Here is a 57,671-nt window from a genome sequence, read left to right as displayed (position 1 = left end):
ATCATGGTTATGAATAATTATTCGTTATAAATTCAATGAATGGGTTGTGTGCCGCAGGGGATGATACAACAGTAAACCGGGATAGCTGAAATAAACAAAACCCGCAGATCCACGATGTGTCCCGGCGGGTTTTTTGTTACTTACCACACGTTGTTTCAGCGCGACTGCTGACAATCAGTCAGTGACAGTCTCGCTGGCGATTTCACTTGCTGTTTCGTCACCGCCGTCCGGTTTGTAATTGGTGTTCGTGATTTGACTCAGTGTACCGGCAGAGTCAAAGACCAGCGTCAGGGTTTCCTGTTTAACCGGCTCATGGCCCGGCTCACGGCGGAAGACATAGTACCAGGTCTGTGTTCCGAACGGGTCACGCAACATCGGGGTACCGAGTGTGTAGGCGACTTGCTGTTGGGTCATCCCTTTCTGGATCTTCGCCACATCTGCCGGTGTCAGGTAGTTACCCTGGTTGATATCCGGGCGGTAAACAACACGCTCTAGGGTGGAACATCCGGCAGTTAACAGCAACAAAGATGTCGTTGCGGCAATCAGCAATTTACAACGCATGGTGATTTCATTCCTTTAGGATTCTTTGTGACGATGATAATCGACAATAATCAAATTGAAAACCTTTACATTTTTCTATGACCGCAGGATCGCATAAAAGTTAGATGAAATCAGCTTGTTTGTCATGCTGCCAGCAATTCTTTTGCGCTGGCGAGGGTATTTTTGGTAACTGAAGTACCGGCAAGTAACCGGGCCAGTTCCTGTACCCGCGCTTTTTTATCCAGCAGTTGCATGGCGGTTTCGGTTTCCGTGCCGTTGGTGTGTTTGCTGACAAAATAGTGCTGATGTCCGCAGCCCGCAACCTGCGGCAGGTGAGTCACACACATAACCTGAGTGGATTCACCCAGTTCACGCAGCAGTTTTCCTACGATGGCGGCAGTCGGACCGCTGATCCCCACGTCGACTTCATCGAAAATCAGCGCCGGTGTATCGGTTTTTTTCGCGGTGATCACCTGAATTGCCAGTGCAATACGGGATAATTCCCCGCCGGAGGCCACTTTTGCCAGTGCCTGATGAGGCTGTCCCGGGTTGGTGGTGACGTTAAATTCAACTTTGCTGGCACCGTCCATACTCAGCTGTTCCGGAGTAAAAATGACATCTGCGGTAAAACGGCCGTGCGGCATGGATAAATGGTGCATGCTTTGTGTGATAAGTTCACTCAGTTCTGCGGCATAGTGTTCTCTGACCATGTGCAGTTGCTGTGCGATCGTCAGTGCCTGCTGATAATATTGTTCCGCTTCGCGGCTCAGTTCTTCACTGTGCTGTTCACTTTCCTGCTGCATTTGCTGCTCTTCCTGCAACTGAGCATACAGGATATATAACTCTTCCGGCGTGGTGTGATGTTTGCGGCTGAGACTGATGTAACGGGAGATGCGTTGTTCCAGTTCATAGAGCCGGTTCGGGTCCAGATCCACCCGGTTACTGTAGTGACGCAGTTCATTGCTGGCTTCATCCACCTGAATAGCGGCGTCTTCCAGCATGGTCAGTAACGGAGACAGGCTTTCATCCAGTGAAATCAGTTCGCTGAGCTCATGGCGGGCATGATTGAGCATACTGATAATGTTGTTCTCATCATTTTCACTGAGAATGTTTAATGTGCTCTGGCTCAGACTCAGGAACTGACCTGAGTTTGCAAGGCGCTTATATTCGGCATCAATTTCCGGATATTCTCCTTCACGGGGTTCAAATTCACCGAGTTCTTTCAGATGGTAATCAACCAGTTGCTGACGGGCTTCCCGCTCCAGCGCCTGTTGCTGACAGAGCGCCAGTGCCTGGCAGGCATTGTGCCACTGCTGCCAGGCTTTTTTCATTTCACCGAGCAGTAAGCCCTGATTGGCATAAGTATCCAGCAGGATTTTCTGGTGGCTGCTGTCCAGCAGATGCTGATGGGCATGCTGACCGTGGATCTGGATCAGCCGTGTGCCGAGTTCACGCAGTTGCGACAGCGGTACGGCAGTACCGTTGATAAAACCCCGTGAGCGGCCATCGCTGTTAATGGTGCGGCGTAACAGGCACTCCTGATTATCGTCCAGCTGATGTTCTTCCAGCCAGAGGCGGGCAGCCGGAGTATCTTTCAGGGAGAAGCGGGCGCAGATATCAGCGCGGTTGGCGCCGGGGCGCACCATATTGGCATCGGCACGGTTACCGAGACATAAGCCCAGTGCATCAATCGCAATGGATTTACCGGCACCGGTTTCGCCGGTAATAGCAGACATACCGGCGCGGAAGTCGATTTCTAACTCGCGGACAATGGCAAACTGACTGATGGTGAGCTGGGTTAACATGCCGCCTCTCCTGTGGATATACACATGCCTGTTTTTACATACAGTATAATCAGGATTTGCATCCGGTAAAGAGGCGGAATGAAAAAAATCAGAACATTTTTTTAGACCAGCCGAGTTTTGTGCTTAACGTATTGAAATAGTTATAGTCAACCGGGTGTATGAGATCGAGCGTTTTACTGCTGCGTTTGATTCTGACCACATCCCCTTCCTGTATCGGCAAGGCTATCTGGCTGTCACAGCTGACCTCATAATCAATATTGGTCTGCGGGAATTTCAGGGTAATGGTACTGTGGCTGCTGATCACCAGCGGCCGAGAGGAGAGGGTGTGCGGGAACATCGGCACAAGGGCGATAGCATCCAGATTCGGTGTCAGAATCGGTCCGCCTGCTGAAAGTGAGTAGGCGGTGGAGCCGGTCGGTGTGGTGATGATCAGGCCGTCGGAACGCTGGGAGAATGCAAAGCGCTCATCAATATAGACTTCAAAATCTATCATATGGGCGACTTTTCCCGGGTGCAGTACCACTTCGTTGAGCGCGGTGCTGCGGCGCAGTTTGCCGTTGGGGCTGAGCACTCCGGCATCCAGCAGAAACCGTTTTTCGACGTGATATTCTCCAGTGAGTACGCGATCAAGCTGCTGAAGCGCATTGTCCGGTGCGAGATCGGTCAGGAAACCGAGATTACCCCGGTTCACGCCGATCACATCCGCACCATAGCGGGAGAGGACACGGGCGGCCCCCAGCATATTGCCGTCGCCGCCGATTACAATGACCAGATCGGCCTGCTGCCCGATATCCGGCAGAGTGCCGGTGACTGCATCGGTCAGCCGCATTTCGGCGGCAACATCACTTTCCACAATCACGCGCAGGCCCTTTTTCAGCAACCAGTGATAAAGTTGTTCGTGTGTTGCCAGCGCTTCAGGATGGCGCGGATGGCCGACAATTCCGATACAGCGGAACGATTTATTTTTTACGGTATTGTCCGTCAGCATGTGCGTTTTAGCCTCACTTAATCGCCAATCCCTTGAATCTCTGAGTTTGATCCCCATAATAAACAAGAATCAGGATTATTGCGAAATACGCGGAGATTTTATGAGTAGTCACGAACAAAAAACGCACGAAGAGCCTGTTGCAGATGCAGCGGAGACCCTGAACACAGCGGCGGAACAGCCGGAAGCGGAGCAGGCGGATGCCGCCGCAGCGGCACAGATCCGTATCGCGGAGCTGGAGCATGAACTGGAAGAGTCCCGTAAAACGGAACGTGAAGCCATGCTGCGCGCCAAAGCGGAGATTGAAAACAACCGCCGCCGTATGGAACAGGATGTTGAAAAAGCCCATAAGTTTGCATTAGAACGTTTTTCTAATGAATTATTACCTGTGATTGATAACCTGGAGCGCGCACTGAGTGCGGTTAATCCGGAAGATGAAGCACAGAAAAATATGCTGGAAGGGCTGGAACTGACACTGAAATCCTTCCTGGATGCGGTGAAAAAATTTGGTATTGAAGTGGTTGAAGAGACAAAAGTGCCATTCAACCCGGATGTGCACCAGGCCATCAGTATGGTGGATGCTGCTGATCATGAATCCAATCATGTGGTGACTGTGATGCAGAAAGGCTACACCTTAAACGGCCGTCTGTTACGTCCGGCAATGGTGATGGTCTCCAAATAAGGATTTTTATCCTGTTTTGTCAGTAATCACATGCCGCCGCAAGGGCGGCATTTTTGTACCTGCATTTTGTACCGTATTATGCGCCGGGCTGAAGTTCTGCCGGGATCACCGGCTGCCAGTCGACAGGAGACTGCCCGCGCTCTGTCAGTATCGCATTGGTTTTTGAAAAGTGACGGCAGCCCAGGAAGCCGCGGTGAGCAGACAGCGGGGACGGATGCGGTGCTTTCAGTATCACATGCTTTTGCTGATCAATGTACTGACCTTTCCGCTGGGCATGTGCGCCCCAGAGCAGGAAAATCACACCGTCGCAGTGGGTGTTCACGGCTGCAATCACATTATCGGTAAAAGTTTCCCAGCCAAGTTTGGCATGGGAGTGCGCCTGGCCGCGTTCAACAGTCAGCACGGTATTCAGCAGTAACACCCCCTGTTGCGCCCAGCTGACGAGACAGCCGTGGTCCGGCCGTGTAAATCCGGGTATGTCTGCTTCCAGTTCCTTATACATATTGACGAGCGACGGCGGCGGCTGAATGCCCGGCAGGACAGAGAAAGAGAGGCCGTGTGCCTGATTTGGTCCGTGGTACGGATCCTGTCCCAGAATCACCACCCGTACATCAGACAGCTCAGTATAGCGGAATGCATTGAAGACATCTTTTTGTGGTGGGTAAATGGTCTTACCAATTTCTCGTTCGTGGGCAACAGCACGAAGAGTTTCAATGAAATAGGGCTGGGTTTTTTCATGGCCGATGACATCATGCCAGGTCAGAGATGCAGACATCGTGTCGTTATCCTTCATTTATTACAAGAGTTGCCGTCAGCTTACCTGACTTATCCGCTGTTAGGAAACAGGAAGGAATTTTTTTGCGGGCCCGGTTCTGATAACAGCGGCGGCAGGGAGAAAATGACTGATTTTTTACAAAAAAACCTGAAAACAGCAAAAATGAAATTTTGATTTAAAACAGGCTTTTATCGGAGTGGCTAAAAATTGATATGATTTTTATTGATATATATCAAAGAATCGACCCTGTATTCTTGGTATATAAGATACAGAGACATTGGTTAGACCAATGTTCCAAGTTAAATGGCAATCAATAAATTGATAACGAATCACCCGGAGGTCATCATGGTTACTGGTATTCAAATTACTAAATCTGACAACGCTGCACTGGTTAACTCTTTCTGGCTGCTGGATGACAGCAAAGACGAAGTACGCTGCATCTGTGCAAAAGAACAATATGCAGACGGTGATGTTGTTTCCCGTTCCGCATTAGGTCCTTTCGAGTACCGTGAAGTGAATTTACAGGTTCAGCCTACCGTCCGTGTTGAAGGTGGTCAGCACCTGAACGTGAACGTTCTGCGTCGTGAAACTCTGGAAGATGCTGTTAACCATCCGGAAAAATATCCGCAGTTAACTATCCGTGTTTCCGGTTATGCAGTGCGTTTCAACTCACTGACTCCTGAACAGCAGCGCGACGTTATTGCCCGTACTTTTACTGCCAGCCTGTAATCGTCCCGGCAACAGTCCTTGTTCCGAAAACCACGCTCCGGCGTGGTTTTTTTATGTCTGACGGATAGGGATGCCGGTAACTTACTGATAAAAAATGATATTGTTGCTGGTCAGATAATAGCGTTAAGTGAAGCCTTCAGTGTCCACGGAGGCGTACTTATGTTGATCGAACACTATTTTTCGCAGTTACTGGCTTTCTCATCCACGCCGCATTGTCAGGCGCTTTTGCAGCGGCAGCAGGTCACCGCAGCAGATTTATTGCTGTCTGCATCCGCCGGACACCGGCAGGATGGTTTCCCCGATGATATTACACTGGCGCGGCTGTGCTCTGACAGTTACCGGCCCGGTCAGCGTGATCTCGGCGAAGTCTGCCGTTCTGATACTCAGACACTGGCCTCTCTCTCGCTGACGGAAGATCAGTTAAGCAGCCCGTCCGGTCTGCAAAGTATGATTTATCATTACCGCAATACCGGTATTCTGGCGTTTGCGGGCAGTAATGATATGTCAGATATGATGACTAACATCCGCCAGGGCCGCGGATTACCGGCAAGACAATATCAGGAGGCGGTATCGCTGGCGGCACATCTGTTGTCGCAGTCGGTGTGTCCGTGGTTATTTGTCGGGCACTCTCTCGGGGGCGGGCTGGCCTCATTTTGTGCCGTGGTGCTTCAGCAACCGGCGGTTATCTTTAATGCGGCGGGACTGGCGGAGAATACGCTGGCGGAAGAGGGGGTGTCTCTGCTGACCGCGCGGGAGCGCGGGGATGAACTTATCCGCCATTATGTGCTGGAGCATGACTGGCTCACTCATATTCAGGATGGGCTTGATCTTCCGCAGGCGCTCGGGCAGCGGATAGCGCTGGATTATTATCCGCCGCAGCATGCACATTCCGCATTGCAGAAGCTGGTTCTCGGTGTGAAAGCACACACCCTGTCGCAGGTGGTTACTGCGATGGAACAGATGGATGAGACCCGGGAGTAAGCATAAAAAAACGGACTGTGACAGTCCGTTTTCTTTTATCAGAGAGAAGGAGTTCCGTTTATTCCTGTGGTTCGCCGGCCGCAGGAGTCTGTTCCGCGTGTTCTGCGCCTGGCTTGCGTCGTTTTCCGATATTTTTACTGACGCGGTGGCGGATTTTGGTTTTTTTCTTCTTCTCAGTCTCAGCGGCTTTTTGCTCTTTGCGCTTGGCGAGTACTTTCTTCGACGGCTTGTGCGTCGCTTTCTCCGATGGCGCACGGGTTTTCGGCCGTAACTCATCGATTACCCGCATTTTGATCGGTTCTTCAATATAGCGGATAATTTTGCCGAGCAGCGGCTGGTCATGGGATTCGACAAGTGAAATGGCCACCCCTTTGCGTCCGGCACGGGCGGTACGTCCGATACGGTGCAGGTAGACATCCGCAGTGCGCGGCAGATCAAAGTTAAAGACATGGCTGATATCTTCGATGTCGATCCCGCGGGAGGCCACATCGGTTGCGATAAGCACAGTGGCACGGCCGTCGGTCATACGGCTGATGGCTTCATTGCGTTTCGCCTGTACCATTTCGCCTTCGAGATAGCAGGAAACGATATCCTGTGTGCGCAGCCAGTCAGACAGTTCGCGCACGCGCTCACGTTTACGGACAAATACCACGGTTTTGGTGACATCAGGCTGTTTCAGCAGATGCGCCAGCAGCGCTTTTTTGTGCTCCAGGTCATCGGCACGCAGATAGAATTGCTGGATTTTCTTCCGTTCACGGCGTGACGGATCGGCTTCGATCTCAACAGGCTCTTTGAGAATCCGTTTGGCGAAGTCGCGGATGGCCTGTCCTTCGAGTGTGGCGGAGAACAGCATAGTTTGCGTCCGCCAGCGGGTTTCACCGGCGATGGTTTCGATATCGTTGGCAAAGCCCATGTCCAGCATGCGGTCAGCTTCGTCGAGGATCAGGATCTCAACCGCACGGCAGTCAAAGTTTTCTTCTTTTATATATTGCAGCAGACGCCCGGTGGTGGCGACAACGATGTCCTGGTTCTCACTGAACACTTCGGCGTGGTTCATATAGGCCACACCGCCGGTGATAGTGGCAACATCGTGATGGGTGAACTGACAGAATTCTCTGGCCTGATCAGCCACCTGCATGGCCAGTTCGCGGGTCGGGGTCAGGATAAGCACGCGCGGCGGCCCGGATTTTTTACGCGGGAAGTCGGACAGGTGCTGAATGGCCGGCAGCAGATAAGCGGCAGTTTTGCCGGTGCCGGTCGGGGCTGAACCCAGAATATCACGATTATCCAGAGCGGCCGGAATAGTGGCTTCCTGGATGACGGTCGGGCGCTCATAGCCCTTGGCATCCAGTGCACGGAGCAGTTCATCGTTCAGTTCGAGTTCAGAAAAAGTAGTTGCAGTCATTATATACCTCTGTTTGGACCGCTGATTATAAACGGCTTGGACAGGATCTTCATCAAAAATAGTTGCCGGTGTGCGGGACTTTCTTCTGCGGGCAGAAGTCCGTATCCTGTCGCCGGGATTTATTTATTTTAACAGACAAACAGTTCAGTGATGATGACAAACGAAAAACAGCCCGCCCGCCGACGTGGTTTTGCCTGCAAACAATTTTTTGTGGCCCACGACCGCTGCGCCATGAAAGTCGGAACCGACGGGGTGCTGCTCGGCGGCTGGGCACCGTGCGAAAACGCCCGCCATATTCTGGATATCGGTACCGGCAGCGGGCTGGTGGCGCTGATGCTGGCACAGCGTTCGCAGCCGGATACGCGGATTGATGCGGTGGATATCGATGCTGACGCCGCGGCTCAGGCCGCGGAGAACTTCCTGGCATCACCGTGGGAAGCGCGGATGCGCGTGTTTCATCAGGATATCGGTGAGTTTATCCGTACCGGCCCGGAGGGGCGTTATGATCTTATTGTCAGCAATCCGCCGTATTTCGCCCCGGCGGTTGCCTGCCGTGACAGTGCCCGGGAAACCGCCCGCTATACCACGTCACTGGATCACCCTCAGTTGCTGCAACATGCGGCACAGCTTATCACGCCGGATGGTTTGCTTTGTGTGGTGCTGCCGTACACCACCGGGCAGGATTTTATCGTTGCCGCCGGTGAGCAGAACTGGTTTCTGCATACACAGATTGCGGTATCAGATAAACCGGATACCCCTTTTCACCGGATATTAATCGCGTTATCCCGCCGTCCGTGCAGTGCGCAGCACAGAGCAATGAGTATTAAAACGGAGGAGGGAAATTACAGTGCTGATTTTAAATCATTTATTACCGGTTTTTATCTGAAATACTGAATCGTGCCATGGTCATGGTTATGACGGTGTTTTTTCAGTCAAAAGCAGATTTTACAGGATTTTTACACTGTCCTGAGGCAATTTTCCGTGATTATCAGAGGGATTGCCGGTAAAAACGTGGTAATCTGTAACGTTAATCGCCGGAAAAATGGTCTGCGTGTAATTACGCAGGAATTATCCGCAAAATGTGTAATAAGGATCACAAAAAGGATCCTTTTTTGTAATTTTTTTAAAAGAAAAATGAACTTCGCTATTTTAGCTGACTCAAAGTATCGCTTGCTCATCATGAAGTGAAGCGAAACAGGAAAGAGAATGGTGAAGCTGAGCTTCGGGAGATAACACTGCGAATGAGCGAGCAGTTAACGGATCAAATGCTGGTTGATCGGGTACAGAAAGGGGATCAGAAAGCCTTTAATATGCTGGTGGTTCGTTATCAGCACAAAGTGGCGAGCCTGGTATCCCGCTATGTTCCGCAGAGTGATGTTCCGGATGTGGCGCAGGAATCCTTTATCAAGGCTTACCGCGCAGTCGGGTCGTTTCGCGGTGACAGTGCATTTTATACCTGGCTGTACCGTATTGCGGTCAATACAGCAAAGAATTACCTGGTTGCTCAGGGGCGCCGTCCGCCATCCAGTGATGTGGATGCCGGGGATGCTGAGAATTTTGAATCCTCAGGGGCGTTAAAAGAAATTTCGAACCCTGAGAACTTAATGTTGTCTGAAGAATTAAGAGCGGTGGTTTTCCGCACGATCGATTCCTTACCCGAGGATTTGAAAACGGCGATTACATTGCGTGAGCTCGATGGTCTGAGCTATGAAGAAATAGCTGAGATTATGGACTGCCCGGTCGGTACGGTTCGTTCCCGTATCTTCCGCGCACGTGAAGCCATCGATAATAAAGTTCAGCCACTGATACAAAATCAGTGAGCACTTAAATCACACTGAAGGGAACGTAGGCATGCAAAAAGAGACACTTTCCGCACTGATGGACGGAGAAACTCTTGACAGTGAACTGGTTACCGCACTGACACAGGATGCAGATCTGCAGGCAGAGTGGGCCGGTTATCATCTTATCCGTGATACGATGCGCGGCGACCTGCCGGACGTCATGCATTTTGATATTGCGTCACGGGTAGCTGAAGCACTGGCGCAGGAGCCGGTTTATATCGCACCTCAGGCGGTCCCTGAGTCCCAGCCTGAACCGAAAACATGGCGTGATTACGGATTTGTGGCAAAACTGCGTCCGTGGGCAAGTCAGCTGACTCAGGTCGGTATGGCAGCCTGTGTGTCACTGGCCGTGATTGTCGGTGTTCAGCACTATAATACGGACGGCACTGAGAGCGTGGTAAACGGTGATGCGTCCGCATTTAATACCGTACCGTTTATGGGTAGTGCATCTCCTGTCAGTCTGGATCTGAAAAATGGTGCCGGTCTTGCCCCGCAGACCCGCTTTGATCAGGAACGCGGTGCGCGCCTGAATGCGATTTTCCAGCAGTATGAACTGGATCGCCGTGTACACACGGATGGTCAGCCTGAAGTTAAACAGACAGCCACCCCGGAACAGGGTCGCGTGTCTTCACAACCACAGCAGTAGTAATGAAACGAATCTGGTTATCCGTTGCTTTTCTGACGGGCAGCCTGTTACTCGCAGCACCCGCCTCAGCACAACAAAGTGCTGAGGCGTTGCTGCAGAATATGGGTAACGCTTCCCGCACTCTCAGTTATGAACTCTCTTTTATTACCATTTCCCCGAAAGGTATCACACCTGTCCGTTACCGCTATGCGGTTATGGATGGTCAGCCTGTCGCGCAGATTATGCAGATGGACAGCTCCCGGCGGGAAATCGTCCAGCGTGGTCAGGAAATCAGCTATTATGAGCCGGGGCTGGATTCATTCAGCCTGAGTGGTAATCACATTGTTGATTATCTGCCGTCGATTATTTTCGCAGACTTCAATGCCCTGAAAGCCTATTACAATTTTATTGATGTCGGGCGGATTCATATCGGTGATCACCCGGGCCGGGTGGTGCGTATCACCTCGAAAGATAATTCACGTTACAATTATATTGTGGTCGCGGATGAAGAAACCGGCCTGCCATTGCAGGTGGATCTGCTGGATCAGAATAATGTCTCACTTGAGCAGTTCCGTGTGGTGTCCGCTTCCGTGGATAACGGTAGTGTGACTGAGGCGCTGAAAGCCATACAGTCTGTCACGATGCCGCCGGTACTGGCTATCCCGCAGCCGGAAAAGGTCAAATTTGACTGGGATGTGATGCGTCTCCCGAACGGGTTTAAAGAGATGACCCGTAACCGCCGTCAGGTGGGCGAACAGGAATGGGTTGAAACCGTCATGTTCAGTGACGGTCTGTTCTCTTTTTCAGTGAATGTCGCCAAAGCGGTGAAGACACCAGAAAATCAACAGACAATGCGTCAGGGTTCGCGTACGCTGTACACCATACGTAAAGGTGATAATGAGATCACCGTCTTCGGCGAACTGCCGCCGGCAACTGCCCGGCAGATAGCAGATGGTGTGACATTCAGCGGAGGTTAATATGGTCAAAGAGTGGGCAACCGTGGTGCGCTGGCAGAACGGGCGCGCGGTGCTGCGTTACGGCTCGTCTGCCGGATGCGGAAGTTGTAAAGCCCGGGCAGCATGCGGCTCTTATCTGCTGAATAAACTGGGACCGGAAGCAGAGCACCAGCTCGAAATTCCGGTCAGCGAACCGCTGGTAACCGGTCAGAAAGTGGAAGTCGGTATCCCGGAAGGCAGTCTGCTGCGTTCAGCGATGCTGGTATATCTGACGCCGCTTCTGGGATTATTTGCCGGTGCGGGTCTGGTACAGGCGCTGGCAGATAGTCAGTCTGCGGTTCTCGCCGGGGGGATTCTCGGCGGTGCAGCCGGGTTCCTGCTGGCGCGTAAAATTGCCCGCCACTGGAGCGGTACAGCGGATTATGAGCCGGTCATACTGCAAATCGGCCTGCCGCCGTCAGAGCTCAGTATTGATATGTGTGAATCCTGATTTATCCTGCTCCCCCGCTATAAAGTATGCCGGTCATGATTTGACCGGCATTTTTTTTGTACACAGAAAAATAACAGCCTGAATGACCGGCTGTTATTTATCACTGCGGGTTGTTTTTATTGGTGACAATCGGATGCCCGCAGCTTGTCGTCAGGATAAAAGTTAACAAATGGTGTAACGGATATGGATGATGATATCGGTCAGGCTGAGCAGCAGTGGTTTCTGCTTCTCACCGATTGCGTCCGGGAAGCTCAGGGTCAGGCTGTTATCATCATCCACCGGAATACCTTCAAACGGCAGCCAGTAGCCGTCATTGAAATCAAGCCGGAACTGGCCGTCATCATTAATACCGTGGGATAGAGCAATGGCTCTGCAGCCGGCCGGCAACGAGCTGCCGCCGTAACTGAATATAGCACGCATATCCTGATACGGACCAATCAGCGCCGGTAAGGTTACACTGATTTGTTTGATACGGCGTGTATTGCCCAGGCTGACAGGATAGTCTGCCTTAATACCCAGTTTTTGCAGGTTGAACGCGGCATGCAGTTGTTTATCCTCCGTCATTGAAAGCCCGGTTGACGCTGGTGTATTCCCGCTGCCACTACCTTTCAGGAGGTCAGCAATTTTCTCTGCCAGAGTCACATTGTCAGTACGGTACACTTCTGCCAGAGAAACAGTACGGGTGACCTCCAGTGAGCGACTATCCCGTTTCAGCCATGCCTGTTCCATCTCTGCCAGGTTCAGCAGCAAAGATTCCCCGGCCATCAGCCCGGCGTTATTGCTCTGCCATGCGCCCGGCTTGATATAGCGGGTTGCAGTATCGTTGGTTTGCCATGCGTAAGCTTTTTCCGCCATCATGCAGCGGGCTGCTGTCAGGTCGTAGAAGCGGTAATAGATGGATGCCAGACGGCCGTGCAGCCAGCTATAAAGTGCTTTATTGCTGAATTGACGCTGCATTAACTCCAGTTGTGTCTGAGTCTGTGCCTGCTGGAGCTCCAGATGTTTGTACTGCATTTCTGTTGCGGTACGGCGGACAGCCAGGGCTTCCAGTTGTGCATCAATCTGTTTTACTTCAGATTCGGCATTATTTTTCTGGATTTCCCATTCCTGACGACGGCGGCGCCATGCTTCAGACTGGCTGATGTTATCGGCAGTAGTTTTGGTGGCAGACGCCGCCAGGCTCATACCTGAACCAATTGCGTTCGGGACACCGCCCCAGCGGCTGCCCCCCGTGGCCGCGCCGAAGATGTTCGGTGCCATATCGGCAACGGCGGCAGCCATATTCAGTGCGTCAACGGATGTACTCAGTACAGAAGAAGATAAATACAGATCCATGGTCCGTTTTTCTTCCGCACTGACATTTTCATCATACAGGACGCGGTAGCTGTCAACGCGGGATTGTGCCCCGGCCCGGCTCTGTTCCAGTGTTTTCTTCTCGGCATCCAGTTCGGTGAGAGTCTGTTCCTGCATCCGCAGGGAAGAGAGTATCAGTTCACCGGCCTGGTTTTGCAGCAGTTCACTCATCGCTTCCGCATCCCGGCGCTCAATCAGCCCCTGGAGGGTGGAACCGAACTGCATCAGCTGCCCGGTCAGCGAGCGGGCACTTTCCAGTGCCTGCGGGAAGCGCATTGCCGGGATGTCAGCAGACGGTAAAGATTTGCTGCCTCCGGATGCTGCGGCGGCGGCACTGAGCAGTGCGGCGGGGTCTGCCGGTGCGGCAAAGATTGGCAAAGATAATGGCTGACCATCAATGGAGAGATTATTGCGCAGATTAAACAGGCGCATTTCCAGCGTTTGCCAGTAGCCGAGCAGTTTTTCGTTTTGCTGCGGCCGGAACAATCCGGTCAGGGTATTGGCAGTGCGGGCATCCGGCAGCAGGTTGCCGCTGCGGATACGACTGATTTTGTCATGTAACTGTTTTTCCTTAGTTTTATCTGCTGCATCACTTAGTGACGGATTTTCCCAACCATTGCTGAGAATGCTGACAGGTTTATCTCCGAGCAGCCCCAGAGCCTGCATATACCACATTTTCGCTTCATTGAGGGTATCGCGTTCCGGTATGCGGTAAGCTTTGTCACCACGGGCAATCAGCAAATCCAGTAATTTCATCAGGGTGCTGACTTTGTAATGCATCGGATCATTCTGGGCGACCGCATCGGGATCAACCGAATCCAGCGGGTCGGCGTTCCAGGACGTGTCTTCTTTCAGCGGACGTACCCGCCAGTCATCGGCTTCATTTGTGGCAGGACACCAGATATAGCTTAACCAGTGGTCAGCCTCGGTAAAGTTTTGCTCCTGCAACAGACGCGTTGCTACCATCATCGGGGTGTAATAGAACAATTCCCAGAAATAGAGGGCATTGGCACCGCTGAAATCCATCGGTTCACCGGATTGTAATAAACCGGAGACCCCGTCTTCAGCCAGGCCGGCGAAGGTGCCCTTGTTAACGCTTTTATCCAATGTCCAGCCTTCAGGATTATTTTTATCAGCCTCGGTGCGGTACAGACAGATCTGGTTTGTTGCTCCTGTCTGGTATTTCGCATTAAGATATAAAGTATCCGACTTCGTATCAGCAGACTGATTCGCGGCGTTTTTAATCAGCGGAATAAATAATTTTACTTCCGTATTACCGGCAATACTGAGTGAGCCACTGTAAACAGAAAATTTGCCGGAACCCGTGGCAACATTGCTGTAATAAATCGTAAATGCTCGGTCAGTGCCATGGATAGCCGTGTCATACGGGTTCAGTGTCAGTATGACATAGGTGCCCTGTCCCGGTTTCGGTTCAGGCAGATACTGGGTTTCAGGAGATAATATTGCGTCAATTCCGTTATTGGCACGCTCAATTAACTGGCGGGTGAAGAGAGTGTTTAACCGAGTACGGTAACCATCCCATTCCATATATTGAGCGCCCTCCGGCGTGGTGTACAGGGATATGGATCTTGAATCTAAAACAGCATTCTTTATAACCAACTTATAAGTGGCAGTAGCTGCAAGAACATCTGTATTTTTGAAACTAACTGTTACTGTGATCTCCAGATTATTAACATCTGTATTGTCGGGAAGATCTATTTTCTGTTCTCCAAACGGGAATTTCAGTCTTTTTTCTGAATTAAGCGGGTAATCCGGAGGGGTGATTCCGGCGTCATGACCGTTTATTTTTTTTAATTCACTTTCCTTGAGTTTAAACGTAATTTCGATATTATTTTCATGGATAGGTTTGGCCTGAGCTTTCATGGCGCCCAGGAGGAGTGTACCTGTATTTGGTGCGTCAGTATAAATAGCATAGTTTTCACTATTCGTCGCTAATTCTTTTTCAAGCGTACTATTAAATATAAAACATGACCCTGATTTTTCGTTTAGACCCAGAGTGAAACTCCGTTTTGTTGTGTTACTTGTCAGAATAATGACATCAACTTCCGGCGTAAGATTACAGATGGAAAGGGCCATCTCACTTGCCGATTCTTTTGGCTTGATACCAGCTACGGCAAGCTTGTTAATAGAGCCGGACATTTTATCACCGTTAGGCTTTATTTCCATTGATTCCGGTTTGTAAATTGTAGCACCAGTAATTCTGACTTTACTAATAAATCTTCTCCGCACAGGTTCGGGAATATAATCAAATGTTTTATTGGGATCGATGGTAATATACGCATCAGGATTCAATATTAGTGTGTTTTTATTATTTTCATTCCTGATGAAATAGTCACCAGGGGATAGGGTAAGATTCAGTGTCCGATTTCCGTCTTGTGATCCCAGGGTAAATTCGTAAGCGAATTTACTACTCAGAAGGGTATTTACTCTGACGGTAGTTTTTGTATCTAATTGATAGGAAATTTTATTTAATATATTTTTTATATCGTCTTCTTTTTCTTTTTCTTGGCTCATATCCGGAAGAATATTGAATCCGAAGACTCCGTCCGGTACTGTGTTATTTTCTGTTATTTTTTTATAGCAGGCAATAAGCAGTGAGTTATCTTCCTGGTTGGCGGCACAGTACAGACCATTTTTTTCTCCGCCGGTTATGAAGTCATCAGTCACATGATAACTGAACGGCGAAGCCCAACTGCCGTCATATTTAATATGTGTCAGCTTCAGAGTAAAAGATGCCGTATCTTTACTGGTGTTATCTTTCTGTACTTGTTTTTCAATCCATAACAGATAAAGACGTGAATGGAAAATTACCGGACGCACCATATCCCCGTACGGATTCACCGCACAGGTAATTTCTTTCCAGTCACTCCAGGCATTGGCGGCAAAACGGCCGTTCTGACATTTACTGTGATCCGCTTTACGCCAGTAATATTTTTTCGGCTCAGTCTGGCTGGTACCGATAAACCAGGTGTTACCCTGATTAATATTAACCGTATCATGATAACCGCTGACCACTTTCAGATTAGCGACCTGCTCAAAGGCGGTCAGGTACTGGCGGAAGCCGTTTTCCAGCGTATCTTTGCTGAGTTCACTTTGTGAAAGCTGCTCCAGCATGGTGTTCATCATTCCGGTCTGACCGATACGGAGGGTCGGGTCAACGAAGTTTTCAGGGTAATAGACTAACTGAGACACACCCGCCCAGGTACTGTAGCGTTTATTACAGGCATCCCAGTCTTTAAAGAACTGACGCTCAAGAGCGTCACTGTCTGCACCCGGCTCATCACCGGCAATGGTGCGGTTAATATAGAGCTGAATACCGGCGATGGCATCCGCCAGCAGGGTGGTGGTGATTTCAGCACTGACTTTTCCGTCCACCAGCAGATTACGCCAGATATCATCACGGTTTGCCACCGGATTGTTCATGACCAAAGAGCGGTACTCCCCGCTGAGGGCTTCATTGCGGCGCGGTTCAGCCTGATTTTGCAGTTGTCTGGTCTGTTGTTCGTTCAGACCGGCCTGTAACAATCCTGTCAGTGCGGAGAGATCTGCATAAGAAGCTTTCGCATTCTCAGACACTGTCAGCAGAGTGGTGATATCTTGCGGGGTGATATGCAGGGTATCTGCCAAATCCAGCCGTGGCGGCAATGTGGCCAGCTGTGGCCATGTGGTCAGTTCCGGTTTTTGTCCGGTCTGTGTCAGTGCCTGAGTAATCACATTTTCTGACAGATTCAGTGCCTGTGCCAGAATTTTAACTGTCAGTGTCTTGTTTTGCAGTGCATCCAGTACCGTACCGGCCTGTTCACCGCAGCGGTTAATCAGGTTATGGAAATCACAGATGTTATACAGGTCAGTAATGGTGTCGGCCGCTGCACCTTGTGACAATGTCTGAAGTTCGGCATTACTGAGTGCAAAGGTGCGAATTACCAATGCACGCTGTGCCAGTGCCTGACACCAGGCCGCCAGTTTTTTCTTTTCGTCATCAGACGGCGATTTGTTGATAATAAACTTCCAGGCCTCGGTGGTGGCGGGTATCTCTGCGGGATGATTTTTATCCAGCTAGCGCAGCAGTGCTCCCCCTGATTCCGTGACGTCCAGTTGCATAGCCGCAGTAATCACCGGTGCCATGGTGGTATACAGTGTTTCTGTATTGGTTTGGTCAATACCACCGTTACGCAGGAGATCCAGCAGGACCTGCATCTCTTTGGTCGGCACCGCCGGAGAATTTTTGTTCAGCAGCAGCATCAGTTGTTCAGCCGTGATATTTTGTGTATTCAGCCATTGAGTGATCCGGGACAGAAAAGAGAGCATTTTCTGGCGTATTTTGCCATCTAAATTGTAAACGTCCATTGAACTGTAAGGGGAAATCTGCAGCAGGGCATCCAGTTGTGTTACTGTCAGGTTGTGCACATCCGCCAGCAGACGAACAAATAACAGGCCACGAAGTTTTTCTGTCTTGTTTTCGATAGCTTTGGATTTGTTTTTACGATTTGTGATAACAAATAGTTGCCACAAACCGGTATTATCTACCCGGAAAGCGCGTTTCAGGACTTCACGACGCGGGTCTTTGGTATCCGGTTCCATCGGAATATCATCACCACCTAAAGTGTAAGTTACACCATTCAGCGGCGGATTATTAAACAGACGGTCAAAATGGCTGAGCTGCCCGTCATAGCGGACTTTGCTGATACCGGCGTTACACAGCATTAATGCTGTTTCAGTATCAATACTGTAACGTTTACGGTAAAGCAGCGTTTCGGTGAAACGGCGTAATTCGTATTCGTCTGAATTATTTTTTACATGGATTAATGCATGTTGTGTTTCGCGTGGGGTCATACCGCTGACTTTTGCCAGACGCAGTGTTTTATTGAGTCTGAGGAGCCATGTACCCGGTTTCGCATCGGGACGGATGGTGAAGGTGGTTGAGGTGTAATAGTTCCCGTCGCTGGCTGGTTCAGGTTTTTTTCTGGTGATTCCGATTTTGGTTTTTGCTTCTAAAAGCTTAGCATCCAGTGTGACGGGGATACTGTAGTGCTCCCCGGCCAGAGGAACAAACCCCTTTTTATCTGCCAGATTATTAAACGATTCATTATAGCCTATACTAAAATGCGTCGCGTCTTTCAGGGTTTCCGTTACACTAAAATTAACTAAAAACTGATTACCACCCTGCGGAATTAAATCAATATAGGTTGCCTGTTTTTTATCATCCGGTGTTTTGGCCAGTTCACTGAATGTCATTTTTCCGCCGGTGCTTATTGCCGGTATTACCAGTTTATAATCGTCGTCATACATATCCGGTGTTGATAACAGGCCTGTTATTTCGGCGGCAATAAGGGCCTGAATTTCATCTGCCGGAAGCTCATAATAATTGGCCAGCGCATCCAGTGTCATAAGGTCTTTAATCTTAATCATCGGGAAGTTTTTTTTCAGAGATTTTTTCAGATCGGAACCGGCTAATGACTCCGTCTCTTCTTTCAGTATTGCATACAGATTTGGTGAGATACCGGCGTCGTATGCCGCCAGTATGGCAAACTTCCCAGGGGTACTGAGAATATTATCCGGCAGAACAAAATTCCGCTGCGCCAGGGCGTTATGCATTCCCTCAAACGGCAGGTTATACGGCGTTACACCACTGTTGCAGGACGCTGACAGTGCGTCATAGTATTTGCTTTTGTCTGTCTGGGCGGCTTGTGTCATCAGCGCCGTTTCCAGCTGCTCATTCGCCAGTGACAGAGCAGAGATTTCGTTATCCAGATTGTCCTGAGAGAGCACCAGTTTTGCCAGGTCCGGACGGCGCTTATCCAGATTATGGTCACTGTCTTTTGGATGCAGTCCCCGGGCTTCACGGTACAGCTCGGTCAAATAACCGGCCGGGGAAAACATGGAAGAGACAGCGCCCGGGGCGGCAAACTCATCGGCACGCGGCACAATCATATCATCATAGCTATAAGGCATGGCACCGTGATAACGGGCCCGGCCCATCTCGTTGCGCAGCAGCGGGTTGGCGCGGGTCAGTGCCTGTGCGGTATAGAGCAGGTTGTTTTGTTTTTCTTTTTGCGCTGCACGGTACAGTAACCGTGCTTCATCCCGTGAAAGCTGACGCGTATTACGGATTTCAGCAAGGGAAAGTGGCATAAAATCGGCCAGGGTGAGAGGCTGGTCGGTACGTCCCTGATTCAGCTTTTCAAGGACTCTGGTTATTTTCTCCATTAATGATTGCCTCATAAATGTTAAAGTATCTGATGTAAGTGATTTACATGGTTAAATATTCTTATGATTTACTTTATATGTCTATTTGTGGCTAAGCCAAACCGACCTGATAAGTAAAAAGCACTATAAGTAATCATTATCGTCAATGATCCTTTAGTCAAATAAACGGGTTATCATAAGATGCTTATTTTTTGATGAACACCTTAATTATTTGATTGTTAATCATATTTGTGGATTGATATTTTTGATTTAATCATCATTAATATTTATAAATGCAATTATATTTATATAATCAGGTGGTTGGTTTAACGGATTCGGATGACTACATCCGGTGCAGAATGATTGGCCGGTTAATAGGGAAACGGGTTTTTTCCCCGCAAAATGAACGTTTCTTTGAGTTGAGTGTCTGTAGCATGTAGAATGCTGGCAATAAGTCTGTTAACCAGCAATATAGAGTGTTGGCTTTGAGTCCTTACAGGTGTCCAAAGCTAGTTTTATAGGGCATTGCAAAGAAGAATTTTATCTTGAAAATCAACCATATCCGAAATTTTTCCATTATTGCTCATATCGATCATGGCAAATCGACCTTATCTGATCGCATTATTCAGATTTGCGGCGGCTTATCCGACCGTGAAATGGCCGCACAGGTTCTGGACTCAATGGACCTGGAACGCGAACGCGGCATTACCATCAAAGCACAGAGCGTAACGCTGGATTACACCGCGCAGAATGGTGAAACGTACCAGCTTAATTTTATCGATACCCCGGGCCACGTTGACTTCTCTTATGAGGTTTCCCGTTCACTGGCGGCGTGTGAAGGCGCGTTGCTGGTGGTTGATGCCGGTCAGGGCGTGGAAGCGCAGACTCTGGCGAACTGCTATACGGCGATGGAAATGAACCTGGAAGTTGTTCCGGTTCTCAACAAAATTGACCTGCCTGCCGCCGACCCGGAGCGGGTGGCGGAAGAGATTGAAGATATCGTCGGGATTGAAGCGGCCGATGCAGTGCGCTGTTCGGCGAAAACCGGTGTGGGCGTCAACGATGTGATCGAACGCCTGGTACGCGATATTCCGCCGCCGGAAGGTGATCCTGATGCGCCGTTACAGGCACTGATTATTGACTCCTGGTTTGATAACTATTTAGGCGTTGTGTCTCTGATCCGGATTAAAAACGGCACATTGCGCAAAGGCGATAAAATCAAAGTGATGAGCACCGGCCAGGTGTATAACGCTGACCGTCTGGGGATTTTCACACCGAAACAGGTGGATAAAGATGTCCTCAGATGCGGTGAAGCCGGCTGGGTGGTCTGTGCCATTAAAGATATTCTCGGAGCGCCGGTCGGGGATACCCTGACGGGGGCCCGTCAGCCTGCCGAAAAAGCATTGCCGGGCTTTAAAAAAGTGAAGCCGCAGGTGTATGCGGGTCTGTTCCCGGTCAGTTCTGATGACTATGAAGCGTTCCGTGATGCGCTGGGTAAACTCAGCCTCAACGATGCCTCATTATTCTACGAACCGGAAAGCTCCACCGCGCTGGGCTTCGGTTTCCGCTGCGGCTTCCTCGGTCTTCTGCATATGGAGATTATCCAGGAGCGTCTGGAGCGTGAATATGATCTCGATCTGATCACCACCGCGCCGACGGTTGTCTATGAAGTGGAAACCACCGGCGGCGAAATCGTGTATGTCGACAGCCCGTCCAAGCTGCCGCCGCTCAACAATATTGAAGAGCTGCGTGAGCCGATTGCGGAATGTCATATGCTGCTGCCGCAGCAGTATCTCGGTAACGTGATTACACTGTGTATTGAGAAACGCGGTGTGCAGACCAACATGGTCTATCACGGTAATCAGGTTGCTCTGACCTATGAAATCCCGATGGCGGAAGTGGTGCTCGATTTCTTCGATCGCCTGAAATCCACCTCACGCGGTTATGCATCACTGGATTACAACTTTAAACGTTTCCAGGCTTCTGACATGGTGCGTGTTGATATCCTTATCAACAGCGAGCGGGTTGACGCACTGGCTCTGATTACACACCGTGATAATTCCATGTACCGCGGCCGCGAACTGGTCGAGAAGATGAAAGATCTGATCCCGCGTCAGCAGTTTGATATCGCGATCCAGGCTGCCATCGGTATGCATATTATTGCGCGTTCAACAGTGAAACAGCTGCGTAAAAACGTCCTGGCGAAATGCTACGGCGGTGACGTCAGCCGTAAGAAAAAGCTGTTGCAGAAACAGAAAGACGGTAAGAAACGCATGAAGCAGGTTGGTAACGTTGAGTTACCGCAGGAAGCGTTTTTAGCCATTCTCCATGTCGGCAAAGATTAAACATTCAGCAGGTTGTAAGGAGACATAATGGCGAACACCTTTGCGCTGATCCTGACCCTGGCAACATTGGTTACCGGGATTATCTGGGCGGTGAATAAATTTAAAATTCAGCCGGCCCGTAAGAAAAAACTGGCGCGCATGGCAGAGCTGACCGAAGGAACCATGGATCAGGCTCATCTGGCTGAAACTGTGGCTAAACCGGGCTGGGTGGAAGGTACAGCATCCCTGTTCCCTGTACTGGCGATTGTTCTGATTGTACGCTCATTTATCTATGAGCCGTTCCAGATCCCGTCCGGCTCCATGATGCCGACACTGTTAATCGGCGATTTTATGCTGGTGGAGAAATACGCGTACGGGTTAAAAGACCCGATCACGCAGACCACCCTGATTAAAACCGGGGAGCCGAAGCGCGGGGATATAGCGGTATTTAAATATCCGGATGATCCGCGTGTCGATTATGTCAAACGTGTGATTGGTCTGCCGGGTGATAAAGTGGTGTATGACCCGTATGCCAAAGAATTACAGGTCTATCCGGGCTGTACCAAAGACCAGAGCAGTTGTGAAACCCTGCCGGTCACCTATGGTCAGGAATATGAAAGCGAGTGGGCTATCCGCTGGGAGAAATCACCGCTGGGCGGCTCCTTTATGAGCGGTGGCGCACATCAGTTCCCGATCGAGGATGATATGGAAGTCGGTTACCGCCGTCAGGCGGAACGGATTGAAAACCTGGGACCGGTTGCACACCATATTCTGACCGTACCGGAAATCACACCGGACAGCATCAGAGGGCAGCGTCTGTTCCGTCAGCCGGGATTACCGGAGTACACCTGGATAGTGCCGGAAGGGCATTACTTTATGATGGGTGATAACCGTGATAACAGTTCGGACAGCCGTGTCTGGGGATTTGTGCCTGAACAAAACCTGGTCGGCCGTGCCAGCTTTATCTGGTTAAGCCTTGAAAAACAGGAAGGCGAATGGCCTACCGGTCTGCGCCTGAGCCGTTTCGGACGGATAGAATAGAAAAAACAGAATTTGCTGAGCATTACATGTAATCACAGTGTAGAATATGCCCGGCAAAATGATTGGCTCCCCGGTAGCGGGGGGCCAGTGCAAACGCAACAGTTTTGTATCGCGGTTTTCGCGGCTACAGGTCTGTTGCGTGTGCGTTTTATAAACATCCTAATTTTTGGTCGCACATGAACCCGATAGTGATAAACCAGCTGCAGCGAAAACTCGGCTATACTTTTACCCGTCAGGACTTATTAATGCAGGCACTCACTCACCGCAGTGCCAGCAGCAAACATAATGAACGCCTGGAGTTTCTCGGCGATTCTATTTTAAGTTTTGTTATTGCCAATGATTTATATCACCGCTTTCCGAAAGTGGATGAAGGGGATATGAGCCGGATGCGCGCCACACTGGTGCGCGGAAATACCCTGGCGGAACTGGCCCGCGAATTTAACCTCGGCGAATGTCTGCGCCTGGGGCCGGGGGAACTGAAAAGCGGCGGCAGCCGCCGTGAATCGATCCTTGCGGACACCGTCGAAGCCCTGATTGGCGGGATTTTTCTCGACAGTGATATTCAGACAATTGAGCGGATTATCCTCAGCTGGTACGAATCCAGACTGAACGAGATCTCGCCCGGGGATAAACAAAAAGACCCGAAAACCCGGTTACAGGAATACCTTCAGGGGCGGCATCTGCCTCTGCCGAACTACCTGGTTGTTCAGGTAAAAGGTGAAGCTCACGATCAGGAGTTCACCATTCACTGCCAAATCAGCGGTGTTGAACAGCCGGTAAAAGGAACCGGTTCCAGCCGCCGGAAAGCCGAACAGGCCGCGGCGGAACAAGCATTAATTTTGTTGGAGCTTGAATGAGCGAAGAAAACACCTATTGCGGCTTTGTCGCGATAGTCGGACGTCCCAATGTGGGCAAATCCACCTTACTGAACCAGTTACTGGGACAGAAAGTTTCTATTACCTCGCGGAAACCGCAGACCACGCGGCACCGCATTATGGGGATCGATACACAGGATAATTACCAGATTATTTATGTGGATACCCCGGGGCTGCATATTGAGGAAAAACGGGCAATCAACCGCCTGATGAACCGTGCGGCCAGCAGCTCCATCGGTGATGTTGAGCTGGTGATTTTTATGGTTGAAGGCACTAACTGGACGCCGGATGATGAGATGGTACTGAATAAAGTCCGCTCGCTGCGCTGCCCGGTTCTGCTTGCTATCAACAAAGTGGATAACGTGGAAGATAAAACCAAACTGCTGCCGCATATTGCGTTCCTCAGTCAGCAGATGGATTTCCTCGACGTGGTGCCACTGAGTGCCGAGAAGAAAATGAACGTTGATACCATCGCGAAAATCGTGCGTCAGCACATTCCGCAGGCACCGTTCCATTTCCCGGAAGATTACATTACTGACCGTTCACAGCGCTTTATGGCCTCTGAAATCATCCGTGAAAAACTGATGCGTTTCCTCGGCGATGAGCTGCCGTATTCGGTAACAGTGGAAATCGAACAGTTTGTTGTGCAGGACAACGGTGTATTTCAGATCAATGGTCTGATCCTCGTTGAACGCGAAGGCCAGAAAAAAATGGTTATCGGCAACAAAGGCAGCCGTATCAAAACTATCGGAACGGAATCCCGTATTGATATGGAACGCCTGTTTGATGCCCGTGTTCACCTCGAACTGTGGGTGAAAGTCAAAGCCGGCTGGGCAGATGATGAACGTGCACTGCGCAGCCTGGGTTATGTTGACGACCTGAAGTAACACACCGATGGACGGCTGGCAGCGCGCATTTGTACTCCATAGTCGCCCTTACAGTGAAACCAGCCTGATGCTGGATGTGTTCACTGAACAGGAAGGGCGGCAGCGCCTGCTGGCGAAAGGGGCACGCCGCCGCCGTTCCGGTCTCAAAGGGGCATTACAGCCCTTTACACCACTTCTGATCCGCTGGGGCGGCCGCGGGGAACTGAAAACCCTGCGCGATGCTGACCCTATCTCCCTCGCATTACCCCTGAGTGGCACTGTTCTTTACAGCGGCCTGTATATCAATGAGTTGCTTTCCCGGGTGCTGGCTAACGGCGTCACGTATTCCGCGCTGTTTTTTGATTACCTGCGTTGTCTTCAGTATCTTGCTGCCAGCGAAACCACGCCGGAACAGGCTCTGCGTCAGTTTGAACTGGCGCTGCTGCACCATATCGGTTACGGCGTGGATTTTCTTCACTGCGCGGGCAGCGGTCAGGAAGTTTCTGATACCATGACGTACCGCTACCGCGAGGAAAAAGGCTTTATCGCCAGCCTGGTGGTGGATAACAGCAGCTTTACCGGCCGCGAACTGAAAGCCCTTGCCGCACGGGAATTCCCGGATGCGGAAACTTTACGTGCCGCCAAACGTTTCACCCGCATCGCTTTAAAACCTTATCTTGGCGGAAAGCCATTGAAAAGCCGCGAATTATTTCGTCAATTTGTGCGCCCGCCGTTGGTTTCAAAAGAAAATAGCTCCGGTGGTTTCTCTTCGTCTGAAAAAGGTTAAACTGAATAACAAAAGTTACCCGGAGGATGATAAAAAATGAGTGAAGTTTTATTGGGTGTAAACATTGACCACATTGCAACTGTCCGTAACGCACGCGGCACTAACTATCCGGACCCGGTTCAGGCGGCATTTGTCGCGGAACAGGCGGGAGCGGAAGGCATTACCGTGCATCTGCGTGAAGACCGCCGTCATATTACTGATCGCGATGTGGAACTGCTGAGACAAACCATTCAGACCCGCATGAATCTGGAAATGGCCGTCACCGATGAGATGGTGGATATCGCCTGCCGTATCAAACCGGCGTTCTGTTGCCTGGTCCCGGAAAAACGTCAGGAAGTAACAACAGAAGGCGGTCTGGATGTTGCCGGTCAGAAAGAAAAAATTGCCCGTGCGGTTAAACGTCTGACAGAAGCCGGTATCAAAGTCTCTCTGTTTATCGATCCTGACCATACCCAGATTGACGCGGCGGATGATGTCGGCGCACCGTTTATTGAAATCCATACCGGTGCCTATGCGGATGCGGAAACATCTCAGGAAGAAGATAAAGAATTTGTCCGTATCAAAGATGCGGTTGCCTATGCGGCAGGCAAAGGCCTGAAAGTGAATGCCGGACACGGTCTGAATTATCATAATGTTCAGCGCGTGGCAGCACTGCCTGCTATTTATGAGCTGAATATCGGTCACGCTATTATTGGCCGGGCAGTCTTCAGCGGACTGGCTGCGGCTGTCGCGGATATGAAAACCCTGCTGCGGGAAGCCCGTCGTTAATGGCTATTGTCGGTATCGGTACGGATATTGTTGAAATAAGTCGTATTGAAGCGGTTATCGGACGTTCCGGTGACCGCTTTGCAAAACGGATCCTCAGTGAGGCGGAGTGGGATGTTTACCGGCAGCATAAACAGCCGGTACGTTTTCTGGCAAAGAGGTTTGCTGTCAAAGAAGCCGCATCCAAAGCACTGGGAACAGGGATACGTCAGGGGCTGGCATTTAATCAGTTTGAAGTCAGTAATGATTCACTCGGAAAACCCAATCTGACTTTCCTCGGCTATGCCGGAGAACTGGCTGCCGCCCGTGAAGTCACACACTACCATGTCTCGATTGCCGACGAGCGTCATTACGCCTGTGCCACGGTTATTCTCGAAACAAACACCTGACAGTTGCGCCCGGTTGCGGGCGTATCTGTCTGTTCAAATCTTATCGGCGTGATGTATCAGCACAAACTTATCCCACAGCATCTCCTGTGTTTCGGTGTGCTCAGGATCGATAATAATGGTGTTGTTAATCGGACAGACTGACTGACAAGTCGGTTTATCATAATGCCCGACACACTCAGTACATAAATCAGGGTTAATTTCATAGATGGAATCCCCCATCGAAATTGCTTCGTTAGGGCATTCGGGTTCGCACATATCACAATTTATGCAACGTGCAGTAATCAGTAACGCCATAGTCGCTATCACCATATAAATTATTTAAAATTCAGTAACTTATATCTTGCACTTATACGTTACTCTCTAACCGGTTTCTGTAAATATAACCAGTATTATAACCTTGGTTTCCCTGTTTCAGGAACACAAATCAGCAACACAAGCCTTTACGCCCGCCGCCGTTACCTCAATTATCTCAGAAAATTCCCCGGAACGAAGTATGAACGCAAAAAATTTTTGCCGGCAGGTTTCAGTGGTGGAGGTAAGGTTACCATTTATGCCGGGCTTTCTGAAGACCCGGACGTTATCAGGTCGCTTACAGCCTGATATAGTATTTAAATACAGATAAAATTACCGGATGCGCCCGATATTTATGACACGTTAATATTAGTGTATTATATCCGGAGCTTAAGCTACATACAAAAAGGACAGGTAATAAATGGATCTCTATTTCGGGCGGAATAATTCTGAAGAAGAATATATACGTAAGTTTGCAGCAGATGAACAATTCAGGAAATTAGAAACTCAATTGGCCGGAATTGCTGATGAAAATATTCATGCGCTCCTGACAATAGAAGAGGCTGAACAATTTGTTTCAATAATGAAAGATCCCGCATCTTACAAGCCGGAAAGCGGAAAAGAAATTTTTTTCAGATATGCCGGTATAGCTACCTCTTTCACGGGTAACTATTTGGACGCTTATGGATTGGGAAAGTTGATTGCTGAAGTCAAAAGCTTTGGTGTCAAAGCAGGTGAGTATATCGCCAGGGATGGTAGCAGGTATATCAGGCTAACAGGAGAAGCTAGTTTAAGGAAATATCTTACTGCAACGATTTATCTTATAACTGATCCGAAAATGCTTGAATTTGGTATAGGGGAAGTCGGCTTTGAAACCAATCTGGCTAAGGGAACAAGATTCTGTATTTATTTTGCAGCAGCATACAGGGGTATTGAATTGTTATTCAAGGATGAATATGACTTGACTGATTTTTTTGTCAACGTTTCAATGGATGCAGCAAAAACACTGGTTAGTGCAGGTATAATATGGTCTATAAGAGGTGCAATTATAACTGGGGTAGGTATTTTATTTGGGGGGAGTGTTATAGCTACCGCACTTGTTTTTACTGGTATTGCCGTTGGTCTTGGTGTTCTTATGTATCATATTGATAACTCTTTTAAGATAAGTGATAGCATAATTAAAGTGCTTAAAAATAGTAAGCGGGCGGCTAAAAATAATGTTCCAACAGGGGATATTAATGGTGCTCTTCATATGTGGGGGGGAATCAGTCGTGGATAAACCAATAATCAGTAAAGTTAAGTTGTTTTTTGGGTTTGTTTTTATTTTTTCCTTGTCTGTTTCGGTTTTTTTGATATTCGCTTATTATACTGCTGATTATATAAATGAGAGTGAAGTTGTTAAAGTATATCCACCATTATTTTTTGTGTTTTTTGTTCCGCTATTAATGTACTTCTCCTTTATTATTCTTATTGTAATGATCAATAAAGAAATTATTGTTTCCAGGGTGTCAATTTTTAGACGTATTTTTAAGTTCCTTGCTTTTTTTGCAGCTCTTTCTTTTGTTTTTATGATAATAGGGCCTATGTATATGGATAGTAACCTTATATCAAAAGGTTATGTTAAGTGTCATTCAACACCAATAAAATTACAGACGGTTTATGTCATTGACGCAGAGCTGTGTAAAAAATAACAGAGGGAATACCCTCTGTTATCTATGTCAGAATACGCGGTTATCACAAATACTGTATGATGACGTATTTGCCATAAGGTGTCCCCACGAGATAGATGTGTAATTAAGCTGGATGCGTTCAAATGGCATACATTCATTACTGTCGACAGAATTGGGGTAAACACAGGATATCTCAGTCACTGACGCATCAGATAATTTTATTTCATAAAATTTCTCCAATTGTCCGCTTTGGCTGGTTCTGTAAAATGTAAAGCGTGCACTCATCAGTTCATTTGAGTCGATTGAAGAAGCTAAAAGTGGCGATGATTTATCTATAGGTTTTGTGAACTGTACAGGATGATGAGTTGTATTCTGCGATCTGGATAATGAATGATTCAGACTCAGTATTTGTATTTCATTATCATGACCGGACTGGTATCTGTTTCCGATAGAATCCTGTGTTGAACAACCGGATGAAATCAATCCTTGTTTTTTTCCTTCGAGCGTCAGATAAATCAGAAAAGACATAGAATCCTCTTAATCTATATAAGTAATTATTTTTTAATAAAAATAAGGAAGAACGGAAATCACGGTAATGATTTCCGTTCATTGCGGTTAAATCAGCGATTTATACCCATTCAGCAAATAAGGCGCTAAATGCCAGACCGTATCATTGTCGGTAAATCGCACATTCATTTTCAGCAGCATATTTTCCGACAGGCAGAACGGGAAGAAATGATATAAGTGCATTACAAACATAAAGGCATCGCCGGGATTGTCATATTTGTGTTCATCGAGTGTCATTGTCAGATCCAGACAGCGATAGGGTTTTCCGCGGACAAGGCGGTCGTCCAGTACCGAGTCAACCGCGTGAATGCCGCTCAGCAGCTGACTTATCTGTTTGCAGCGCTGCCGGTCTGTATCCTGATACAGTATATAATCACGGATAAGCTGTTTTACCGAATCTACCGACGACAGCATAAAACTGTTGGCACTGTAGTGCGACAGCAGATTCCAGTAAGCGTGATTATCCGTTATCGGCGGATAGCACGGCGTGCATTGTGTGACACCGGTGGCTTCCAGCAGATCCGGCAGCAGCGGGCTGAGATGGCAGATATCCTCAGCACGGCTTTGCGGTGTACTGATAATGCAACGGTAAGTACAGCGGAAGTGCGGCCCGGGCGGGGTGGTGAGTGCTTTGCCGTGATTATCATAAAAGTGGATAGAGTAATGATTCCGGCCGGTGATGGTTTTATCGATGCTGAGTGCGTAGAACCAGGCATCCTGATATTGCGGCAGCAGGCGGGAAGCGGGCGCCAGGTGAGTCACCGGATAGAAATCCGCAATAATACCCCTGAATTCCTCATGAGGTTCAAAAGCCAGCTGAATATGCTTCAGTTCAGTAATATAGTGGCTGTCATCCACCGGCAGACGATAAACAGCCTCATTTTCATGAAAATCCAGGATAACTTCATTTTGTTCTTCCTGATTTACCACGGCTGCACAATTAAGACGAAAGCTCTCTGTCAGTTGATCATTACGCAACGGCAGCTGCTTGCTGAAATAAATATTCAGCGTGAAAGTGTCTGATAATGCCCAGTCCAGTTCCGGAACAATGGCCGGAATATCGATATCGATAAAATGATGGACATGATCGATATATAACCCTTCCAGCAACTTTTGCGGCCAGTTCGGTTTTTCATCAGCACCGGATAATACTGAATTATTTTTTCCGATCTGCGGAATAAAGCTGAACCGGGTTTCATCACCGTGATACAGGTTATCCGCGTGTGCCAGTTCGATGTGATCAAAATACTGGCTCAGCCATAATAGTAAAATCCCGGCGCAGGAGACTGACGGATCAAGAAAACAGGATAATAATGCGGTTTCCGGCTCTTTGTGATTGCCGCGGTATTTAAATTCCAGTGACAGACAGCTTTTTGACGGATGGTGAGTAACATAGCGGCGCAATAATGTATAAGGCTGCAACAGAACCGGGTTACAGGTTGTGAATATTTCCTCTGCGGTGCCTTTCACCACGGTTCCGGCGGGGATATCCAGCGGGAAGCCAATCCGTTCCTGTGAATCAAAACGGACAACCGCCGTGGCCGGAATACCTTTTATTGCACGGGATTGCAGGCGCTGCAACAGCGGCAGGGTAATTTCAGGAAATGCATCATCCACCTTTTCCTGCAACCGTGCACTGAGAAACGCGAATCCCTCCAGCAGGCTGCCGCTCTGCTCATCATGCGGGTCGAGAATATCCGCAAGGTGCGGATAATCGCGGATAAACTCGCGGCTGAGCTGCTGTAAATAGTGCTGTTCCTGTAAAAATTTAATTTCGCTCATGAATGACTCTGCGTTGCCGGTAATCAGTATTTATCGTACAGAATAATTAACACGTACTTTCTTCCCAGCAGCAATAACCGGATGTTCCCGCCATAACATGCTGGAAAATAATATCCTTGTATTTCACACTGACCGTTTCTTCCGGCTGTGCATCATTGTTATCCGCAGAGTGCGGATAATGGCTGTTGATACTGACAATGGATGCCTGACGCAGTGTGACAATAAAATATTTTTCCTGTGAGCCGTTTTGTGATGTCCGGTAAAAAGTGAATACCATCTCCATCACTTCATTATTGGCGATGGCATTTGCCAGCAGCGGGGTCGATTTATCCAGCAGTTTGACAAAATTTACCGGACTGAACGTCAGGTTCTGTGCACGGTTAAACATATTATTCAGATGGAGCACAAAGATTTCATTTTCATGACCTGACTGATATTTATTGCCGATGGAATCAGGCGTGCAGCAACCCTGTGAAATATTGCCCTGCTGATTACCGTTGAGACTCAAATAGATCATATTCGCCATAATTGTCTTCCTTATTCCTGTTTGCCGTTGCCGGGTTTCAGCCCTGCCTGTTCAGCCTGTTTTTGCAGATCGGCATAAAGCGCGATCAGGCCGTTGAGCTGCTGGTCAATGCGGTGCAGTTGTGCTGCCGAAACCGGTTTACCGTTGCGGATATCATCGGACAGCACTCGCAGATATTCCTCTGCCGGGGTTGTTCCGGAGTGCGCCTGCTGAATGTTGTGGATTTCGGTTTTCAGATAGGACAGGGTAAAACTGCCGCGATCTTTTTCCCTGGCAACAATGGTGTCCGTCAGTGCCTGTAACCGCTTACCGGTGAGATACCAGCTGTCTGTTTGGGATGCATCCGCTATCCGTGTCTGTAATACATCCTGCCAGCGGCGGGTGGCATACGCCTGATCCGGATCATTCGGCCAGCGCTGACGGGCAGTTTCTGTCATTTTCTCCGTCAGAAGCAGTGCGGCAGCCGGAGATTGCTGTTCCTCACTGGTCAGTAATTGTCCGTAAGTCGCCAGCTGCGGATCGGCAAACCACATGACCCGTGCGCTGCCGGGCTGGGCGGCGAATGTATCCAGTTCATCTTTCACCGGCTTATAAACCGTGACGAATAACACGGCGATCAGAATGAGCCCGGTGAGCAGTCCGGCTGCAAAACCGGCGAACGGGAAGGTTTTGCGTGGTGCAGGGGGCGCTTCTGCCGCAATCTGCACAAAGCGGACGGTGCTGTGCCCGCCGCCTGCCGGAGCTGTGTCTGTTCCGGAAACAGCCGGGCTTTCTTCCGCGATATACACCAGCGGGGCAAGAGTGACCGGCGGCAGTTCGCTTTCCGCCGCAGGCGTGGGTTGCTCTATCTCTGTGGCGGCGTTGCGGAAGTAAAATTGCAGATTGTCCGTGGTCAGCGTTTTGCCGGACGGCGTTTGTGTCAGCCGTTCTGTGATCAGCTGTAATGCCCGCTCAGCCCGGTAGAGCAGGCGCAAATCGTCACGGCTGAAAGTAAGGCGGCGTACCACCGTCATCGCCCGCGTGATAAACCAGTTGAGAATATCAATGCGGTGATTGATTTGCGGCGGCCACAGCGTCTCCCGGTCATGAACTACCATCATGGCGATCAGCTCACAACCTTCGGTCAGCCCGGCCAGACCGCTGCGGTGCAGGCGGGCGAGGGTGTAGTAGACCGCGGTCTGCAAATCCACTCCGTTTTGCCTGAACAGTGCCAGGGATTTTGCTTCCACCCGCGACCAGCTGATCTCCGGTTGCGACGGGTGGCTGAGTTTATTGATCTCTTCACGGATTTCCGCGAATTCCGGGTAATCCAGCGGGGAAGCACCGGTCCGGATAATAATGCCGTCCATATTCCGCTCCGTCATCAGTACAGTGTTTCAGGCAGGCTGAAACGGGAGAACAGATTGCCGGAGAACGGATTATCCGACTCATCAATATAGATGCGGTATGTCATTTCCCCGTCATCCACCGCAAAACGGACATCGAAACTGTTGGTGTTTACGTTGGTCAGTTTTCCGGACTGAATCAGTCTGATTTGCGCCCACGGGCCGTTGCGGACAATCGCACGCGGTGATTTACCGGCGGTACCGGAAACCAGCGTCAGCTTGCTTTCCCCGCCGGAACGCATCGAGTTCGGCCAGATCATATGAGCGGTGTTGCTGCGTCCGTGGGCATAATCGAGGATCTGCCCGTCGAGATTCAGCACACTGCGCCGTTTGTTACCGGATAACTGTACCGGTTCAATCGCAAACTGCGTTTCGAGGTTGCCCTGCGGTGTAAAGAAGGTGTTGCGGATACGGTTGGCTGTTTCAATCTGCTCCAGCACATCCGGGCGGATCAGCGACTGTCCGTCTTCATTAACCAGCAGGTTGTTCTCGGCGAATGGCCGCAGATTCTGCTGCCAGAAAGCGTCCAGTGTTCCGCCCGGTTTGAAGAAGCGTTCAAACTCACTCAGCGGCACATCACGGTTTGATTTCGGATCAAACGGATAACGGCCTGCGATATAGCTGTTGTATTGTTTGACCACGGACTCATTCCATTCCACCTCGAGATAACGGATAGCCTCTTTCTGCACCACAATCCAGGCCTGATCCGCGAGTTCGCCAATCCAGCGGCCGAGTGGTTCCGGCATGGTTTTCGCCATCTGGCTGACTTCAAAAATGGCATCGCGGTTATTTTCTTCCAGACGCAGGAAAACGGCTTTCAGTGCGACTTTTCCCGGTACGGGGGCATTTTCGATACTGAGCAGGTAACGATGCAGTTCATTCAGTTTCTGGTTAACATTTTGCAGGTTTTCACCGTTGTTACTGACCAGAATGTCCGTCTGCGGGGAAAATTCGCGGCTGATCCGGCTGAGTAACCGGTATTGGCTCTCTGCCATAACGGCTTGTTTTTCTTTCTCCGTCAGATTGCTGTCCACTGCGGGCAGGCTGGTGTTATCGCGCAGAATTTGCAGCGCACGGCGTAATGGTTGTTCGCCGCTGATAATTTGCTCCAGCGCACTGATTTCATCCTGAATAGTTTCAAACTCACGGATTTCCAGATTACTCATGGCCGCCCGCCAGTTCGCGGCATAATCACCAAGATACTGTTCGCTGATCTGATGCTGTATTTCCCGGCGGTCGCTTTCACTGTAACGGACATTTTGTGACAGGTTCAGTACCCAGGCATCGAGTGCAGTCAGATCCACCAGCTCTTCATTCTGCCGGATAAAGTAATTGATCATTCCGTTGCGGGTCAGGAACTGTGGTACTTCCAGTTTTTCATCATCGAGTGAGACGAAAACATGGCTGAAGCCCGGCCCGATCATATGGCGCAGATCCAGCGGCGATGACAGCTCATTAAAGCCTTTCAGGCGCAGTGTCTGGTAGACCCGCTGATAGAGTGAGAGCTGGCTCAGTTCTTTCTGGGCGTCGCGGATAACCGCAGAGAACGGCTTAAAGGCCTGATTGGCCACGATATCCCCGCGATTGCGGTCTGCTGCCCAGTCAGTATGCTCAAGGGCATAATCCAGGTGCGTCATCAGTTGTGACTGAATTTCGTTTTGCCCGGTAAACTCACGGCTCCAGCGTTTGCGCAGGTAATTTTTGACAATCGCATCATTACGGCCGCTTTTATCTTCCAGCATGCGCATCACACGCAGAATAGCGAGTTTTTCCTCACTGTTCTCCGGAGCCTGTGCCAGATCCTGCTGTAATCCGGCCATAATGGCGGGCAGGAAACGCTCGATCAGCAGTTGCAGATAACTTTTTTCCACATACGGGCCGATTTTTTTACCCTGATAGAGACCGAGATCGGTCAGAACGCTGTTTTTCTCACGGTAATTACCGTAAGCCAGCGTTGCTTCCGACAACGGATTGAGGATAGGCAGCTGGCGTACGCCGGTGGTGTCCTGCTGGTTATCCGCGGTCACACTGCTGAAAGCGCTGACTTCGGAGAGCACATTTTTACCGGCCTGGTAGTTTTGATCATAGTAATGATGCCAGCCGCTCCAGAGGGCAATGATTCCCGCTGCGGTGACAACGGAGGCAAAAAAGAGGTTGTAATGATGACGGCGTAACCAGAAACGGTTTTCTGCCGCCAGGTTCGGCTCTGAAAACAGGACGTCACGGAACAGCTGGCCGGTAAACCAGGACTGGTTTTCGCTGACAGGCCAGGTATGAGTCGGTGCCGGCGGAAGGTTGTACTGCACGGCGGCGCTCTGGGTAAAGATATCGTCAATCTGACCGCGTTGTGCGGAGGAGGTCAGATAGATACCGCGGATCAGCGGAATTTCGGCATCGTTGCTGCCGATAAGTTGTTCAGTCAGTTCTGTTACCCGGTTTTGCAGCCCGACCATCTGGCGGATAAAGCTGAACAGCTCACTGCGCTGACTGTCATCCACCCGGTTCAGCATCATTTCCGGCAGGGCAGCGTTAAGCCGGGTGATCCATTTTTCCCAGAAGGTGGTGAGTTCGCTGACCATGTTGTGCGGGTTGTCACGGGTAAACGTCACGCCGAGAACCGATTCCTGCTCAGCCACATCCAGTGACTGGAACATCGCGCTGAATCCCTGTAACAGATCCAGTTTGGTCAGCACGATATACACCGGCGGACGGGTGTTAAAGGCCAGACGGATATCCTGCAAACGCATATGAATATCCGTGAAATAACGGCTGCCCGCTTCTTTATCTTCTGTCATCAGCCGTGCGGTGTCGATGGTCAGGATAATGCCGTTCAGCGGCTGGCGGGTACGCTCTGTCACCATGCGTTCCAGCAGGCTGTTCCACAGGCGGTGGTACAACTGCGGTTTCTCGCTGTCCTCGTGCGGCTGGGTGATCAGGTGCCCGCGCGGCATCAGGAGGACGGCTTTATCGGTCAGCGAACAGCGGACATGCAGACCGATCCCCTCTTCTGAGATGATCCTGTCCTGCGGTATCAGGTCAAGCAGGCCGAGGTTAGCCGAAAACAGGGTGTGTTTCCCGCTGTTTTCCGCCCCGAGCACCAGATACCACGGGCGCTGATAAAGAGACCGGCCGTTGTCGCCGAGATGCCGGCGCAGCTCACTGAGCCAGCGGCTGAGATAGCGGTTCTGGAATTCAATATCTTTGCGGACCGGATCTGCCACGGCCAGTTCAACATCCAGTTTCAGCTTTTCCAGTTCGCGGACACGCCGCCGGGCGGTGTATCCTATCCAGCCGATAACAATCAGGAATAACCCGAGCGTTGCCAGCCAGCGGGCGCTGACCGGCCGCAGCGGATAATCATCGCGGAAGCGGAAATCCGCACCCCAGATCCAAATCCAGAGAAGGATCAGCGCAGGAACGATGGCCAGAAAAATGGCCCATGCCGATTTGAGTTTTGGTTTGTCGGCTTTAAACCATTTTCTGATCAGACCCTGTGCATTCACGGATGATAAGGATGGTTTTTTCATTAAACGTTATTCCTTTTTAAATCGGACTCCGGCAGTTTTCCGGTAAGCTGTTGCAGTAAAGCGGGTTCCCACTGCGTTACTGTGCTGCGTGACACGATGTCATGCAGTTGCTGATACTGCGCCCGGGCAATCCCGGTCATGCCTGACTGTTCGAACAGCGATGCAGCCAGAAATTGCAGGCAGACACGGTCACGTAACTGTTCAGCGCGCTGCATGGCGTCATCAATTTTTTGCAGTGCGGCATCCAGACCGTTTTCCTGATAGCAGCGGGTGATCTCATCGTGTTCCCCGGCGGTAGTGACAGCGGTTGCGGGGGCTGGTTCTGTGGTGCTCAGCCAGGCCAGAGTGTCCGCATCCGCGTACGGGGTTTTATCGGCGAAGCTCAGAGTGGTCAGTTGCGGCAGACGGGCGGTAAACTCCGCCGCACAGCGGCGGATGGCTTGTGCAACGGCGTCCAGTCCCAGTTGTTGTGCGGCCTGTGCGGCCAGATAGTGGCCATCCAGCCAGTAAGGGGCGAGGCTGAGGCTCTGTTCAATATCAGCCAGCAATACCGGGTCGGCCTGTGTCAGTTGCTTGCGGTAGGCCGTGACCCGGTCGGCGGATACGGCGGCCAGCGGTGTTTTACCGGTGGCATCGGCTGACGGTACTGACTGAATGGTATGCCAGACAGCATAGCGGCGTAACTGATAGCCGATAGCATTTTCCGGGGCACGGCGGCAGAGCGCATCTGCGGCATTCAGCAGCGCTGATTTGCGGGTGCGATCATTTCCGCTGTCAATGTCTTCGGCCGGAAAGTCTGTATCGGTTCCGGCGGAGGTATCCTGTGGTACAGGTGCTGCGGACGGTGCGGTTCCGGTCGTGTCTTCTGCCGGACGGACGGCGGATGCGGTCTCTTCCGGTACACGGTTTTCAATACGGCGGTAACCGCGGCTCAGCTCATCCAGCGTTTGTGACAGGGCAGGGTGATCGTCATTCCAGAATTGCGCCAGCCCGGCAAAATCCCCTAAGACATCATCCCGCTGTGCCGTGGCGGCCTGCCGGATGAAGTTATCCTGTGCCAGCTCAAAGCGCTGTAAAACCTGCTGCGTCAGGCGGACTTTCAGTCTGATATTTTCCGGATAACAGTTGTGCCAGAACTGACGGCAGAACAGGGCAAACAGGTGCGCACCGAGTGTGACTTCACCGGCGTTTCCGGCATGTTGCAGGGTGCGCAGCAAATGGACCACCAGACGGAAATCTTTTGTGGTGGTGGCCAGCAGAGTCAGTATCCGTGACTGAATGACCTCAGTATCCAGAGAGGCATGTGTCAGGGAGCCGAATTTAACCATTTCACTGTCGATATATTCCCAGTCCGGGTTACTGTCACTGACCGCACTGCTGACCAGCTCCGGCTCAAGCGGGGCAAGCAGTTGTTCAGACCAGTTAAAACGTGTTGCTATCATGCTATTCACCAGCGGCAGGCCGCACGTAAAGGTTTGATACTTTCTGTCAGCTGAGACAGATCAAAAGTTACCGGTTTCCCGTTTTCAGGGGTGATAGTCAGCTTATCACCGGTCATAATGCGTTTGATTTCATCAATACCGGCCAGACCCCGGCTGGATTCCAGCACATAGCCGTTTTCTCGGATAAACCAGTCACTGCTGAATGTGGTCTGCGGGGTGGATAAACGGATGCTGCGTGTTGTTACCGGCGAATTCATTACCAGCTGCATGCGGGTGATGTTATCCACACAACTGAGCATCAGAACCGGGCGGGGCGGTTGTGTACCGATCGCCGGGGCGGTCATGACCACAGGCCAGGTACCTTCGCGGGGCTGGGTGGTAATGAAGGTGACGGTATGTGCTGTCCGTTTTTCTTCATTGGCTGCCGCCCGGAGCCGGATCTCACCTTTTGCCGTCTGGTCAGCCGGCGGCACAGCGTTTTCCTGTCCGATGTTGTCATAGCAGTCCAGCCGTATCAGCGGTGACGGCTCTTTACGGCAGGTGTCCAGCAGCGCTGAGATTTCCCCGGAAAGTGCGGGGACAGATTGTGCCGGACTCCACAGCGGCGTCAGTATCAGCAGGGTGAGCACGCTCTGAAGCATCCTTTTGGTCATGATAGGTATCCGTATTTTTTTAATTTATACACAAGTGCACGTTTGGACATATTCAGCTTTGTGGCGACTTCTTTCAGGTCGTCGTTGTCCGCCTGCATCCGGTAAGTCAGGATGTCAGATTCATACCGGTCGAGCGCTTCGGTCAGATCGCTGATCCCGGACAGATCCGGAGCGGATACCTGCGAAAGTGCCGGAGTCACCATGGTGTGTGTCATCATGGCTTCCAGCCGCCGCTCCTTTTCCTGCGCCAGCTGCAGCAGTTTGTGCAGTTGCTGGTTTTGCGTCCGGATCTGCATCCGGCGGGTCAGCGTACTGTAGTGATGACAGAAGATCCGGTAATAAATTGCTGTCATTCCTTTTTCGTGTTCTTTGTGGCTCAGATCGGTGCCGAGGCGGCAGATAGCCCCGGCGGGTTTACCCTCGTGATCGCAGAACGGGAACCCGTGTATACCGGTATTGGCAGGCAGCCCGCGGATAAATGTCTTCAGGCTGCTGTCTTCGAGATGGCTGCCCTGCGACAGGTTTTCCCAGCAGGTGGGTGTCCGGCTGAATGTCACCTGAACCAGCGGCTGGCGGATATCCGATGCATCTGTATCCAGCAGGCCGGTGGTGACCTGCGGTTGTGCATAGTCGACAGAGTAACTGAGCAGCCGGTTATCCCGCGGACTGAGCACCATCACAGCAAGAGCGCTCAGGGAACTGCGGGAAAAACAGTGCGGCAGAAACTGCGATATCAGCGATTCGGTGGTCTGGCAGTCCATCAGTGACAGCGCATTTTTCAGTCGGTTCCTCATTATTCCGTATCCACCTCAGCCGTGAATTCATCACCGGTTGCAGACAGGGTGATATGACGGATCGTTTTTCCGTCTGCCGTGTGTTTCAGCAGTAACAGGGAAAGCGGCGGCAGTAAGTGGCCGTCAATCACCGATTCCAGGATACGGGCACCGTTTTCAGCCCGGTTGGCGCGCTGAATAATGGCCTGATAAACAGAATCATGGATAGTGACCTGAGCACCGAAACGCTGCACCAGCCGTGTTTCCAGCTGGCTGAGTTTGAAACGGATGATCCGTGTCAGTGTTTCGTCACTGAGCGGCAGGAACGGGATCACTTCCATTCTCGCAAGCAGTGCCGGTCTGAAGAAGGTGGTCAGCTCCGGATAAAGCGCATCCAACAGCTCATCAGGCCGGTTTTCATACGCAACAATGGTGCTGTCACCCAGGTTTGAGGTCAGGAAAAAAGCAACGTTTTTACAGTCAATCACGCGGCCCTCACCATCTGCCACTTCCCCTTTATCAAAAGCCTGATAAAAGAGATTCAGCACGTCCGGATGGGCTTTTTCCACTTCATCCAGTAACACGACGGAGTAAGGTTTGCGGCGGATGGCCTCTGTCAGCACACCGCCCTCGCCATAACCGACATATCCCGGCGGTGACCCGATCAGGCGCGAAATCGTGTGTTTCTCCTGAAACTCGGACATATTAATGGTGGTGAGATATTGTGTGCCGCCGAACATCAGCTGAGCGATTTGTAATACCGTTTCGGTTTTTCCCACACCGCTCGGACCGACCAGCAGGAATGCCCCCAGCGGACGACCGGGACGCCGCAGATCAGCACGGGCGGTCAGCAGGTGTTTATGCAGGTGAGCAATGGCCAGATCCTGGCCTTTGATGGATTCCTCAAGATAAGCCGGTAATTCAGTGACGACAGCGAGGGCATCCTGTGACAGACGGTTGAGCGGAACACCGGTCCATTCGGCGATCACTTCAGCAATCTGTGTTTTGCCGACATGCGGAGACACCAGGGAAGACAGTTCCCGGCGGGTTTCCAGCTCTGCATTCAGTACCTGTAACTGTTCGCGGATACTCTCCGGCGTTTCCGTTTCTGCGGTTTCTTCTGTCTCTGCTGATTTTTCTGTCTCTGCGGATTCAGCCGCTGATTCAGCACTGTTCAGCAATACAGCCCGCAGGCGGATGATATCGCGGACTAATGTCAGCTGCGCCTGCCAGTCAGTCTGTAACTGTTCCAGTGACTGCTGTAACTGTGCGGACTGCTGATGCAGCGCGGCCAGACGGTCAGCGTGATCGGTCAGTCCGAGCAAATCTTCCCGCGCCAGCACATCACACTCCATACCAATCTGATGTAACTGTGTTTTCAGGGCTGAAATCTGTTTCGGCGGTGAGGTCAGGTTAATTGCGGTCCGTGCACAGGCGGTATCCAGCACATCAATGGCTTTATCCGGCAGCTGACGGCCGGAGAGATAGCGGTCACTCAGCTCAGCCGAGGCGCGCAGGGCATCATCATCAATAAAGACCTGATGGGCGGATTCATAAGCGGTGCGCAGGCCGCGCATGATGATCACGGCTTCAGCGGCCGTCGGTTCTTTAACCTGAACTAACTGAAAACGCCGCGCCAGTGCTGCGTCTTTCTCAAAATATTTTTTGTACTCACTCCAGGTGGTCGCCGCGATCGTGCAGAGTTCACCCCGTGCCAGTACCGGTTTGAGGAGGTTGGCGACATCGGTGCCGCCCTGCTGGTTACCGGCACCGATAAGGGTATGAGCCTCATCAATAAACAGGATAACCGGGGTGGCTGAGCTGATGATCTCCTGAATCAGCCCCTTGAACCGCTTTTCAAATTCACCTTTGACGGCCGCACCGGCCTGAATTGCGCCGAGATCCAGCACATGCAGCTGGCATCCGCGCAGTTTTTCCGGCACATCACCGGCCTCAATACGCAGTGCGAGGCCTTCAATCAGTGCACTTTTTCCGACACCGGGTTCTCCGACAACCACCGGGTTACTTTTACGGCGGCGGCAGAGAATATCGATCATCAGATCAATTTCGTTATCACGGCACAGAACCGGGTCCAGCTTATTTTGCCGTGCCAGTTCAGACATATTCTGTGTGAAACGGGCAAGCAGACTGTCGGCCGCCGATGTACTGCCGCCTGCTGACGGACTGCTGAGATCACCGGACGGGCTTTCCGCCGAACCGGCAGTCCACTCATCAAACTGCTGTTTTAACTGTTCACGGTTGATATTGCTGAGCAGCTTACAGGCCTGCTGCGGCAGATAGCGCTGCGGCATTTGCAGCAGCACCAGCAGCACAATACCGGATCGCAGCGTGGTATGGTGATATTCGGCGGAGGCGACCAGCCAACTGTCTTTCAGCAGTTCAGTCAGCAGTGGTGAAAAGCCCGGATAACCCTGAGTCAGTGCCTGATGCGGGGGGATCAGTTCTGTTGTCATATCCGCCAGTTCAGTGTTATCAATACCGGCACGCTGGCAGATCACCCGCACATCGGTTAACGGTGTTTCCAGCAGGCTGCTGAAAAACAGTGCGGTGGTGATTTCCGGCTGCTGTTCGCTGACACTGCGGGCGGCCGCATTTTCCAGTGCATGTCTGGCAACAGGATCGAGACGGTTAACTAACGTTGAGAGATCGACATTTATCATCAGTGTATACCCTGATTCAGTAACGGAGTGAGTTGCTCCAGAATATGTTGTGTCTGATTATTCAGCTGAGACAGATACAGGCCGTAAATACCGGCGGCCAGCAGCAGACCGGCGATAACGATATATTTGAGCCGCAGGCGTTTCCCCAGCCGGTAGCGGTGCGGGTCAGAGATCGTATCCTCATACAGCACAACAGAGCCCTGTTCGGGGCGCAGCTGACGGATCTGTTTTTGCAGGCGGCGCAACAGGCGGTTAAATTCATCGTTATGGCCCTGCGTTACTTTATAGCGGCCCCGGTAACCCAGGCACAGGCACAGCCAGATAAACTCAATCAGATCCAGATAGCGTTTCGGCTCACCGAGCAGACGTTCAATAAGAATGAACACCTTTTCCCCGCCCCAGGATTCATTGTGGAAATGCACCAGCAGCGATTTTTTCACCCAGCCGTTATCTGTGTTCCAGCCGAGGCCCAGTGCGGTTTCATCAATAAAGGTACAGAGCACATAACGGAACGAAACAATCGCGCCCGGCTCATAACCCTGAGACTGTAATTGCTGCTCAATCGCCTGAATATCGGTCACTACCTGCTGATAAAGCTTATCCGGCAACGGTGAGCCGGACATTGTATGCATCCGCATAACCATGCCGAGCAGCGGGGTGGCCGCGTCTATCATCGGGTTAATATTTTCTCCGCGCAGCGGGATCCGGTATTGTTTGTGCATCCGCTGATGCAGATAACCGGTATCGCCGGACAGATCATCAGGCAGGCTGCCGGTCAGTAAATCATCGGTCATAAATCGCCCCCGTTACGGATAGCCCAGAACTGAATATCCAGTTCCGGGAAATTACCGGAAACATGGAAAGCGACGGAGCCGTTTTGCTGAATTTCCTGCCATGCGGTACCCTGGCGATCCAGCCGGAAATAGGTGTAACCCGCGTGATACGGCAACTGACGCGGTGCGGCAGACAGGGAAATCAGTGGTACGCCCGGCAGCTGGACACTGACGAGGTCGCGGATGCGGTTGACGGATGTAACTTTGGTTTGCTGGGTGAACTGGCGGCGCAATTGCTCCTGAGGCATCTGAGCGCGGATCGCCACGATAAATTCAGCCTGCTGCAACAGTTGCTGATCCTGAATCGTTGCCACACGAATACCGTGTTCCTGCTCCTGAAGATGAATCGCAATAGCACGCGGTGTCAGTACCACACTTAATGCCAGGCGCAACGCCCGCATCAGCGGCGGATAGCACTCTGTCAGTGCCTGATGGTTATATTTCGGCAGTTGTCCGGCCAGCCGGGACTGATCGGTAAAGGTATGCAGTTCCCCGCATAATGAGCGGAGTTCGCAGAATAACGGCTCGGGATGCAGCACATCCTGTGCGGCAAAGTGGGCAAAACGCGGTGATGCGCGGTTCAGAAGCTGTAACATCATAAATTCCGCCACATCAGCAATTCCCTGCTGCCCCGGCGAGCCGATCCGACCGGCCAGTTGGCGGGCGCGCTCAGCCAGTGTGCCGCTCAGTTCATCCAGAAATCCGGTCAGGGAGGGGGATAAGCGCACATTGAGGCAGGACGGGATAAACGTATCATCGAGGATCAGCCCGCCATCGGCTGTTTGTTCGCTGATACGGCAGACCGGTACTGACACATACGCATTCAGCTCGGCAGTACCCTGTTTCAGCACCGGGCTGAGTCTTGCCACATTCAGCATACTGACATCACCGGCTTCGGTGTGCAGATCGCGGACATCCAGACTGAATTCTTTATAGCGCGCTGTCAGGTGATTGTTATGCCCGGCTGCAATTTCATTGACCGTGGCACTGTGCAGCGGCAGGGCAAGATAAATAATGTTGTTGCCGGTATCATTGAGCGGAGTGATATCAATCGGCGGCGGCAGTTCATCCTGTGACGGCAGGGAAAACAGCGTGCCGTCCGGCATGATACCGGTCGCCTCTGAAATGCCGACCCGGCCCAGCCGCAGAATATCTTCGTTGATCACCAGAGAGGTAAACCCGGAATAGTGACCGGAGAACGCAGAGAGCAGGCTTTCTGTCACATAGTCCTGGTGGCGCTGCTGCTGCTGAAAATGCTGGGGTTTGATAAACAAACCTTCGCGCCAGATAACCCGGTTTTTCATCGACATATTATTCTTCTTCCTCTTTGCGCAATTCCACTTCATTTTCCCTGACATGTACCAGGATGTAATACTGTCGTCCGATTCCGCTTAACTTGATGATTTTCTTCCATTCGGTAACGTTAGGGGACGAATAGCGGACAATGACACCCAGATAGCGGTTTTCGCCGGTGGTCCGCAGCAGAGCCAGCGGTTTGTATTGATCCGGTGTCAGTGTGTAATCCTGGTGGTCGATATAGTTTTTACCGAGTACATCCGGCAGCGGCTTTTCATCCAGCTGGTCAAAATCCATCGACTCAAAACGGGAGTCTTCGCTGAGATACACCAGCTGCATCTCCACCGGAGACGGTTCACCGTCCGGGTTCGGGTTGATATCCGGCTCCGCCAGGAGTGTGATCGCAATTTCAGATGGCTGCTGGTTCGCTTTACCCACCGGAATATCGGGGTCCCACAGCACCTTGCCGACTTTTTTGGTTGCCTCCCAGGATTTGCTGCATCCGGTGAGTACCAGTACCAGCAGCAACAATCCGTATCGCAGTTTCACACTCATGATGGATGTCCCTTATAAGCCTTTACGTAACGCCCGGTCATAGGCATGGGTGTAAACTTCATAAAAGAGTTTTTCAAACCCCTGCTGACGGCAGGATTTCAGCTCACGGTAGTAACTGACATACATCTGCCACGCCCAGGCCGGATCTGAACTGCTCTCCTCCCCGGCCCGCTGATACTGCGCAAAACGTGCCAGCAGCCGTTCCGGTGAAAACGCGTCAAGCATGGTCTCCAGCGCGACGGAAATCGCTTCCAGATTGGCGCGGTAATGGAGCTGCATATTGGTCAGACTTTCGCTGACCGCCGCCGTCGGTGACAGGTGCACCGGGCTGCGTTCATCGCCGAACAGCAGATGCAGGGCCTCCTGATAATCCACATTCAGACGCAGCGGGTTATCCTCAATCGGGCGTAATTGCTTGTCGCGCAGGTTATCCTGGGTTTTTTGTAATGCGAGAAGACCTTCAATGGCGGCTTTGAGCGTCCGGCCGACCTCGGTCAGAAAATCATTGGCCTGGCGGGAGTTATGCAGCGGAAGATGTGCTTCCAGCCCGTGCATCAGCGGGTTTACCGCAATATGATCCGCATCGGTGACCGGCCGCAGATCATCCGCGTGATCGGTGGCGGACAGTTTGGGCAGATCCATATATTCCTGCACAATGGTATTCCCTCTGTTATCGGAGAGTGGCACAGCGGCGGATGCCGCCGGATGGTGGTCGGCCAGCAGGCCGCAGGCGTCATGTTCTGCCGGTGAGCTGCCGGTAGTCAGGCTCTCATTTTCCAGAGCCTGTAACGGATCGCGGGTACGGGAACCGCGGACGGTCGGTGCGGTATCATCTCCCTGATACGGGGGATTGTCCGGTGCAGTCTGGTTATCCATCAGGCTGTCCAGCGGGTTGCTGCCGGCGGATACAATATCCTGAGGTGCCACTGCCATCGGATCACGGTAGGGTTCACCGGTTATGGTCAGATGAACTTTAAACTGCAACTCGCCGATCTCAATAATATCGCCCTGTGACAGACGCACAGCACCGGCGTGGCGGGGAATAGCGGTCTGATTAAGGCGGACCGGCTCGGTCAGGGTTTTCAGGCAGAATGTCTGATCCTGACGGATAATGCGGCACTGAACCCCGGCGATTTTGCCGAGGCTGTCCTGGAGTGACCAGGTGCAGTCGGCATTACTGCCGATGGTACCGCCCTGTGAGGTAAACTGGGCAGCAGCAGCCCGGCCGCTTTCCAGCCGGTTACTGTTCACCAAATGAAAATTAAGTTGTGGTTTATCCATTATGTTATTCCAATACTGAGATCGTCACAAAAGGCTTCAGTTCCGGTTGCCCGATGAAACTCCGCCAGCCCAGCTGATTGTTATCTTTCTCGCCGAGAACCATCCCGCCGACCTGTTTTTCCGCCATTCTCAGCCGCAGATCCCAGGCCAGCTGTTCGTGCATGATGTAAGACACAAACGCGACCAGCGGCAGGTAGTCAGGGCCGTTCGGTAAAAAACGCATATAACGGGTCAGTGATAATTCACTGATTTCGATGGTGCATTTGCCGTTACAGTCTTCAATACGTGCGCCCAGACTGAAATTTTCACCCAGCAGGGAGCGCGGTTGCGCGGTGCGGCTCGCGCTGTACAAGGTTTCCCCCAGCCGGTTTTGCTGATCATCGGCAATTGCCACCCGGCGGGTTTCCCAGCCGGATAAATTCACATTGTCCAGATCAAAACAGTGGGAAATCAGACTGCACACCACATCCGGTGAACGGCCGGGACTGGCCAGTAACCCGGCATAGGCCAGCATTTTGTTGTGATTGATCCGGATCCGGCTGCGGTTACTTTCACTGCCCAGCCCGAGCAGCGTGAACATATAGCGGGAAAACGGATCGCGGCCGTCCGGCTCAAACGAGATGTAATAGCGGTATTTCCGCCAGATCCGGTGCAGCAGCGTGACAAAGCGGTGATTAAACAGATTAAGAAAGTCCGTGACGCTTTCTGTCTGCTGCGCTTCTTCCCACGCCAGGCTGTCGAGGTAATACCCGGGCAGCGGGGACTGACTGCCGTGCAGACCCAGAAATGCCACTTTGACGTCATAACTGCCGTCCTCACGGCGGGTTACACCGGTGACATCCCGTGTCGGAAAGGCGATTCCGGCACTTGCCGAAAAACGGATATTCTCCTGTGCGGACTTTCCGGCGGCTGTCACGGATTTATTCAGCAACTCTGCCAGCTGATAAAAGTCATACTCTGTCATGGCGGCGGTGCCGTCGCTGACAGAGGTTGTCAGCGCAGAACGGTGCGATTGATTTTCGCCGGCCATAAATACACTTCCCGGTTATCCATATTGATCACTTCCAGCTCATGAAAGGTATTCACACTGGTATAGAGCCCGAAAAAATGAGCAATAACGGAACAGAACAAATAGAGCCCGCCCTCGGATGAGAACGCACTCTGGTAAACAGATAAGGTGGATTTCAGCCCGCGCACCGGTAATCCGCGGTACAGATATTCGACGGGCTGTGTGGTCATACTGACCAGCGCATCGAGACATTTCTGTGCCTGGCGGGCGGTCTGCTGGTGGAAAACGGATGTCAGATCATAAAGCTGCAACAGTTCCCGCAACGCTTCCAGGCTCAGCAGTGACTGATAATTCAGAGACAGATTCGTCAGCACTGACCAGTGCAGCGAGTGATCGAGCAGCGGCCGCAGTGTTTGTGTCGGCTTCATGATATTGCGGACAGCACTGATATCCGGCAGTTGCTCTGTACAGCGGGTAACAGAGCCGGTCCGCAGATAGCCGGCCACATCCCGGTTGGTGCACAGCAGAGAAACAGAAACCGTTTCATCACAGCCGGTCAGTGCCGGCTCATTACTGCGGACAAAGGAAATCCGGTGACGGAATCCGCTGTCATCCGGTGACGGCAGTGTGCGCAGACGATAATACTGTTCTTCATCGCCTTTATTGACCGGGTCCTGATGATGGAAACTTTCAAACTGCGTGTAATGTGTCATTTTTGCCGGCTGGTTACCGCAGCGGCGTAATCCGTCCACCCGGGTGACAGAAAAAATATCGTAACCTGCCGGATGAGCAAAGCCGGGACTGAGCGGGTACTCACTTTGTCTGCCGTTCAGTTCCACCGCTTCACTTTCCATCGGGAACAGGTTGGCTGCCGGCACACAGTTGATCCGGATGCTGTCATCGTTAATATCCGCCGCCGGCGGCAGCGGACGGGAGAAATGAATGGTCAGGGAGAAGTGATCTCCGGACATCACGGCCGGAATATCATCAAGCCCCTCAATATTCAGAAACAAAAAGGCGCGCGGAAAACTGAAGTATTCCTGTAACAGCCGGTGCCCTTCATAACTGTTTCTGGGATAGGGCAGAAGGGCATCCTCACGGCTGAATCCCGCCGGTGACACGGCAAAGTTTTCCGGCTGATACGTGTGTTTGTCCGTTGTCAGCGTTGCTCCGGACACCGCGTGATTCAGCAGAAAATAGAGTTCATGAGCGGTATAATCATCCCCGCCGAGATAAAACTGTAACGCCGTCAGACCAGCATCCGATAACCGGGCAGGTTGAGAAAGTGCAAAGGAAATCGTCACTGACTGCGGGCCGGCAGTGACCGACGCGATAGTAAACGGCATAACCCTGAGATCACGGCTCTGCGTGAAATGACAGGTCATCTGATGCAGAACATCGTCCTCCGCATCACTTTCATCCAGTGTGATTTGCTGACTTTCAAACAGCGTTCCCTCCGGCACAAAAACAGGAAGCCGCAGAGAGGGGGGTGGCGTAAACTGCATGACGGTCATTGACGGAAACGGCCGGGCATAGCTGGGCCACAGCATTGTGACCAGGCTGTTGGTCAGTTCCGGGAACTGACGTTCAATCTGGCTGCGTAAAGAGGCAGACAGATAAGCAAACCCCTCCAGCAGCCGCAGCACATCCGGGTCCGTGCTCTTTTCTGCCAGAAAATTAACCAGATGCGGCTTGTGGCGCGCAACGGTATCTTCCAGCAGTTGCAGGTACTCAAGTTCATCAGAAAAACGGGAATTACGGGGCATACTGTCAGGCCTGTTTCAGTCTGTAATGCCGGTGACTGTCCATCTGCATATTAAATTCAATTACCTGAGACTGATTTTCCAGTAATACCAGTGCAGTGATCCGAAACTCCAGAAGCAGCGGATTATGCTCATCAATCACACCTTCCACCGCGACATCACTGATCCGCGGCTCATAGCGCAGAATGCATTCGCGGATGGCCGTTTCCAGACTGGCACGAAAATCTACTGCTGTTGCGGTGGCATCATTGAGATCGGTCACGCCCAGTTCACGACTGCTCTGACAGGTTTCCGGCCGAGTATTCAGTACCAGTGTCAGATGTGATTTGACCGAATTAATCAGGGCAGCGGTGCGGGACTGACGGGAAGCACCGGCGTGCTTCCCTCTTATCCGTTCAAAAAGGCGTACAGGTTGTGACGAGTGACGATGATAATACGCCCCCATTCCGGTTACTCCTTATCGAGCCGGCCAACCAGTGACAGTTCGAAACTGGCACCCATATATTTGAAATGCGGACGCACCTGGATAGCGACCTGATACCAGCCCGGATCGCCCTCGACATCCAGCACCTGAATCTGTGCGGAGCGCAGAGGGCGCTTGCTGCGGACATCTGACGGCGGGTTTTCCTGATCGGCGATATACTGTTTCAGCCAGATATTCAGCTCACGTTCCAGATCCTGGCGCTCTTTCCAGGCACCGATCTGCTCGCGCTGTAACACTTTGATGTAGTGTGCCAGGCGGTTGATAATGAACATGTACGGCAGCTGAGTACCCAGTTTATAGTTGGTTTCCGCCATCTTACCTTCACGGGTGTTCGGGTAATGCTTGGGTTTCTGTACAGAGTTGGCAGAGAAAAATGCGGCATTATCACTGCCTTTGCGCATCGTCAGGGTAATAAAGCCTTCTTCTGCCAGCTCAAATTCACGACGGTCAGTGATAAGAACTTCTGTCGGGATTTTAGTCTGCAGTTCGCCCATCGCCTCAAAGCAATGAACCGGCAGATCGCTGACAGAACCGCCGCTCTGAGGCCCGATGATATTCGGACACCAGCGGTAATTGGCGAAACTGTTATTGATACCGGCAGCCAGCAGGAATGCCGTGTTACCCCACAGATAGTGGTCATGGTTTTGTTTAACACTTTCACGGTAGTTGAAATTTTTAATCGGGTTTTCAACCATATCGTAAGGGAGACGCAGCAAAAAGCGCGGGGCGGTCAGGCCGAGATAGCGGGAATCTTCCGCTTCACGTAAGGCGCGCCATTTGGTGTGCGCCGGGCCTTCAAAGACGGATTTCAGATCCTTGATTGCCGGTAATTCGGTATAGCTGCTTACACCAAAAAAGTCAGGGGAAACGGATGACAGGAAAGGCGCATGTGCCATGGCACCGACAGCGCTGACATACTGAAGCAGTTTCATATCCGGTGTGGTATTGCTGAAGGCATAGTTCCCGACAACAGCGGCAACCGGTTCACCACCGAACTGACCATAACCGGCGGAATAGACATGCTTATAGAAACCGGACTGGACAATTTCAGGTGAAAATTCAAAGTCTTCCAGCAATTCGGATTTGGTGGCATGAATAATATTAATCTTAATATTTTCACGGAAATCAGTGCGATCCACGAGTAACTTCAGGGAACGCCAGGAGGACTCCACTTCCTGAAAGTTGTCGTTATGCAGAATTTCATCCATCTGCGCACTCAGCTTTTTATCCAGCTCCACCAGCATTTTATCGATCAGTAACTTATTGATCGGTTCTTCTTTGGAATCACTGGCCAGGATGTTACTGATGAAAGCTGCCACACCCTGTCTGGCGATATCGTATGCTTCGGTTTCCGGGGTCATCCGGGACTGTGACATAATTTCATCAAGCAGTGATGTACCGGCAGGGATTTGGCCTGCTTCCTGTTTTACACTTTCTGTTGCTGTAGACATAACACGATTCCCATCAATTATTTATTACTGACGATATCCAGCTCTTTTAACAGTTGTTCACGGGTGGATTCATTATCCAGCAGTGCCTGAAGCTGTTTACGAAATGCAGGAATATTTCCCAGAGGACCTTTCAGTGCGACTAATGCTTCCCGCAATTCAAGTAACTTATTTAATTCCGGAACATTTTTAGCAATATTGTCAGGAGAGAAATCACGGAGAGACTTAATATCAAGATTGACGGGGATATCGGAATCACTTTCTTCCTCAAGATGGTTTTTAACAGCAAATGTCAGATTAATACCTGCATTTTCCATCACGGAATTAAAATTGTTCTGATCAATAGAAACCGTTTTTCGTTCTTCAATCGGGGTATCTTCTTCTTTATTTTTGAAATCACCAATAACCAGAAGATTATGAGGCAATTCAATTTCTGCCTGGCTTCCGCCATCATGCGGAGTGTATTTGATATTAATGCGTTCTTTCGGCGCAACGCTGCCAAGACCATTCTTACTCATTGATTATCCTTATGGATTAAGTTTGGGGAATTCATTTCCCCGTATATATACATAAGATAAGCGATTGCCTTATCCGGGTTTGGCTATCATGCAAATACGCGTAAGCTACGTAATTCATTGTATTGAGTGTCAATTAAAATATTTAGCTTAAGGTAAATTAAAAATTACATTAATGCAAAATTTATCTTCTCCTGTATGCGGGTGTCAATCAGTAAAATTATTTTACCAATAACATGCGTATGTTAGTCAACTGATAGGTGGGTGTTAAAATAATTATTTCTTTAATTAGTGATGTGTTTTACAGATCCGCCGTATAAGTAGTAATTATTCCATGATGTATTGAAAATAAAGAAAAATAATGAAAAGAGCAGAGGGACAGGGAAGCATATTGATGGTGACTGTGACATATCTGTATCAGGCATAGATTGATATGTACTGATTCAGGGGAAATGTAAGTTTTATTTTTGAAATATTATTTTACATCTGTTGATAAAGATACAAATATCTCTGTGCTGATTTTCAAAATGCGTCAACAAGAACGAGAGGAATTTCGGTATCCGGTTACGTATTTTTCATCAGATGTATTTTTTAATAAACGGCAACATTTTTGATAGCTGAAAGTATTTTTCGGGTGAATATCATGGATAGGGGATATAGCTGTTACTCTTATTATAAGTAATAATGAATATTATTATCCCATGGTCAATACTTTATTTTGTATATTAAAAAATAACAGTGCAATAAAATTGAGGCATTATCACTCCATGTATAGCGTAGTTTATATGGATGTATTTTTATCTATAAATATCATTACCTTATGAGAAATAATATCTTGTTATAAACTTTATTTTTCTGATCATAACCTGAAATGTTTGTAATTCATTGTTTTATTAATGTTTTATCTGCTTTCATGGTTTTTTTGTTAAATTTTCGATCGCAGATTTCTGGTTTTTAATTTCAATTACATGTTTCAATTTTAGTCATTTAAGTTTTATATCCTGTTTTTGCATGGATTTTAACTTAAGATGATTATCCCGGGAGATACAGAGGGTAATTTGAACACCAGAAGGCTTTACATAGATATTAGTTAAATTTATGCTTTCTGCATTATCACCATGCGCATTGGCTGATGACGAAGTCACTCGTCCGGTAACGACTTGTTACCTGTTAATAAATAAGGAATTTTATCATGCCAACTCCATGCTATATCTCTATCGAAGGCAAAACGCAGGGCAATATCACTGCCGGCGCATTTACTGCTGAGTCTGTCGGCAACATCTACGTGCAGGGTCATGAAGATGAAATGCTGGTGCAGCAGTTTGACCATGTTGTGACTGTCCCGACTGACCCGCAATCCGGCCAGCCATCCGGCCAGCGTGCACACCGTCCGTTTAAATTTACTGTGGCACTGAACAAAGCGGTTCCGCTGCTGTACAACGCCCTGGCGGCCGGTGAAATGCTGCCGAAAGTGCAGCTGAAATGGTATCGCACCTCGGTTGAAGGTAAGCAGGAGCATTTCTTCACCACCTCGCTGGAAGATGCGACCATCGTGAATATCGACTGCAAAATGCCGCATTGCCAGGACCCGGAAAAAACGGATTACACCCAACTGATCGAAGTGTCACTCTCTTACCGCAAAATCGACTGGGAACACACCGTCGCAGGCACCTCCGGTGCTGACGACTGGCGTGCGCCAATCGAAGCGTAATGTGGCCACTGACACCACAAATTCCTCCGGGGATTTGTGGTGTTCCTGCTTTACCGCAGTGATCCTCCGTCCCCCGGCGGGTCATCCGCCTGATCAGTTCCGGAGCCGGTATGTTTGCTGAAGATCCCAAAAAAAAGGTCATTGACCCGGCAGCACTGAAAGACAGCGCCGCTAAATATGCTGAGGATGCTGTTGCATCAAAAGTCAGCAAAAAAATGTCAGAACCGGCTCAAAAAGCCGTCTCCGCCGTACAACAGGCACAAAAAGCCGCCGCACAGGTTCCTTCTGCGGCAGATCTTATTCCCGGTGGCGGTATCGCCGGTGGTCTCAGCAGTGTCCCGAAACTTCCCGGTGCTGCCGGCAGTCTGACGGGCGCGCTTACCGGACGTTCACCTTCCGGTCTTGTTTTTACCTGTAAAATCGGCGGATTGCCGGAACAGACTTTTCAGGTAACTGAATTCTCACTCAGTGAAGGGCTTTCTTCGCTGTTTTCGCTGTCGATCAGTGCCGTCAGCACGCTGCCGTCAATCACATTTGATGAACATCTGGGAAAAGCCTCTTCTCTGACAGTGACCCGCGACGGCGTCAAAGTCCGTACTGTGCAGGGGCTGCTGGCGTCTGCTGAACAAGGCAATACTGATGGCAACAAAACCTGGTATTACTTTTTGATCCGCCCTGAAATGTGGATCATGACCCTTAACCAGGACAGCCGCATCTTCCAGAAACAATCTGTTCCGGAAGTGCTGGCGACACTCCTGGACGAAGCGCACGTCAAAAACGACCTGAAATTCTATCAGAATGAATTACACCAGAAGCGGGATTACATCACCCAGAAGCGCGAGTCTGCCTATGATTTCTGGTGTCGTCTGGCTGCCGAGGAGGGAATTAACTTCTGGTTCGAGGAAGGCCCGAAACTGTTTTACAGCGATAACCACCTCGGTATGACCGCCGGAATTAATCTGACCTATAATCCGCAGGCAGATACCGATATCAGTGACAGCACCGCATTCTCCTGGCGTTACGCCGAACAGCTGTGCAGTGATGTCATTATTCAGAAAGATTACAATCCCGACCGCCCGTCTTATCCGTTTAAACACGAGGTTACCGGCGACGTTCACAAACAGCACCCCGTCTATGAAAGTTATGGTCGCTACCGTGACGATGAGACCGGTAAACCGTTCACCCAACTGCGCTACGAACAATCTCAGAACCAGCGCCAGACCGGTACCGCAGGTACCAACTGCTTTGCGCTGATGCCGGGCAAAATCTTTACCCTGAAAAACCATCCGTCTGACAGCATGAATAAAGCCTGGCAGGTGATTATGGTTAATCACCACGGTATCCAGCCGCTGGCGGATAACGGCGGCGGAGAGGGAACAAAATTCAGCAACACCGTGCAGTTTATCCCGGGCACCCGTGAATGGCGGCCGCCGTACCGCTTCCGCCCGCAGGCCGACGGCGACGAACTGGCAACGATTGTCGGGCCGGAAGGGGAGGAGATTTACACCAACGAGCAGGGTGCAGTAAAAGTCTATTTCCACTGGGATCGCTACGGTAAACCTGACCACAGCGCTTCCTGCTGGGTGCGGGTGGCGATGGGCTGGAACGGCGGCGGCTATGGTTTCTCCGCCGTGCCGCGCATCGGCCAGGAAGTGATCGTCTCTTATCTCAACGGCGATATCGACCGCCCGATTGTCACCGGCTGTACCTACAACGGCCGTAACGGCCCGCCATCCTCTTTCCCCGGCAGCAAAACCCAGACCGCTTTCCGCACACAAACCCATAAAGGCGATGGTTTTAACGAACTGCGCTTTGAGGATGAAAACGGTAAGCAGGAAGTCTTTATGCACGCCCAGAAAGATATGAATACGGTGGTGCAGAATGACCGCAGTACGTCAGTAGTGGCAAATCACACGGAAAATGTCGGGCAGAACCAGAAAGTCACAGTCGCCGGTAAGCAGACGACTGCGGTTCAGATGGATCAGCTGAATTACATTTTTGGCGGACAACTGACGAATGTGGAAGGTGTTTGTCTCCTGGCATCAGCAACGGGGATTAAGTTGGTCAGCGGTAAATCAGCGATAGAAATGACCGCTTCCGGCGCTGTGAATATTACTTGTGAAAACTTCAATATCTCAGCGAAAAATGACGGACAGATTAATACCGGCCATGTGCTTGACCTGAATATGGAAGGCGGCGGACCTGCTGAAGATAAAATCGAACCGGATACAGGCACAATAAAAAGTCAAAAAGGCAATTTCTTTGCGGGAAAATAAGGAATAACAATGAAGTATGTATGTCAGGAAGGTGCCATAACGCTGCCTTCATCAGACTACCGGGATAACAGCCTGCATATTATTAAGTTTCCGGAGAAAAAAGCCAGTTTATCGCTGACCCGTGATGATTTGGCTGACGGACAGACAGCGGAACACTATCTGGTGTCACAAATTGCGGTGATTCGCAAAGGGGTAAAACTATTTGCGATGACTGACCCGGTTGCGTTTACAACAGAGTCCGGTGTGAACGGGTGGGCTTTCTACTGTGAACCGGAACAAAAAGGGACACATTTATATCAGTACATTGCAGGTTATGAACTGGATGACTCAATTCTGGTGATGACGTATTGCCTGCTGCACCCGTTTACTGATGCTGACTTACAGGACTGGCAAACGCTGAAATTGCGTTTTGCCCGTACAGTCTGATTTCGGTTATTTAAAAAGGAACCTGCATCATGGGAAATGAATTTCATGCAGCCAAACTCGGAGATGAGTTGTTTCATCAGTCCATGATTGCAGATTTTGTTAATGGTGTTGTCAAAGGTGCTGCGTACGTCGGTCTGTTTGTTGCTGCAGGCGCACTGACTGCAGGAACCGGCGGGCTTGCTGCACCATTACTTGCTATTGCCGGTGGCTTTGTTCTCGGTGATGTTATTGATGAAGTGGCCGATACTGTTTCAGGATGGGTTGATAATGCGCTGAATTTTTGCGGTTTCGGACGGGGTGCGGACGGTACAATTATCAGCGGTTCCCTGAATGTCAAAACGAAAGATCAGCCCGCAGCACGTGCAGCCGGTATTATCCCGCATGAAAAACTGATTGAGTCTATTATAGCGGATACGCAAAATCCGCCGAAAGGAAAAGCCCGCTCACTTGCTGAAGGTGTTTTGCAAAAAGCCTATATGCTGACACCTATGGGTATGGGTTCAGCAGTAAATAATTTAGTTTCTTCAGTGTTCAATCCGGCTGAGCCGGTTGAAAATGATCCGTTCCCGAAATATCCCTCACCAGAGCGTGGCTTTTTTGAAGGATTTTTTTCACCCACCGTTGCAAATAAAAACCTTTATGCCGCACCTGTCGATAATGATCAGATTACCTGTGAGAAATGGCATATTGCCTCAGCACCGTATTATCTGGCTGAAGGATCAAAAAAAGTTCAGATAAACAGCCAGCCAGCCTGCCGGAATGGTGACCGCAGCACCTGCGAGGCAAAAATTGATCACACACAGGAATCCCGTGTTGTCCGTATCGGTGGTAACAAAGAGGTGGTGCGGGATATTATCAGCGGTCGTAATCCGTTTTGTACTTTTGTTGGTGAAGCTGTCGGAGCGGTACTGGGCGGCTGGGCCAGTATCATCCGGAAAGGCGGGATGGCAGCTGTTCGTCAGTGCCTGAGTAAAGCCGGTTGTAGCCTGGTGATGGAACTGGCCGGGAATATCGGTATGGGACTGGTAATCAGCGGATTAACCCGCTCTTTTAATGCCGTCACCCGTCCCGTCCACGCAGCCACCGGCAGTAAAGTCCTCAGTGGTGATGATGATTTGGATTTTGTATTGGAAGGCCGTTATCCGTTGGCCTGGCACCGTATCTATCAGAGCAGCAATACCCGTGAAAGCCGTCTGGGAACAGGCTGGGCGCTGCCGTTTGATGTCAGCATTGAAATCGATTATAGCGGCGGATCTATTGAAGATGCACCGCTGTATTACCATGATATGTCCGGGCGCCGTCTGTCACTGGGGGAACTGGCGCTGGGACAGGACGCGTTCTATGTGGATGAGGGGTTTCGCGTCTACCGCAGTCTGCAAAATATCTTTTTGCTGGAGTCCGATACCGGCGATTATCAGCTGTTTGAAACTGATCCGCAGCGCAACGGCTGGTTACGCCTTGCGCAGTCACACGATCGTCACGGAAACACCCTGTTTTACCGATACAGTCCGGAAGGGCAACTCTGCACTATTCAGGATAACAGCGGGCTGATTAACGTTCAGCTGCATTATACGGATGACGGGCAACGCCTGCTCTCGGTATCACAATCTGATCCGGATGATGAGCGAACGCTGGTCAGCTATCAGTATGATGAACATCAGTTTCTTGTTGCCGTCATGGGTGCTGACGGGAAAATTACCCGCCGTTTTGCCCGGGATGATGACACCGGGCTGATGAATATGCATGTTAATGCTGCCGGGTTACAGAGTCATTACCGGTGGGCACAGTTTGATAATGAAACGGATGATGAACAGCGACCGGTATACCGCGTGGCGGAACACTGGCTGCAGACTCCGGACGGCGGACGGCCCGAGCACACATTACTGCGCTATTCTCCGGCGGAGAGAACCCTGCGTACGGAGTCAGCCGGACTGGGTGAAACGTTCCGTCGCTGGAATGAACAGCATCAGATCACCGAATTTACAGATGAAAGCGGCGCCACCTGGTTTTTTGACTGGGATCAGAGCCGTAAACTGAAAAAAGCCACAGATCCTCTGGGTCACACCTCGCAGTACACCTACGATGAACGCGGTAACCTGACCGCCGAAACGGACCCGAACGGCGACTGCACCACCACGGAGTGGGATAAAGACTTTGCATTTCCGCTGATTCAGGTGATGCCGAATGGTGCGGCACATCACTGGTTTTATAATGCCAAAGGGGATATCCACCTGTATATGGATCCGCTGGGGCATGCTACCCGGCTGGTCTGGGATGAACAGGGGGATTGTCTTCAGCAGACGGATCCGTCCGGCAGTATCACCCGTTACCGCTATAATGCGCGCGGGCAGCTGAC

At 50.7% G+C, this 57,671-nt stretch carries 47 protein-coding genes; 21 read left to right on the top strand and 26 right to left on the bottom strand.

Translation table 11 applies throughout. The annotated features are described in order from the left end of the window. Positions 1-174: 174 nt before the first annotated feature. The 3 genes from bamE to nadK form a co-directional block, all read right to left on the bottom strand. A complete protein-coding gene (gene bamE, locus R5268_RS02295) occupies positions 175-561 on the bottom strand; it encodes an outer membrane protein assembly factor BamE (RefSeq protein ID WP_004241898.1) in 387 nt (128 codons plus the stop codon). Positions 562-683: 122 nt separating this feature from the next. After that, on the bottom strand, positions 684-2,345 hold the full coding sequence (gene recN / locus R5268_RS02290; RefSeq protein ID WP_218455333.1) for a DNA repair protein RecN: 1,662 nt from the start codon (positions 2,343-2,345) through the stop codon (positions 684-686). Positions 2,346-2,433: 88 nt separating this feature from the next. After that, positions 2,434-3,333: an NAD(+) kinase gene (nadK, locus tag R5268_RS02285; protein ID WP_046892578.1), complete on the bottom strand. Its 900-nt coding sequence runs from the start codon at positions 3,331-3,333 to the stop codon at positions 2,434-2,436. Between the two features lie 100 nt (positions 3,334-3,433). Between nadK and grpE the strand changes: the two genes are divergently transcribed. Next, entirely contained in the window at positions 3,434-4,012 is a 579-nt protein-coding gene (gene grpE / locus R5268_RS02280) for a nucleotide exchange factor GrpE (RefSeq protein WP_107678325.1), read from the top strand. 76 nt (positions 4,013-4,088) lie between these two features. On the opposite strand, the gene ung is transcribed toward grpE, so the two are convergent. Next, positions 4,089-4,787 carry a uracil-DNA glycosylase gene (gene ung, locus R5268_RS02275; protein WP_166707403.1) on the bottom strand — a complete coding sequence of 233 codons (699 nt, stop codon included), beginning with the start codon at positions 4,785-4,787 and terminating at the stop codon, positions 4,089-4,091. Between the two features lie 345 nt (positions 4,788-5,132). Here ung and grcA point away from each other — a divergent pair, with 345 nt between their 5' ends. After that, positions 5,133-5,516, top strand: a complete 384-nt coding sequence (grcA, locus tag R5268_RS02270; RefSeq protein ID WP_046892575.1) for an autonomous glycyl radical cofactor GrcA — start codon at positions 5,133-5,135, stop codon at positions 5,514-5,516. Between the two features lie 159 nt (positions 5,517-5,675). Beyond that, entirely contained in the window at positions 5,676-6,497 is an 822-nt protein-coding gene (locus R5268_RS02265; RefSeq protein ID WP_107678451.1) for a hypothetical protein, read from the top strand. A 58-nt stretch (positions 6,498-6,555) separates the two neighbouring features. Here R5268_RS02265 and srmB read toward each other — a convergent pair whose 3' ends face one another. Next, positions 6,556-7,902, bottom strand: coding sequence for an ATP-dependent RNA helicase SrmB (gene srmB, locus R5268_RS02260; RefSeq protein WP_317418759.1), 1,347 nt, complete (start codon positions 7,900-7,902; stop codon positions 6,556-6,558). A gap of 150 nt (positions 7,903-8,052) precedes the next feature. Here srmB and R5268_RS02255 point away from each other — a divergent pair, with 150 nt between their 5' ends. From R5268_RS02255 to rseC, 5 genes are all read left to right on the top strand, one after another. Further along, complete coding sequence (locus R5268_RS02255; RefSeq protein WP_317418760.1) at positions 8,053-8,796, top strand: tRNA1(Val) (adenine(37)-N6)-methyltransferase; 744 nt, start codon at positions 8,053-8,055, stop codon at positions 8,794-8,796. Between the two features lie 347 nt (positions 8,797-9,143). Further along, positions 9,144-9,722 (top strand): RNA polymerase sigma factor RpoE, encoded by a 579-nt coding sequence (rpoE, locus tag R5268_RS02250; protein ID WP_004236997.1) that lies wholly within the window; start codon positions 9,144-9,146, stop codon positions 9,720-9,722. Between the two features lie 31 nt (positions 9,723-9,753). Next, positions 9,754-10,389, top strand: coding sequence for an anti-sigma-E factor RseA (gene rseA, locus R5268_RS02245; RefSeq protein ID WP_052927269.1), 636 nt, complete (start codon positions 9,754-9,756; stop codon positions 10,387-10,389). A gap of 2 nt (positions 10,390-10,391) precedes the next feature. Beyond that, the gene (gene rseB / locus R5268_RS02240) at positions 10,392-11,345 is read left to right on the top strand and encodes a sigma-E factor regulatory protein RseB (protein WP_182104971.1); all 954 of its coding nucleotides are present in this window, start codon (positions 10,392-10,394) and stop codon (positions 11,343-11,345) included. Position 11,346: 1 nt separating this feature from the next. Next, positions 11,347-11,814 carry a SoxR-reducing system protein RseC gene (gene rseC, locus R5268_RS02235; RefSeq protein ID WP_317418761.1) on the top strand — a complete coding sequence of 156 codons (468 nt, stop codon included), beginning with the start codon at positions 11,347-11,349 and terminating at the stop codon, positions 11,812-11,814. Positions 11,815-11,976: 162 nt separating this feature from the next. Here rseC and R5268_RS02230 read toward each other — a convergent pair whose 3' ends face one another. Together R5268_RS02230 and R5268_RS02225 are read right to left on the bottom strand one after the other, a co-directional pair. Then, positions 11,977-17,115 (bottom strand): neuraminidase-like domain-containing protein, encoded by a 5,139-nt coding sequence (locus R5268_RS02230; protein WP_317418762.1) that lies wholly within the window; start codon positions 17,113-17,115, stop codon positions 11,977-11,979. Between the two features lie 129 nt (positions 17,116-17,244). Further along, entirely contained in the window at positions 17,245-19,395 is a 2,151-nt protein-coding gene (locus R5268_RS02225) for a Tc toxin subunit A (protein ID WP_317418763.1), read from the bottom strand. A gap of 530 nt (positions 19,396-19,925) precedes the next feature. Between R5268_RS02225 and lepA the strand changes: the two genes are divergently transcribed. The 7 genes from lepA (at position 19,926) to acpS (ending at position 26,421) form a co-directional block, all read left to right on the top strand. Next, positions 19,926-21,719 (top strand): translation elongation factor 4, encoded by a 1,794-nt coding sequence (lepA, locus tag R5268_RS02220; protein ID WP_230061361.1) that lies wholly within the window; start codon positions 19,926-19,928, stop codon positions 21,717-21,719. Between the two features lie 27 nt (positions 21,720-21,746). Then, positions 21,747-22,739: a signal peptidase I gene (gene lepB, locus R5268_RS02215; RefSeq protein WP_107678331.1), complete on the top strand. Its 993-nt coding sequence runs from the start codon at positions 21,747-21,749 to the stop codon at positions 22,737-22,739. A gap of 176 nt (positions 22,740-22,915) precedes the next feature. Continuing rightward, on the top strand, positions 22,916-23,596 hold the full coding sequence (gene rnc, locus R5268_RS02210; protein WP_004236985.1) for a ribonuclease III: 681 nt from the start codon (positions 22,916-22,918) through the stop codon (positions 23,594-23,596). Further along, positions 23,593-24,501, top strand: coding sequence for a GTPase Era (gene era / locus R5268_RS02205; RefSeq protein WP_046892566.1), 909 nt, complete (start codon positions 23,593-23,595; stop codon positions 24,499-24,501). The genes rnc and era overlap by 4 nt, the downstream gene beginning before the upstream one ends. Positions 24,502-24,508: 7 nt before the next feature. Next, positions 24,509-25,267, top strand: coding sequence for a DNA repair protein RecO (gene recO, locus R5268_RS02200; RefSeq protein WP_317418764.1), 759 nt, complete (start codon positions 24,509-24,511; stop codon positions 25,265-25,267). A 36-nt stretch (positions 25,268-25,303) separates the two neighbouring features. Next, positions 25,304-26,035, top strand: a complete 732-nt coding sequence (pdxJ, locus tag R5268_RS02195; RefSeq protein WP_107678333.1) for a pyridoxine 5'-phosphate synthase — start codon at positions 25,304-25,306, stop codon at positions 26,033-26,035. Next, positions 26,035-26,421: a holo-ACP synthase gene (gene acpS / locus R5268_RS02190; RefSeq protein ID WP_046892564.1), complete on the top strand. Its 387-nt coding sequence runs from the start codon at positions 26,035-26,037 to the stop codon at positions 26,419-26,421. Before pdxJ ends, acpS begins: the two co-directional genes overlap by 1 nt. A gap of 33 nt (positions 26,422-26,454) precedes the next feature. Here acpS and R5268_RS02185 read toward each other — a convergent pair whose 3' ends face one another. After that, positions 26,455-26,715 carry a YfhL family 4Fe-4S dicluster ferredoxin gene (locus tag R5268_RS02185; RefSeq protein ID WP_107678334.1) on the bottom strand — a complete coding sequence of 87 codons (261 nt, stop codon included), beginning with the start codon at positions 26,713-26,715 and terminating at the stop codon, positions 26,455-26,457. A gap of 418 nt (positions 26,716-27,133) precedes the next feature. Between R5268_RS02185 and R5268_RS02180 the strand changes: the two genes are divergently transcribed. Both R5268_RS02180 and R5268_RS02175 read left to right on the top strand, forming a co-directional pair. Next, entirely contained in the window at positions 27,134-27,991 is an 858-nt protein-coding gene (locus R5268_RS02180; protein WP_317418765.1) for a hypothetical protein, read from the top strand. Next, complete coding sequence (locus R5268_RS02175; protein ID WP_218455342.1) at positions 27,984-28,403, top strand: DUF1240 domain-containing protein; 420 nt, start codon at positions 27,984-27,986, stop codon at positions 28,401-28,403. The genes R5268_RS02180 and R5268_RS02175 overlap by 8 nt, the downstream gene beginning before the upstream one ends. Positions 28,404-28,430: 27 nt before the next feature. Here the strand turns inward: R5268_RS02175 and R5268_RS02170 are convergent, their stop codons facing one another. The 18 genes from R5268_RS02170 to tssB all read right to left on the bottom strand — a co-directional run bounded on the left by R5268_RS02170 (position 28,431) and on the right by tssB (position 50,905). Beyond that, on the bottom strand, positions 28,431-28,910 hold the full coding sequence (locus tag R5268_RS02170; RefSeq protein WP_054424987.1) for an Hcp family type VI secretion system effector: 480 nt from the start codon (positions 28,908-28,910) through the stop codon (positions 28,431-28,433). A gap of 87 nt (positions 28,911-28,997) precedes the next feature. Next, positions 28,998-30,731 carry a type VI secretion system baseplate subunit TssF gene (locus tag R5268_RS02165; protein ID WP_317418766.1) on the bottom strand — a complete coding sequence of 578 codons (1,734 nt, stop codon included), beginning with the start codon at positions 30,729-30,731 and terminating at the stop codon, positions 28,998-29,000. Between the two features lie 46 nt (positions 30,732-30,777). Next, on the bottom strand, positions 30,778-31,257 hold the full coding sequence (locus R5268_RS02160; protein ID WP_046892559.1) for an Hcp family type VI secretion system effector: 480 nt from the start codon (positions 31,255-31,257) through the stop codon (positions 30,778-30,780). Positions 31,258-31,268: 11 nt separating this feature from the next. Beyond that, a complete protein-coding gene (locus tag R5268_RS02155; RefSeq protein WP_317418767.1) occupies positions 31,269-32,606 on the bottom strand; it encodes a VasL domain-containing protein in 1,338 nt (445 codons plus the stop codon). A 14-nt stretch (positions 32,607-32,620) separates the two neighbouring features. Beyond that, a complete protein-coding gene (tssM, locus tag R5268_RS02150) occupies positions 32,621-36,169 on the bottom strand; it encodes a type VI secretion system membrane subunit TssM (protein ID WP_317418768.1) in 3,549 nt (1,182 codons plus the stop codon). Then, positions 36,169-37,611, bottom strand: coding sequence for a type VI secretion system protein TssA (tssA, locus tag R5268_RS02145; RefSeq protein WP_317418769.1), 1,443 nt, complete (start codon positions 37,609-37,611; stop codon positions 36,169-36,171). Before tssA ends, tssM begins: the two co-directional genes overlap by 1 nt. Positions 37,612-37,616: 5 nt before the next feature. Continuing rightward, positions 37,617-38,264 (bottom strand): type VI secretion system-associated protein VasI, encoded by a 648-nt coding sequence (gene vasI / locus R5268_RS02140; protein ID WP_317418770.1) that lies wholly within the window; start codon positions 38,262-38,264, stop codon positions 37,617-37,619. Then, a complete protein-coding gene (locus R5268_RS02135; RefSeq protein ID WP_317418771.1) occupies positions 38,261-39,058 on the bottom strand; it encodes a hypothetical protein in 798 nt (265 codons plus the stop codon). The genes vasI and R5268_RS02135 overlap by 4 nt, the downstream gene beginning before the upstream one ends. Further along, on the bottom strand, positions 39,058-41,718 hold the full coding sequence (gene tssH / locus R5268_RS02130) for a type VI secretion system ATPase TssH (protein WP_317418772.1): 2,661 nt from the start codon (positions 41,716-41,718) through the stop codon (positions 39,058-39,060). Before tssH ends, R5268_RS02135 begins: the two co-directional genes overlap by 1 nt. Continuing rightward, positions 41,718-42,440: a type IVB secretion system protein IcmH/DotU gene (gene icmH / locus R5268_RS02125; protein WP_166708942.1), complete on the bottom strand. Its 723-nt coding sequence runs from the start codon at positions 42,438-42,440 to the stop codon at positions 41,718-41,720. The genes tssH and icmH overlap by 1 nt, the downstream gene beginning before the upstream one ends. Positions 42,441-42,508: 68 nt before the next feature. Then, on the bottom strand, positions 42,509-43,861 hold the full coding sequence (tssK, locus tag R5268_RS02120; protein ID WP_107678347.1) for a type VI secretion system baseplate subunit TssK: 1,353 nt from the start codon (positions 43,859-43,861) through the stop codon (positions 42,509-42,511). 1 nt (position 43,862) lies between these two features. Continuing rightward, entirely contained in the window at positions 43,863-44,402 is a 540-nt protein-coding gene (gene tssJ / locus R5268_RS02115; protein ID WP_046892551.1) for a type VI secretion system lipoprotein TssJ, read from the bottom strand. 12 nt (positions 44,403-44,414) lie between these two features. Beyond that, positions 44,415-45,683, bottom strand: a complete 1,269-nt coding sequence (gene tagH / locus R5268_RS02110) for a type VI secretion system-associated FHA domain protein TagH (protein ID WP_218455347.1) — start codon at positions 45,681-45,683, stop codon at positions 44,415-44,417. 4 nt (positions 45,684-45,687) lie between these two features. After that, entirely contained in the window at positions 45,688-46,713 is a 1,026-nt protein-coding gene (tssG, locus tag R5268_RS02105) for a type VI secretion system baseplate subunit TssG (protein ID WP_046892549.1), read from the bottom strand. Continuing rightward, positions 46,677-48,458: a type VI secretion system baseplate subunit TssF gene (gene tssF / locus R5268_RS02100; RefSeq protein ID WP_317418773.1), complete on the bottom strand. Its 1,782-nt coding sequence runs from the start codon at positions 48,456-48,458 to the stop codon at positions 46,677-46,679. Before tssF ends, tssG begins: the two co-directional genes overlap by 37 nt. 4 nt (positions 48,459-48,462) lie before the next feature. Continuing rightward, positions 48,463-48,900: a type VI secretion system baseplate subunit TssE gene (gene tssE / locus R5268_RS02095; protein WP_046892547.1), complete on the bottom strand. Its 438-nt coding sequence runs from the start codon at positions 48,898-48,900 to the stop codon at positions 48,463-48,465. A 5-nt stretch (positions 48,901-48,905) separates the two neighbouring features. After that, positions 48,906-50,390: a type VI secretion system contractile sheath large subunit gene (gene tssC, locus R5268_RS02090; protein WP_052927285.1), complete on the bottom strand. Its 1,485-nt coding sequence runs from the start codon at positions 50,388-50,390 to the stop codon at positions 48,906-48,908. 17 nt (positions 50,391-50,407) lie between these two features. Then, a complete protein-coding gene (gene tssB, locus R5268_RS02085) occupies positions 50,408-50,905 on the bottom strand; it encodes a type VI secretion system contractile sheath small subunit (RefSeq protein ID WP_046892545.1) in 498 nt (165 codons plus the stop codon). A 1,189-nt stretch (positions 50,906-52,094) separates the two neighbouring features. Here tssB and R5268_RS02080 point away from each other — a divergent pair. The 4 genes from R5268_RS02080 to R5268_RS02065 all read left to right on the top strand — a co-directional run. Next, on the top strand, positions 52,095-52,613 hold the full coding sequence (locus tag R5268_RS02080) for an Hcp family type VI secretion system effector (protein WP_046892544.1): 519 nt from the start codon (positions 52,095-52,097) through the stop codon (positions 52,611-52,613). Between the two features lie 110 nt (positions 52,614-52,723). After that, positions 52,724-54,889: a type VI secretion system Vgr family protein gene (locus R5268_RS02075; protein WP_317418774.1), complete on the top strand. Its 2,166-nt coding sequence runs from the start codon at positions 52,724-52,726 to the stop codon at positions 54,887-54,889. 9 nt (positions 54,890-54,898) lie between these two features. Then, entirely contained in the window at positions 54,899-55,315 is a 417-nt protein-coding gene (locus R5268_RS02070; protein ID WP_046892542.1) for a DcrB-related protein, read from the top strand. Positions 55,316-55,344: 29 nt separating this feature from the next. Continuing rightward, positions 55,345-57,671 (top strand): DUF6531 domain-containing protein (locus tag R5268_RS02065; protein WP_317418775.1); only part of this gene is annotated, 2,327 nt, incomplete at its 3' end.

It is taken from the genome of Morganella sp. BCCO 40_0007, assembly GCF_032989665.1.
Taxonomy (GTDB): domain Bacteria; phylum Pseudomonadota; class Gammaproteobacteria; order Enterobacterales; family Enterobacteriaceae; genus Morganella; species Morganella sibonii.
Note: the sequence above shows the minus strand (reverse complement) of the source record. Positions and strands in the feature narration are given on the sequence as shown.

Coding starts and splice junctions, on each gene's coding strand:
- bamE (WP_004241898.1), bottom strand. CDS start 561: ATGCGTTGTAAATTGCTGATTGCCGCAACGACATCTTTGTTGCTGTTA.
- recN (WP_218455333.1), bottom strand. CDS start 2,345: ATGTTAACCCAGCTCACCATCAGTCAGTTTGCCATTGTCCGCGAGTTA.
- nadK (WP_046892578.1), bottom strand. CDS start 3,333: ATGCTGACGGACAATACCGTAAAAAATAAATCGTTCCGCTGTATCGGA.
- grpE (WP_107678325.1), top strand. CDS start 3,434: ATGAGTAGTCACGAACAAAAAACGCACGAAGAGCCTGTTGCAGATGCA.
- ung (WP_166707403.1), bottom strand. CDS start 4,787: ATGTCTGCATCTCTGACCTGGCATGATGTCATCGGCCATGAAAAAACC.
- grcA (WP_046892575.1), top strand. CDS start 5,133: ATGGTTACTGGTATTCAAATTACTAAATCTGACAACGCTGCACTGGTT.
- R5268_RS02265 (WP_107678451.1), top strand. CDS start 5,676: ATGTTGATCGAACACTATTTTTCGCAGTTACTGGCTTTCTCATCCACG.
- srmB (WP_317418759.1), bottom strand. CDS start 7,902: ATGACTGCAACTACTTTTTCTGAACTCGAACTGAACGATGAACTGCTC.
- R5268_RS02255 (WP_317418760.1), top strand. CDS start 8,053: ATGATGACAAACGAAAAACAGCCCGCCCGCCGACGTGGTTTTGCCTGC.
- rpoE (WP_004236997.1), top strand. CDS start 9,144: ATGAGCGAGCAGTTAACGGATCAAATGCTGGTTGATCGGGTACAGAAA.
- rseA (WP_052927269.1), top strand. CDS start 9,754: ATGCAAAAAGAGACACTTTCCGCACTGATGGACGGAGAAACTCTTGAC.
- rseB (WP_182104971.1), top strand. CDS start 10,392: ATGAAACGAATCTGGTTATCCGTTGCTTTTCTGACGGGCAGCCTGTTA.
- rseC (WP_317418761.1), top strand. CDS start 11,347: ATGGTCAAAGAGTGGGCAACCGTGGTGCGCTGGCAGAACGGGCGCGCG.
- R5268_RS02225 (WP_317418763.1), bottom strand. CDS start 19,395: ATGGAGAAAATAACCAGAGTCCTTGAAAAGCTGAATCAGGGACGTACC.
- lepB (WP_107678331.1), top strand. CDS start 21,747: ATGGCGAACACCTTTGCGCTGATCCTGACCCTGGCAACATTGGTTACC.
- rnc (WP_004236985.1), top strand. CDS start 22,916: ATGAACCCGATAGTGATAAACCAGCTGCAGCGAAAACTCGGCTATACT.
- era (WP_046892566.1), top strand. CDS start 23,593: ATGAGCGAAGAAAACACCTATTGCGGCTTTGTCGCGATAGTCGGACGT.
- recO (WP_317418764.1), top strand. CDS start 24,509: ATGGACGGCTGGCAGCGCGCATTTGTACTCCATAGTCGCCCTTACAGT.
- pdxJ (WP_107678333.1), top strand. CDS start 25,304: ATGAGTGAAGTTTTATTGGGTGTAAACATTGACCACATTGCAACTGTC.
- acpS (WP_046892564.1), top strand. CDS start 26,035: ATGGCTATTGTCGGTATCGGTACGGATATTGTTGAAATAAGTCGTATT.
- R5268_RS02185 (WP_107678334.1), bottom strand. CDS start 26,715: ATGGCGTTACTGATTACTGCACGTTGCATAAATTGTGATATGTGCGAA.
- R5268_RS02180 (WP_317418765.1), top strand. CDS start 27,134: ATGGATCTCTATTTCGGGCGGAATAATTCTGAAGAAGAATATATACGT.
- R5268_RS02170 (WP_054424987.1), bottom strand. CDS start 28,910: ATGTCTTTTCTGATTTATCTGACGCTCGAAGGAAAAAAACAAGGATTG.
- R5268_RS02165 (WP_317418766.1), bottom strand. CDS start 30,731: ATGAGCGAAATTAAATTTTTACAGGAACAGCACTATTTACAGCAGCTC.
- R5268_RS02160 (WP_046892559.1), bottom strand. CDS start 31,257: ATGGCGAATATGATCTATTTGAGTCTCAACGGTAATCAGCAGGGCAAT.
- R5268_RS02155 (WP_317418767.1), bottom strand. CDS start 32,606: ATGGACGGCATTATTATCCGGACCGGTGCTTCCCCGCTGGATTACCCG.
- tssM (WP_317418768.1), bottom strand. CDS start 36,169: ATGAAAAAACCATCCTTATCATCCGTGAATGCACAGGGTCTGATCAGA.
- tssA (WP_317418769.1), bottom strand. CDS start 37,611: ATGATAGCAACACGTTTTAACTGGTCTGAACAACTGCTTGCCCCGCTT.
- vasI (WP_317418770.1), bottom strand. CDS start 38,264: ATGACCAAAAGGATGCTTCAGAGCGTGCTCACCCTGCTGATACTGACG.
- R5268_RS02135 (WP_317418771.1), bottom strand. CDS start 39,058: ATGAGGAACCGACTGAAAAATGCGCTGTCACTGATGGACTGCCAGACC.
- tssH (WP_317418772.1), bottom strand. CDS start 41,718: ATGATAAATGTCGATCTCTCAACGTTAGTTAACCGTCTCGATCCTGTT.
- icmH (WP_166708942.1), bottom strand. CDS start 42,440: ATGCACAAACAATACCGGATCCCGCTGCGCGGAGAAAATATTAACCCG.
- tssK (WP_107678347.1), bottom strand. CDS start 43,861: ATGTCGATGAAAAACCGGGTTATCTGGCGCGAAGGTTTGTTTATCAAA.
- tssJ (WP_046892551.1), bottom strand. CDS start 44,402: ATGAGTGTGAAACTGCGATACGGATTGTTGCTGCTGGTACTGGTACTC.
- tagH (WP_218455347.1), bottom strand. CDS start 45,683: ATGGATAAACCACAACTTAATTTTCATTTGGTGAACAGTAACCGGCTG.
- tssG (WP_046892549.1), bottom strand. CDS start 46,713: ATGGCCGGCGAAAATCAATCGCACCGTTCTGCGCTGACAACCTCTGTC.
- tssF (WP_317418773.1), bottom strand. CDS start 48,458: ATGCCCCGTAATTCCCGTTTTTCTGATGAACTTGAGTACCTGCAACTG.
- tssE (WP_046892547.1), bottom strand. CDS start 48,900: ATGGGGGCGTATTATCATCGTCACTCGTCACAACCTGTACGCCTTTTT.
- tssC (WP_052927285.1), bottom strand. CDS start 50,390: ATGTCTACAGCAACAGAAAGTGTAAAACAGGAAGCAGGCCAAATCCCT.
- tssB (WP_046892545.1), bottom strand. CDS start 50,905: ATGAGTAAGAATGGTCTTGGCAGCGTTGCGCCGAAAGAACGCATTAAT.
- R5268_RS02080 (WP_046892544.1), top strand. CDS start 52,095: ATGCCAACTCCATGCTATATCTCTATCGAAGGCAAAACGCAGGGCAAT.
- R5268_RS02075 (WP_317418774.1), top strand. CDS start 52,724: ATGTTTGCTGAAGATCCCAAAAAAAAGGTCATTGACCCGGCAGCACTG.
- R5268_RS02070 (WP_046892542.1), top strand. CDS start 54,899: ATGAAGTATGTATGTCAGGAAGGTGCCATAACGCTGCCTTCATCAGAC.